Annotated in this window: 45 protein-coding genes and 1 pseudogene (2 of these 46 cut by a window edge); 19 read left to right on the plus strand and 27 right to left on the minus strand. The window is 34.0% G+C overall.

Features of this window, described 5'->3' with window-relative positions:
- From Q0951_RS13000 to Q0951_RS13015, 4 genes are all read left to right on the plus strand, one after another.
- Nucleotides 1–311: the 3' end of an aldo/keto reductase gene (locus Q0951_RS13000; RefSeq protein WP_299337513.1), read on the plus strand. 727 nt of this gene lie to the left of the window's left edge; only the last 311 of its 1,038 coding nucleotides appear in the window; its start codon lies beyond the left edge, outside the window; it ends in the stop codon at nt 309–311.
- Nucleotides 312–397: 86 nt separating this feature from the next.
- Nucleotides 398–619 carry a hypothetical protein gene (locus Q0951_RS13005; protein WP_299337516.1) on the plus strand — a complete coding sequence of 74 codons (222 nt, stop codon included), beginning with the start codon at nt 398–400 and terminating at the stop codon, nt 617–619.
- A 276-nt stretch (nt 620–895) separates the two neighbouring features.
- The gene (locus Q0951_RS13010; RefSeq protein WP_299337519.1) at nt 896–2,464 is read left to right on the plus strand and encodes a hypothetical protein; all 1,569 of its coding nucleotides are present in this window, start codon (nt 896–898) and stop codon (nt 2,462–2,464) included.
- Nucleotides 2,465–2,562: 98 nt separating this feature from the next.
- Nucleotides 2,563–2,934 carry a hypothetical protein gene (locus Q0951_RS13015; protein ID WP_299337522.1) on the plus strand — a complete coding sequence of 124 codons (372 nt, stop codon included), beginning with the start codon at nt 2,563–2,565 and terminating at the stop codon, nt 2,932–2,934.
- Nucleotides 2,935–2,997: 63 nt separating this feature from the next.
- Here the strand turns inward: Q0951_RS13015 and Q0951_RS13020 are convergent, their stop codons facing one another.
- Nucleotides 2,998–4,542: a ribonuclease E/G gene (locus tag Q0951_RS13020; protein WP_299337523.1), complete on the minus strand. Its 1,545-nt coding sequence runs from the start codon at nt 4,540–4,542 to the stop codon at nt 2,998–3,000.
- 313 nt (nt 4,543–4,855) lie between these two features.
- Nucleotides 4,856–5,146, minus strand: coding sequence for an HU family DNA-binding protein (locus Q0951_RS13025; protein ID WP_028870804.1), 291 nt, complete (start codon nt 5,144–5,146; stop codon nt 4,856–4,858).
- 134 nt (nt 5,147–5,280) lie between these two features.
- On the opposite strand from Q0951_RS13025, the gene mutY reads away from it, so the two are divergent.
- From mutY to gldD, 4 genes are all read left to right on the plus strand, one after another.
- Nucleotides 5,281–6,327, plus strand: coding sequence for an A/G-specific adenine glycosylase (mutY, locus tag Q0951_RS13030; RefSeq protein WP_299337525.1), 1,047 nt, complete (start codon nt 5,281–5,283; stop codon nt 6,325–6,327).
- A 77-nt stretch (nt 6,328–6,404) separates the two neighbouring features.
- On the plus strand, nt 6,405–6,857 hold the full coding sequence (locus tag Q0951_RS13035; protein ID WP_299337527.1) for a single-stranded DNA-binding protein: 453 nt from the start codon (nt 6,405–6,407) through the stop codon (nt 6,855–6,857).
- A gap of 29 nt (nt 6,858–6,886) precedes the next feature.
- On the plus strand, nt 6,887–8,194 hold the full coding sequence (locus Q0951_RS13040; RefSeq protein ID WP_299337529.1) for a gliding motility-associated protein GldE: 1,308 nt from the start codon (nt 6,887–6,889) through the stop codon (nt 8,192–8,194).
- A gap of 12 nt (nt 8,195–8,206) precedes the next feature.
- A complete protein-coding gene (gene gldD, locus Q0951_RS13045) occupies nt 8,207–8,788 on the plus strand; it encodes a gliding motility lipoprotein GldD (RefSeq protein WP_299337530.1) in 582 nt (193 codons plus the stop codon).
- 68 nt (nt 8,789–8,856) lie between these two features.
- Here the strand turns inward: gldD and Q0951_RS13050 are convergent, their stop codons facing one another.
- The 7 genes from Q0951_RS13050 to Q0951_RS13080 all read right to left on the minus strand — a co-directional run bounded on the left by Q0951_RS13050 (nt 8,857) and on the right by Q0951_RS13080 (nt 18,995).
- Nucleotides 8,857–11,454 (minus strand): TonB-dependent receptor, encoded by a 2,598-nt coding sequence (locus tag Q0951_RS13050; protein WP_299337532.1) that lies wholly within the window; start codon nt 11,452–11,454, stop codon nt 8,857–8,859.
- A gap of 162 nt (nt 11,455–11,616) precedes the next feature.
- Complete coding sequence (gene pgi / locus Q0951_RS13055; protein ID WP_299337533.1) at nt 11,617–13,263, minus strand: glucose-6-phosphate isomerase; 1,647 nt, start codon at nt 13,261–13,263, stop codon at nt 11,617–11,619.
- Nucleotides 13,263–14,552 (minus strand): peptidoglycan DD-metalloendopeptidase family protein, encoded by a 1,290-nt coding sequence (locus tag Q0951_RS13060; RefSeq protein ID WP_299337534.1) that lies wholly within the window; start codon nt 14,550–14,552, stop codon nt 13,263–13,265. The genes pgi and Q0951_RS13060 overlap by 1 nt, the downstream gene beginning before the upstream one ends.
- Before the next feature lie 13 nt (nt 14,553–14,565).
- Nucleotides 14,566–15,498 carry a tryptophan 2,3-dioxygenase family protein gene (locus tag Q0951_RS13065; protein WP_299337536.1) on the minus strand — a complete coding sequence of 311 codons (933 nt, stop codon included), beginning with the start codon at nt 15,496–15,498 and terminating at the stop codon, nt 14,566–14,568.
- A 5-nt stretch (nt 15,499–15,503) separates the two neighbouring features.
- The gene (locus Q0951_RS13070) at nt 15,504–16,289 is read right to left on the minus strand and encodes a DUF3108 domain-containing protein (RefSeq protein ID WP_299337538.1); all 786 of its coding nucleotides are present in this window, start codon (nt 16,287–16,289) and stop codon (nt 15,504–15,506) included.
- Between the two features lie 182 nt (nt 16,290–16,471).
- Nucleotides 16,472–17,632, minus strand: coding sequence for a 4-hydroxyphenylpyruvate dioxygenase (gene hppD / locus Q0951_RS13075; protein ID WP_299337539.1), 1,161 nt, complete (start codon nt 17,630–17,632; stop codon nt 16,472–16,474).
- A 205-nt stretch (nt 17,633–17,837) separates the two neighbouring features.
- Nucleotides 17,838–18,995: a homogentisate 1,2-dioxygenase gene (locus Q0951_RS13080; protein WP_299337541.1), complete on the minus strand. Its 1,158-nt coding sequence runs from the start codon at nt 18,993–18,995 to the stop codon at nt 17,838–17,840.
- Nucleotides 18,996–19,554: 559 nt separating this feature from the next.
- Between Q0951_RS13080 and Q0951_RS13085 the strand changes: the two are divergent.
- The 3 genes and pseudogenes from Q0951_RS13085 to Q0951_RS13095 all read left to right on the plus strand — a co-directional run.
- Nucleotides 19,555–20,040, plus strand: a pseudogene (locus tag Q0951_RS13085) (bacteriocin fulvocin C-related protein); the annotation flags it as partial.
- A 34-nt stretch (nt 20,041–20,074) separates the two neighbouring features.
- Nucleotides 20,075–20,923, plus strand: a complete 849-nt coding sequence (locus tag Q0951_RS13090) for a hypothetical protein (protein ID WP_299337542.1) — start codon at nt 20,075–20,077, stop codon at nt 20,921–20,923.
- Nucleotides 20,880–21,269, plus strand: a complete 390-nt coding sequence (locus Q0951_RS13095; RefSeq protein ID WP_299337544.1) for a DUF1573 domain-containing protein — start codon at nt 20,880–20,882, stop codon at nt 21,267–21,269. Before Q0951_RS13090 ends, Q0951_RS13095 begins: the two co-directional genes overlap by 44 nt.
- 7 nt (nt 21,270–21,276) lie before the next feature.
- Here the strand turns inward: Q0951_RS13095 and Q0951_RS13100 are convergent, their stop codons facing one another.
- Nucleotides 21,277–23,442 (minus strand): patatin-like phospholipase family protein, encoded by a 2,166-nt coding sequence (locus Q0951_RS13100; RefSeq protein WP_299337546.1) that lies wholly within the window; start codon nt 23,440–23,442, stop codon nt 21,277–21,279.
- Between the two features lie 65 nt (nt 23,443–23,507).
- Nucleotides 23,508–25,301 (minus strand): excinuclease ABC subunit UvrC, encoded by a 1,794-nt coding sequence (uvrC, locus tag Q0951_RS13105; RefSeq protein WP_299337547.1) that lies wholly within the window; start codon nt 25,299–25,301, stop codon nt 23,508–23,510.
- Between the two features lie 121 nt (nt 25,302–25,422).
- On the opposite strand from uvrC, the gene rimK reads away from it, so the two are divergent.
- Genes rimK through Q0951_RS13120 form a run of 3 tightly spaced genes read left to right on the plus strand, consistent with a single transcriptional unit; the run spans nt 25,423 to nt 27,826 of the window.
- The gene (gene rimK / locus Q0951_RS13110) at nt 25,423–26,298 is read left to right on the plus strand and encodes a 30S ribosomal protein S6--L-glutamate ligase (RefSeq protein WP_299337549.1); all 876 of its coding nucleotides are present in this window, start codon (nt 25,423–25,425) and stop codon (nt 26,296–26,298) included.
- The gene (locus Q0951_RS13115; protein WP_299337551.1) at nt 26,299–27,270 is read left to right on the plus strand and encodes a succinylglutamate desuccinylase/aspartoacylase family protein; all 972 of its coding nucleotides are present in this window, start codon (nt 26,299–26,301) and stop codon (nt 27,268–27,270) included.
- Nucleotides 27,263–27,826 (plus strand): 5-formyltetrahydrofolate cyclo-ligase, encoded by a 564-nt coding sequence (locus Q0951_RS13120; protein WP_299337552.1) that lies wholly within the window; start codon nt 27,263–27,265, stop codon nt 27,824–27,826. Before Q0951_RS13115 ends, Q0951_RS13120 begins: the two co-directional genes overlap by 8 nt.
- Here Q0951_RS13120 and Q0951_RS13125 read toward each other — a convergent pair.
- From Q0951_RS13125 to panC, 16 genes are all read right to left on the minus strand, one after another.
- On the minus strand, nt 27,823–28,641 hold the full coding sequence (locus Q0951_RS13125) for a M23 family metallopeptidase (RefSeq protein WP_299337554.1): 819 nt from the start codon (nt 28,639–28,641) through the stop codon (nt 27,823–27,825). The genes Q0951_RS13120 and Q0951_RS13125 overlap by 4 nt on opposite strands.
- Before the next feature lie 83 nt (nt 28,642–28,724).
- Nucleotides 28,725–29,138: a hypothetical protein gene (locus Q0951_RS13130; protein WP_299337556.1), complete on the minus strand. Its 414-nt coding sequence runs from the start codon at nt 29,136–29,138 to the stop codon at nt 28,725–28,727.
- A 10-nt stretch (nt 29,139–29,148) separates the two neighbouring features.
- Nucleotides 29,149–30,909, minus strand: a complete 1,761-nt coding sequence (locus tag Q0951_RS13135; RefSeq protein WP_299337558.1) for a hypothetical protein — start codon at nt 30,907–30,909, stop codon at nt 29,149–29,151.
- Between the two features lie 72 nt (nt 30,910–30,981).
- Nucleotides 30,982–32,103 carry an AraC family transcriptional regulator gene (locus tag Q0951_RS13140; protein ID WP_299337560.1) on the minus strand — a complete coding sequence of 374 codons (1,122 nt, stop codon included), beginning with the start codon at nt 32,101–32,103 and terminating at the stop codon, nt 30,982–30,984.
- Between the two features lie 103 nt (nt 32,104–32,206).
- The gene (locus tag Q0951_RS13145) at nt 32,207–32,821 is read right to left on the minus strand and encodes a lipoprotein signal peptidase (protein ID WP_299337562.1); all 615 of its coding nucleotides are present in this window, start codon (nt 32,819–32,821) and stop codon (nt 32,207–32,209) included.
- A gap of 118 nt (nt 32,822–32,939) precedes the next feature.
- Nucleotides 32,940–33,323, minus strand: a complete 384-nt coding sequence (locus Q0951_RS13150; protein WP_299337564.1) for a TraR/DksA C4-type zinc finger protein — start codon at nt 33,321–33,323, stop codon at nt 32,940–32,942.
- Between the two features lie 4 nt (nt 33,324–33,327).
- A complete protein-coding gene (ileS, locus tag Q0951_RS13155) occupies nt 33,328–36,732 on the minus strand; it encodes an isoleucine--tRNA ligase (protein ID WP_299337594.1) in 3,405 nt (1,134 codons plus the stop codon).
- A gap of 376 nt (nt 36,733–37,108) precedes the next feature.
- Nucleotides 37,109–41,362 (minus strand): LamG-like jellyroll fold domain-containing protein, encoded by a 4,254-nt coding sequence (locus Q0951_RS13160; RefSeq protein ID WP_299337596.1) that lies wholly within the window; start codon nt 41,360–41,362, stop codon nt 37,109–37,111.
- 384 nt (nt 41,363–41,746) lie between these two features.
- Nucleotides 41,747–42,316, minus strand: a complete 570-nt coding sequence (locus Q0951_RS13165; protein ID WP_299337598.1) for a Crp/Fnr family transcriptional regulator — start codon at nt 42,314–42,316, stop codon at nt 41,747–41,749.
- A gap of 115 nt (nt 42,317–42,431) precedes the next feature.
- On the minus strand, nt 42,432–43,790 hold the full coding sequence (gene radA, locus Q0951_RS13170) for a DNA repair protein RadA (RefSeq protein ID WP_299337600.1): 1,359 nt from the start codon (nt 43,788–43,790) through the stop codon (nt 42,432–42,434).
- Nucleotides 43,791–43,851: 61 nt separating this feature from the next.
- On the minus strand, nt 43,852–44,004 hold the full coding sequence (locus Q0951_RS13175; RefSeq protein WP_299337603.1) for a hypothetical protein: 153 nt from the start codon (nt 44,002–44,004) through the stop codon (nt 43,852–43,854).
- Complete coding sequence (locus Q0951_RS13180) at nt 43,991–45,172, minus strand: alpha/beta hydrolase-fold protein (RefSeq protein ID WP_299337605.1); 1,182 nt, start codon at nt 45,170–45,172, stop codon at nt 43,991–43,993. The genes Q0951_RS13175 and Q0951_RS13180 overlap by 14 nt, the downstream gene beginning before the upstream one ends.
- A gap of 84 nt (nt 45,173–45,256) precedes the next feature.
- Nucleotides 45,257–46,402: an alpha/beta hydrolase-fold protein gene (locus tag Q0951_RS13185; RefSeq protein WP_299337608.1), complete on the minus strand. Its 1,146-nt coding sequence runs from the start codon at nt 46,400–46,402 to the stop codon at nt 45,257–45,259.
- A gap of 33 nt (nt 46,403–46,435) precedes the next feature.
- Nucleotides 46,436–47,389, minus strand: coding sequence for a lysylphosphatidylglycerol synthase transmembrane domain-containing protein (locus Q0951_RS13190; protein ID WP_299337611.1), 954 nt, complete (start codon nt 47,387–47,389; stop codon nt 46,436–46,438).
- Nucleotides 47,390–47,393: 4 nt separating this feature from the next.
- Nucleotides 47,394–47,744 carry an aspartate 1-decarboxylase gene (gene panD, locus Q0951_RS13195; RefSeq protein WP_299337614.1) on the minus strand — a complete coding sequence of 117 codons (351 nt, stop codon included), beginning with the start codon at nt 47,742–47,744 and terminating at the stop codon, nt 47,394–47,396.
- A gap of 13 nt (nt 47,745–47,757) precedes the next feature.
- Complete coding sequence (gene panC, locus Q0951_RS13200) at nt 47,758–48,609, minus strand: pantoate--beta-alanine ligase (RefSeq protein WP_299337616.1); 852 nt, start codon at nt 48,607–48,609, stop codon at nt 47,758–47,760.
- A 109-nt stretch (nt 48,610–48,718) separates the two neighbouring features.
- On the opposite strand from panC, the gene Q0951_RS13205 reads away from it, so the two are divergent.
- The 5 genes from Q0951_RS13205 to Q0951_RS13225 all read left to right on the plus strand — a co-directional run.
- The gene (locus Q0951_RS13205; RefSeq protein WP_299337619.1) at nt 48,719–49,528 is read left to right on the plus strand and encodes a glycogen/starch synthase; all 810 of its coding nucleotides are present in this window, start codon (nt 48,719–48,721) and stop codon (nt 49,526–49,528) included.
- A 13-nt stretch (nt 49,529–49,541) separates the two neighbouring features.
- On the plus strand, nt 49,542–51,197 hold the full coding sequence (locus tag Q0951_RS13210) for a DUF4270 domain-containing protein (protein ID WP_299337621.1): 1,656 nt from the start codon (nt 49,542–49,544) through the stop codon (nt 51,195–51,197).
- A gap of 6 nt (nt 51,198–51,203) precedes the next feature.
- Nucleotides 51,204–53,051 carry a glutamine--fructose-6-phosphate transaminase (isomerizing) gene (glmS, locus tag Q0951_RS13215; protein WP_299337624.1) on the plus strand — a complete coding sequence of 616 codons (1,848 nt, stop codon included), beginning with the start codon at nt 51,204–51,206 and terminating at the stop codon, nt 53,049–53,051.
- A gap of 199 nt (nt 53,052–53,250) precedes the next feature.
- Nucleotides 53,251–56,073, plus strand: a complete 2,823-nt coding sequence (locus tag Q0951_RS13220) for a TonB-dependent receptor (protein ID WP_299337627.1) — start codon at nt 53,251–53,253, stop codon at nt 56,071–56,073.
- Nucleotides 56,074–56,096: 23 nt separating this feature from the next.
- Nucleotides 56,097–57,671, plus strand: partial view of a G-D-S-L family lipolytic protein gene (locus Q0951_RS13225; protein WP_299337630.1) — the 5' portion only. Its footprint extends 48 nt past the window's final position; 1,575 of the gene's 1,623 nt are visible here — the first part of the coding sequence; it begins with the start codon at nt 56,097–56,099; the stop codon falls past the right edge of the window.

Genomic DNA, 57,671 nt, shown 5'->3' on the forward strand with positions numbered 1-57,671 from the left:
AATATATTAAAGGTACAGAAGGTGATAATGCGCGATTAAAGCTCTTCCCAAGATTTGCAAGATACAGTAGCGAACAATCCACAGAAGCTACAAAGCGCTATCTAAAAATTGCTGAAGACCATGGTATGACCTTAGCTCAAATGTCGTTAGCCTTTGTAACCGACAGGCCCTTTATGACTAGTAATATCATTGGAGCCACCTCTTTAAAGCAATTGGAAGAAAATATTGACAGTATAGATATTCAGTTAAGTGATGAAATCTTAAAAGCGATCAACGAAGTACATGCGGTGATTCCTAATCCTGCGCCTTAAAATGATTCCCTGAATATATTTAAATGAATTTAGTTTGGTATTATATAGATTATATTCTATATTAGAGCTGCACTAAATTAAGCATCATGGACACACCAATTATAATCTATCTACTATTACAAGAACCTGATTCATATCATATGGATGTTGAAATGTCGTCAGGAATGAAATTTATGGCTGCTTGGTCTATATTATATATAATACTAATAATAGCCTTTATTATCGGTATTATACTATTGTATTTCAGAGTTATGAAATACTTTAAATTAAAGAACCAACTCATGCAAAGAGAACTTAATAACAAATAGTGCTTAAAAACCATTCTCCTTATAATTATTCATAAAATGGTAAGAAATCTTGGATGTATATCTGAGATTTTTTTTGCTTTATATATTCGAACGTGATTGATTATTAGTTAAATTCTAATGCTTTTCTACTTATAGAATAACTTTAAAACTCACAAAATCAATCTGATAATTGTTTTTGTGTAGAATATTTTCTATATTTGATTATGTAGAATATTTTCTATATACACTAATTGATCAATTATATTCACTGAACACTAACTTAAATCATGTAACACAATGAGACATATTTTTAAAACGGCATTCCTTTTCTTTGGAATGTTTAGCATCTTATATTCTTGTCAGAATAATGACGAGATCATTCAAGAACAAAACAGATATAAAGTACCTAGTATTGATAAGGCACGACAGCATGTCAATGAACACATCGACCTCTCATCATTTGGATCTAATCCCCAATTTAGGACCTCAAGCAATGCATTACAAACCGATTGGGAGAATTCTAAAGCCAAAACCTATAAGGATCAACCAGAGGAAAATTTAGACATTCTCTATACACCTATCTATTTACCAACGTCTGGTCATGCCAAAGGTTTTATTGGTTCTGTAGAGATTAATGGAGACATGCACTCTAAAATTTTTGTACTTCTTTATACTGAAAGTGATAACAGAATGGCATTTTCGGGAGTGATGCTCATTTATGGATTAGATGGTCAAATTGAATACTCCTATAGATATGAAGACGGGCAACAAGTGGCCAGCGGACTACCAGGCTTGACAAATACGAATCTCAATAGAACTGATGGTAATGGTGACTGTGAATCTCCATTTGATAGTGTCGGTTGTCTCATAGAATGGATTGGTGGTGATTGGTTTGGTCTTTCTGGATATATACAAAATGATACTGTAGAAATTACAGCAGGCGATTCTAGTACTGGAGGTTATATCATAGACACAGACCTTGGGAATCCAAGTATTAATATTCCGCCTTTAGAAGGATCTCCATCGGGAAGTAGCACAGCTATAGGTAGTCCATGGTGGTTGGAAAATACAGTAACGCCTAACGGACTTTCGATAGCTTTAGCTTTAGAGATAGAAAACATGGCGCTTCCAGAAGCACAATGGCTACTTAATGAAGCTAATGCAGAACAGCTTCAGTCTATTGCCGATTTTCTAAATGATAATCGTACCATCAATAGAGATGATACACCAGAAGGCTTTGACGATACTAGCGTAGATCAAAACCAAATGACTGAAATTTCGCAGGAGGCTTTGGATTTGGCGTTGGATATGATTAACTTTATGATGGAGCATCCATCAGCTGTTTTTGAACCTGATAATAATCCCAATGATGATTATATGAGCTTTAGTAATTTTAATGAATTTGAAGTTTTTCATGACAATTTATTCAGTACAATAAATACTACAACCACCTTTGAAGAAGCAGGTACAATAAGAGTTGACAGACATGTTATGGACGGCCCAGATTTTTTTGATGCAGATCTAGTAAGTGTAGTTCGAGCATTTATACCTGACGACAACAATCAATATGAGTGTTTGAATATAATTAGCGGAAACAGTTATATACAAGGAAACGAGACCTTTTTAAGTTGGACACAAATATCAAATCCTGATCCAAATCACCCTGAAGGAATTGATGTTCAAATTTATGAAGATTACGATAGAATAATAATTAAAATAAAAGGAAAATTTAAGGCAGGCATACAACTTGATATATTGAATGGTTTATTTAGTTTTTCTGAATCTGCAGAAATAAGTCTGCATTACAATTATTCTTCAGGTGAGTTTTTAGAAAATTATAGTACTTGGTATCCATTAGATTATTAGAGTTTATGAAAATATTAAAAGCATTTCTTTTATTTATATTATTTATTTCATGCAGGAGCTATTCTCCTTATTCAAGTAATTCCAATAGGAAACAAAACTTGAAAACCATTAAAAGTTACTTAAAAATTAATATAGCAGAGATTGATTTTCTTCAAAAAAACGATTCAATTTCATTCGATATAGGAAAATCTATTAACAAAAAAGTCAAGCCAAAATTAATAAATAGGAGATTAGACTCTTTAATTTCAGACGCCTATTCGAAAGAGGTGTTCTTAGTTATTTCACGATTTGACAGAGAATTTCCAAATAAGGAGCCTATAGAATATGATAAAAATGTTAATAGGAATTCTTTAAAAGCTAAAAATATTGATGAAGCCATTAAGCTAATCAAAAACATGGACAGTATAATTGCAGCCAATGTAAGAATGAAAGCGAAAGACACCATCATTAAGAAGAAAAACAAACCTTAATTTCATAAACTGTTTTAAAACAAAACCCCCTTTCCACATTAAGTGAAAAGGGGGTTTTAGATATTATTTGATTTCCTTACCATTTTTGTCATAAAAATGGTATTCAAGATAAGTGTAAGCATCTCTAGGTAAAACTTTTACCCATTTTTTGTGTTCTAAAAACCATTTAGAACGTACCGATGGAAACCCTTTGGTTAGAAAGGCTGCTATAAATGGATGCGCGTTTAAGGTTATCTTTTTATAGTCTTTTTTGAAAAGCCTCTCAAGATCTTGAGTGATGTTTTGAATCACTTTAATTGGTGCTTCAATTTCTCCTCCTTCTCCTAAGTTTGGATTTTCTTCTTTTGTTTTAATGTTGCGTTCTGGGCGAACACGTTGTCTGGTAATTTGTATCAAACCAAACTTACTAGGTGGCAAAATCTTGTGCTTTGCCTTATCATCTTTCATTTCGTCACGAAGATGATTGTACAATTTTTTTCGATTCTCTGCTCGTCCCATATCAATAAAATCTACAACGATAATCCCTCCCATATCACGTAAACGTAACTGACGAGCAATTTCTGAAGCAGAAATTAAATTGACTTCCAGAGCAGTGTCTTCTTGATTTTTTTCTTTGTTAGATCTATTCCCACTATTAACATCAATAACATGCATCGCTTCGGTATGTTCTATTACCAAATAGGCTCCTTTTGCCATGGAGACTGTGCGACCAAATGAGGTTTTAATTTGACGTTCAATACCATATTTTTCGTAAACTGGTACGCCATTTTTATAAAACTTGACTATTGATTCTTTTTTGGGAGCGATTTCTTGGACATAATCTTTGATTTGTCCGTAAAGCACTTCGTCATCTACTGTAATACTTGTGAATGAATCGTCAAAAATATCTCTCAAAATAGAAGAAGCTTTGTTCATTTCACTCAACACTTTACTAGGATGATGTGCTTTGTTTAATTTTTTACACATTGCTGTCCATCTATTCAGCAAGTTTTGTAAATCTTTGTCGAGTTCGGCAACTTTTTTGCCTTCTGCAACTGTACGAATTATAACGCCAAATCCTTTAGGTGTGATACTCTTTACCAATCGCTTTAAGCGATCTTTTTCTTCTTTGGATTCAATTTTTTGAGAAATTGAAATCCGATCAGAAAATGGTACTAAGACAATATAACGACCAGCAATGGACAACTCACTACTAATGCGAGGCCCTTTGGTTGAAATGGGTTCTTTTACAATTTGTACTAATAGAGATTGATTTGATTTTAAAGCGTTAGCAATGCTTCCGTTTTTATCAATATCTTTCTCAAACTGAAAATTTTTCAGTAAAAAATCGGTATGTCTACCTGTGCTTACACGTTTAACGAATTTTAAAAGTGAAGGCAATTTTGGTCCTAAATCATGATAATGCAAAAACGCATCTTTCTCATAGCCTACATTAACAAATGCAGCATTTAGACCAGGAACAGCTTTTCGTATTTTGGCAATAAATATATCACCAACCGAGAAGTTGTTATCATCTTCATCTTTGTGTAATTCGATAAGTTTTCCATCTTTTAATAAGGCAAAATCAACAATATCAGAACTCGATCTTATAATCAATTCTTTTTCCATGTTGTTAATTTTAATCCATCCCGATTCATTTCGAGATAGATGGATAATACTTTTTTTGACACAGGATATTTAATCCAGTAAATTCATGTATTACGCAGGTAAAACGTAATAAACTCATGAATTTTATATCAAAGAACGTTGTTTTTAAAATTAAGAAAAGTAGTTAAAAAACTACTTTTCTTAATTTATTTCTTTTTGTGACGATTAGCGCGTCTACGTTTTTTACGCTTATGCGTCGCTACCTTGTGTCTTTTTCTTTTTTTACCACTTGGCATAAAATAAGTCTTTTTAAATTAATATTTGTTTTAATGTTTTAGTTTACTTCAACGTTAGTCTTAACACCTTCAACAAATACTTTAGCAGGTTTAAATGCAGGTATGTTGTGAGCAGGTATCTTAATTGTCGTGTTTTTTGAAATGTTACGTCCAGTTTTTTCTGCTCTAGTTTTTACAATAAAACTTCCGAAACCTCTAAGGTATACATTATCTCCTCCTTCTAAAGATGATTTAACTTCTTCCATGAATGTTTCTACTGTTGCTTGAACATCTCCTTTTTCAATTCCTAATTTATCAGAAATTTTAGCTACTATATCAGCTTTTGTCATTGTTATTAATTTTTAGGGTTATCTATTAATTATAAGGGATGCAAATATAGGTAATTTAATTTCAATATTTCAAGCGTAATTAATTAAAATTTAACCTAGTAAAGATTTATTTTTGCATAGATTAATTATTTTAAATGAAATTTACGGAAATTTTAACATATTGGTACTCAGACAATAAGCGATCTTTACCATGGCGAACAACCAAGAATCCATATTATATTTGGTTGTCTGAAATAATTATGCAACAAACCCAAATTAAGCAAGGTTTACCATATTATGAAGCTTTTGTAAATAAATTCCCCACTGTTTTTGATTTAGCAAATGCCGAAGAACAAGACGTTTTAAAGCTCTGGCAAGGCTTAGGTTACTATTCCAGAGCCCGAAATTTACACGCTTCAGCAAAATACATAGCTAGAGAACTTAATGGTATATTTCCTAACACATACAAAGAGATTATAAAACTTAAAGGTGTTGGTGATTATACAGCCAGTGCTATAGCCTCTATTTGTTTCGATGAACCAACAGCTGTAGTTGATGGTAACGTTTACAGAGTTCTGTCTCGTTATTTTGGAATTGATACTCCTATTAACTCTACTCAAGGCATAAAAGAATTCAAAGCACTTGCAACAACGCTAATCGATACTTCAAACCCTGGAGATTACAATCAAGCCGTTATGGAATTTGGTGCCACCCAATGCAAACCTAAAAACCCATACTGTATTGTTTGTCCGTTAAAAGATAGTTGTGTCGCAGTTCAAAAAGGGAAGATTGATGTATTACCTGTGAAATTGAAGAAAACTAAAGTCACTAAAAAGCACTTCAACTTTTTGGTGCTCATTTCCGCAGATAAAAAAACTATTTTTGAACAACGAACCTCAAAAGGCATTTGGCAAAATCTATATCAATTTCCTTTGATTGAAACCGAAAAAGAATTACTTGCTGATAGTTTTAAAGCACACCCAAAAGTCAGTTCCTTTTTTAAAAAGATGAAATTTGAATTCAGCCTTTACAATACCTCAGAATTAGTCCATAAGCTATCACACCAACATTTATACACTAAATTTTGGATTGTCCAAGTCAACGAATTACCAAAACTTGGGATTCCAATTTCAGAAATAAAAACCTACCCTACTCCTATTTTGATTGGAAATTTTATTGATGAGTTTGGAGCTTCATTTTAGATAACTGATAAATTTTTCATACTTTTAATACAGTGATTTCAAAATGTTTAATTTTGTAATTCAAAACAACAATAACTATGTCAGGAACATTAAATAAAGTAATGCTAATTGGGCATTTGGGAGATGAAGTAAAGATGCATTATTTTGATGGTGGAAATTGTGTTGGGCGATTCCCATTAGCAACCAATGAAACCTATACCAACAAACAAACCAATGAACGAGTCACCAATACCGAATGGCACAATATTGTGGTGCGTAACAAGGCTGCTGAGATTTGTGAGAAGTACTTATCTAAAGGTGATAAAGTGTATATTGAAGGTCGGTTAAAAACCAGAAAATGGCAAGACGATAAAGGAGCTGATCGCTATTCGACAGAAATACAGTGTACAGATTTTACATTTTTGTCAACTAAAAATGAGAATCAAGGTGGAAATACTGCAGCTGTAAGCCCTCAACCAACCTCTCAACATACAGCTAATAATTCGGTTTCTGAACCCACAACAGAAGACAATGATGATCTTCCGTTTTAATACATTAAACTAAATTTAAATTATTTACTGTGGATCCTGAACCCTCGAGTTTAATAATAACAATGCTCAATGTGAATGTGTCTTTCATTTCCGGGCTCATACTGCTGTTCGTTTTATTGCTTTGCTCTGCATTGATATCTGGAGCTGAAGTCGCATTTTTTTCGTTGACAAAATCTGATCTCAATACAGGTTTGGATGATAATCCAAAAAAGTTCAATATCATTTCAAAACTATTAGGACGACCTAAGAAACTCTTAGCAACTATACTTGTAGCTAATAATTTTATAAATATTGGAATTGTTATACTCTTTGCATATTTAGGAGAAACCCTTTTTAATTCTGTAGAGCTCTCTTGGGTAAGATTTTTGCTTGAAGTTGTAGTCATCACTTTTTTAATCTTACTTTTTGGTGAAATTGTTCCTAAAATATATGCCAGTAGAAATCGCATACAGTTTTCGACGTTTATGGCTATTCCTCTAAAAGTGCTTGATGTTATTTTTTCTCCAATTAGCTCACCAATGCGTCATTTAACTTTAACCATCCACAATAAGCTTGGCAGACAAAAATCAAATTTAAGTGTTGACCAATTATCTCAAGCTTTAGAATTAACTAGTGATAGCGACACAACCGATGAGGAGCATAAGATTTTACAGGGAATAGTATCCTTCGGAAATACAGACACCAAACAAGTTATGCGTCCTCGTATGGACATCTTTGCATTAAGCGAAGAATTAGAGTATGCTGAAATTATTCCTGAAGTTATTAAAAATGGTTATTCAAGAATACCTGTTTATAAAGATAGCATTGATAATGTCACAGGGATTTTATACATCAAAGACCTCTTACCACATATAGAACGGAAACAGTTTGATTGGACCGCCTTACTTCGGGAGCCGTTCTTTGTTCCTGAAAACAAAAAACTAGATGATTTGATGGTTGAGTTTCAAGATAAAAAAGTACATCTTGCTATCGTTGTTGATGAATATGGTGGCACATCTGGTGTAATATCTTTAGAGGATGTTATAGAAGAAATTGTAGGTGATATTAGTGACGAGTTTGACGATGATGATGTTATCTATACTAAAATAGATGATAACAATTATTCGTTTGAAGGAAAAACAACACTAAAAGATTTTTATAAGATTATTAAGATAGATGACGAAGCTGAATTTGAAGATCACAAAGGAGAGGCAGAAACCATAGCTGGATTTGTTTTAGAAATCTCAGGGATTTTTCCGAGACGTCAAAGCAAAATAAATTTCAAAAATTACGTTTTTACAATAGAAGCTATCGATAAAAAAAGAATCAAACAGATCAAGTTTACCATTTTAGATTAAACTAGCACTACTATGACTATCAGAAAACTATTATTAACTACCATCGCTGCTGCTTTAATCTCTTGCGGAAAAGATCCTTTACCAAAACCCAAGGCGATGCTCAGATTAGACTATCAGAAACCAGAATATACAACAGTAGATATCAGGTTGCCTTTCACTTTTGAAAAGAACACCGTTGCCGATAAGATCTCCAATATAAAGCTAGATGGTATAAACAATGCTATTGGTGTGAATATTAACTATTCTGAGATGAAAGGCACTATATATCTTACGTATAAAGAAGTCAATTCAAATAACTTGGATACCTTATTGAGGGATGCACAAAATCTGACCCAAAAGCACACGATTAAAGCAGATGAAATTGAGGCCATTGTCTATGAAAACCCAAAACAGGACGTGTTTGGAATGTTTTACGAAGTTGGAGGTAATGCAGCGTCACAATCACAATTTTATGTCACCGATAGTACTAATCACTTTCTAAGTGGCTCATTGTACTTCTACGCAAAACCAAATTATGATTCTATTTATCCAGCTGCAGTATATCTAAAAAATGATATCAAGCATTTAATGGAATCGATAGAATGGAAAGAATAATACAGATTACAAATAAAAAAAGCCTATCAGTAATGATAGGCTTTTTTTTGTATGCTATATACTTCATATTAGAAGTTGTAACGGATACTTGCGTTAAATGTTCTTCCAATACCTAAGAATGTACCAAAGTTATCTGTTTGGTTAATATAAGGTGTATTGAATAAGTTGTTAACGTTAGCTCTGAATGTCATTGGGTTATCTCCAAGATCAAATCTGTACGTTAAACCAGCATCAGCAAGAGCATAAGCAGGTAATCTCTCAGACTCATAAGTTGTTCCGTCTAACGCAGCTTGTACAACATCCTCTACATCAACAAACTCATAAAGGTCTGTAAAAATGTTGTAATCCATATCAACAGAAAGTCCCTCTGTAATATTGTATACAAAACCAGCACCAAATGATGTTTGAGGTGCATTACCAACTTTTACATCAGTAATATCAACTTCTCCACTAGCCTCAAGAAATTCCTGAGTGTCGTCATTTTGTAACGTAAATGGTGTTGATCCTTCATATTTCCAGTTTCCTAAAGATCCGTAACCTCTCAATGAAAGCTTACCTCCTATTGGACGGTATTCAAAATCAAACTCCACACCTTGGTGTATTTGAGTTACATCAGTAAAACGATAGATCCCAAACTCATCATTAGGTAATGCTGTTCCAAAAGTTAAGAAACGGTTACCCCATTCTGTTCTGTAGACATCTAAGTTAAAACGAAATGCAGAATTTTTAAATCTATATCCAGCTTCAAGACCAACAATCTCTTCATTATCAACATCTGGCTTTACTAAAGCATTTGAGTTTCTAATATCGGCAAAGATATTATCTAAGAATGGTTGTCTAGAGAAGGTACCTGCATTAGCAAATACTGAGTGATTTTCATCTAAGTTATAAGACGCACCACCTTTAATTTGGTATCCAGTTTTACTAATTTTTTCAGATTTACCCAATCCATCTACACCATCAACAGTTCGTCCAGTAAATCGACCTGTTCTTTGGAATGATTGTGTTGAAAGTGCTGCCTGAACAAATACAGAAAAATCATCAGTTGCATATTCAGCCTGACCAAAACCACCAATATAATTGATGTTTTCAGAGTAATCAAATTGTGTACGATCAGCTTCACCAGCAAAATCAAATAAAGCAGCCCATGGATCAGCTTCAAATGTATTTGTAAATGTGTAATCATCTGGACGATCTGTTCTAAAGTTATCTGTAAATCCATTTAGACCCATCAAATCATTGATTTGTCTCCAGTGATCACCTTTATATAAACGACCATCAAAACCAACATTAAATGACCAGTTTTCACCAGACTCAATATTTAAGTTAGATAGTAAACCATACCAGTTGTGGTTATTTACAGAAGCTCTTCTTACAAAACCATCACTAAAACCAGCAAAACCATTAGAATCAGCATTTGCGATATTGTTTTCAACGATTTGATCAAAATCTACTTCACCAATATCGTTTCTTACTCTATTACTACTGCTACCTAACATTCCAGTTCCTCCACCACGTCCCCAAGACGCGTAAAGTACTGTAGATAAATCTAACTTGTCATTGATATCGAAATCCCAGTTAAGGTTCATTACTGGCTTATGGTAGTAGTTACGTCTTTCAGTAAAACGCTCTCCATCTCTAAACCCTGTATTTGGATTGTATTTTTCTCCAAACATCTCATATTCTTCTAAATCGCTAGAGAAGTTTTGGTCATGCCATTGTGGTGCACCAGTTAATAAGAAGTTGAATGTATGTTGTTCATTTGGCTTGTAACCTACAGAGAATAAGTAGTTCTGACCTTGACCAGCAGTACCAATTGAATACTTTCTATGTGCTTGCCAGTGATCAACTAATACAGAAAATGCCCATCCTTTATCGTTTACTCCAGAGTTGTAAGCTAAGGTTGCTTTCATAAAGCTATCGTTACCACCCATAACTCTTGCAAAACCACCTTTTCTTTGCTCAGTAGTTTTCGATACAATGTTTACTGTACCACCTACTGACGAAATTGCTAGTTTAGAAGACCCTAATCCTCTTTGTACCTGTACTGCATTAGCAACATCTGCCATACCAGCCCAGTTAGACCAGAACATTCTACCATCTTCAACACTATTGATTGGCTGACCATTCAATAAGAATGCTGTATTGGTATCATCAAAACCTCTTAAGAAAATTCGGCTATCACCAAATCCACCAGCTTGGTTAGACACATAAACAGAAGGTGTGTTTTTCATAGATTCAGTAAATTCTGAGTTACCAGAAATTTTAAGCTGAATGTCTTTCCCTCTAATTGTAGATACTGCTACCGGAGTTTTTCTTGCCTCAGCAATATCAATAACTCCTGTTCCTACAACAATAACTTCTTCTAAAGAGTTATCTGCCTCTAATGTTATACTTCCTAAATCTGCAGATCCATTGAAAGTTAACGTGACGCTTGAATATCCAACGTACGATACAACAATTGAACCACTTGAAGCATTCGTTTGTAAAGTAAAGTTACCATCAATATCGGTACTTGTTCCATTTGAAGTTCCTTTTTCCAAAATGTTAGCACCAGGAAGCGGGAAACCATCTGCTACTACTTTACCTTTAAGTGTAGTTTGAGCCATCATTGCCGATGAAAGCAGTAATAGTCCAATAAATAAAAATTGAGTAATTTTTTTCATCTTAAATTAATTTAAAGAGTTTTAATTTTCGGCAAAAGTACGCTTGTCTTAACGATACTATATTACCTTAATGTTAAGAATTGTTAACACTTAAATTTAACCAAAAAAAAATCTAAAAGAAAGCTAAACTGAACTGAAAACGAAAGAAGTACTTAACAATAACTATGCTTTGCTTTGGTAGTATTTAATAAGATTTTGGGTAGAATCATCATGATTGTTAATAACATTTGGGTCTTTTAGCTCTTTTAGGATGGTATTTGCTAGTTGCTTTCCTAATTCTACACCAAATTGATCGTAGCTAAAAATATTCCAAATAATCCCTTGAACAAAAATTTTATGCTCATACATTGCTATTAACTTTCCTAAACTTTCGGGCGTTAATTTTTTAATCAAAATGGTCGTCGTAGGTTTATTCCCATCAAAAATCTTAAATGGTGCTAAGAACTTCATATGTGCTTCGGAAATAGAACTATCTTTTAGCTCTTCAACTACAGTATCATTTGACTTTCCATTCATTAAAGCCTCAGTTTGCGCAAAAAAGCTAGACATCAATTTATCCTGATGATCTTTATTACCATGCAAGGATTCAGTAAAACCAATAAAATCTGCTGGAATTAATTTTGTGCCTTGATGAATGAGTTGAAAAAATGCATGTTGCGAATTGGTTCCTGGTTCACCCCAAATGATTGTTCCGGTTTGATAATTGATCTTATCTCCATTTCTGTCTACGCTTTTCCCGTTACTCTCCATAATGCCTTGCTGAAGATAGGTGGCAAACTGATTCAAATATTGCGAATAAGGAATGATGGCTTCGGTTTCAGCATTAAAAAAATTATTATACCAAACACTCAAAAGTGCTGTAATAACTGGAATGTTTTTCTCAAAAGCCTCAGTTTTAAAATGCTCATCCATTTTATGAGCGCCATTTAAAAGACTCTCAAAATTATCGAATCCAACAGCCAGACTTATGGATAATCCAACAGCACTCCATAACGAGAATCGGCCACCAACCCAATTCCACATTGGGAAGATATTATTTTCATCGATACCGAAATCTTTAACCTTTTCAATATTTGTTGATACGGCTACGAAATGTTTTGATATCGCAGTCTCAGGTGCGTGCTTTAAAAACCACTCCCTAATGGTGTTGGCATTAGATAATGTCTCCTGAGTTGTAAAAGTTTTGGAAACAATTACAAACAATGTAGTCTCAGGATTAATATTCTTGACAACCTCATTAACGTGATCTCCATCTACATTACTTACAAAATGGGTTTTTAAATGATTGCTGTAGAAAGACAGTGCCTCAACAACCATAGCAGGTCCAAGATCTGAACCTCCAATACCAATATTTACAACATCAGTAAACGGCTGATCAGTATAACTTTTAAACGTACCGTTACAAACCTTATCTGAAAAATCTTTGATTTTTTCTTTAACCTGATATACTTCAGGTATTACATTTTCACCGTCAACTATGACCTCAGCATCTTTAGGGCTTCGTAACGCTGTATGCAACACTTCTCTTCCCTCAGTAGCATTTATAACTTCTCCTCCAAAATATTGGTGCATTGCATCTTTAAGGTCAACCTCATCAGCGAGCTCCAACAATAAATTTAGCGTCTCTTTTGATACTCGATGCTTTGAATAATCAAAATAAAAGTCTTCCCATTGAATGGTCATCTCACTTGCTCTGTTTTCGTGCTGAGTAAATAAGTCTTTTAAATGTGTATTTTCTATTGTTTTAAAATGCGCTTGTAGTTTACTCCACGCTTTTGTTGAAGTTGGATTAATCGTTTTTAATGCCATTACTGTATTTTGGAGGTTAATTCTTCGTTTTCAGTTGGTAACTCAATTTTATTATCTTCAAACTGAATATTGTCTAACTGAGATTTTAAAGGTTTTATAAATTCGGTATAGTTCGCTTTTAATGAATCTGGAATAGACTCTGCTGCAGGTAATTTTTCTTTAAATGGATCCACTTGTTTTCCATTTTTCCAGAAACGATAACACACATGTGGTCCACCAGTATTTCCAGTCATTCCAACCCAACCAATGACATCGCCTTGTTTCACAAAATCACCTTTTCTAACATTTTGAGCTTTCATGTGAAGGTACTGAGTACTGTAAGTTCCGTTATGCTTTATTTTAACGTATTTACCATTTCCTCCTCGTCTTGTAGACTCAGTTACTGTACCGTTGGCTGTTGCTAAAATTTCAGTTCCAATAGGTGCTGCAAAATCAGTTCCACGATGTGGTCTTAATTTATAGCCATAATATTTGATACGACGATTTAAGTTGTAGCGTGAAGATATTCTACTAAATTTAACTGGTGCTTTAAGGAAAGTACGTCGTAAACTCTTGGTGTTTTCATCAAAATAGTCGGATATATTTTTTGTACTGTCTACTTCAAAATTAAACGCATAAAACGGTTCACTTTTATGCTCAAAATAAGCAGCATCGATACTTTCAACTCCTGCATAAATAGTATCTTCAATAAAACGTTGTTTATAAATTATCTTAAATCGGTCTCCCTTTTGTAATCTAAAGAAATCTATTGTCCAAGCATAAATGTCGCTCATATCATTTATTAACTGATATGGTAATCCTTGAGCTTCCATGGTCTCAGATAAGCTATTCATAACAATACCTGAAGCTTCTCTTTGCACTATAGTAATTGGCTTTTTGCCTTTGTAAGCTTCGATAGAGTCGGTCATTTTTATGACCACATAATCTATACTGTTAGGCTGGTAAATAAAACATTGAGGTGTTTGAAGCGAATCCTTTGCACACAGTAAGGTATAAGGTTTACCTATTTTTAATTTTCTAATATCAAATGAGTCTTTAGCTTTTTCAGCAATATTGAAAATCTTTGGGTAGCCAATATGGTTGCGTTCTAAAATTTCGCCAAAGCTATCTCCTTTTCGTATGGTGTCTCGCTTTACGATGTAATCTTCCAGAACAAATCCAAATTCCTTATTTGGTTCTGGTTCTACATAAGTTTGTAATTCTTCAGTATTTGGTTTTTTATCATCTTCTTTACATGAAAAAAAACCAAGACAAATAAAAAGTGCTATTAATAATTGTTTTGGCTGCATTAGCATTTTTGTGTTATATGTTTTCTCCCCAATTTTTTATTTCTTCTTCGCTCCAAAGTTCTGGAAAAAATATTCTTTTTTGATATTTTGGATGCATGTATTTTTTCCAATCACTGCCTCCTGTGGCCTCTCCATCTCCTGTTCCGCTTTCTATATAATGTCTTGCAGCGTTATAATGCGCCATAACCCAAGTGATATTTACGGTGTAATCAAAATGACGCATAGCTTTTACAAGGTCTTCATCTTGTTGATGCTCTTCTGGCAGCTCCTTGAAACGCGACCATAAGTTTTTGGTATTGTAGGTTTGCATAAATCGGATAAAATCTCCTTTGTAGCGCTTTTCAAAATTGACCAAAAGTGTAGATTTCTTGCCTGTTTTATAGTCTTTACCTGCGGCTTGCCAGTAGAGATGTTCAAATGCATGTTCAAAAGGCGTATTACGATCAATGGTTTTTCTAAATCTGTAATCAATAAGATTTATCAACTCCGTAGAGGCAAACTCTATCATCCTGTATTGCGCACTTTGAAACCCACTAGCTGGAGTTAATGTATATCGAAACTTCATGTATTGTTCAATTTCCATACCCTCTCGCATGATATTGAATGAAGTAGTGAGCATATCAAAATAACGGCTTATTCGCATGATTTTGCTTTCAAAAAAAACAGCATTTAAATTTTCTTTTTCGGCCACTTGTTGAATTTCCCAAAGAATCATCTTAAAAAGAAGTTCATTGATCTGGTGATATGCAATAAAGACCATTTCATCAGGAAGCGTTGTTCTTTGTATTTGAAGATTTAAAAGTGCATCTGTTTGAATATAGTCCCAATAAGTAATAGGCTTGCTGTAAAGCAAGCCATATAGGTGATCATCTGTATCTTGATCTATTTCTGTATACTTTTCGTGAATCTGTTTGACGATATCGTCAAATTTATGTAAATCGTCCATTTTAGTTAATCATCAAATACAACAGCCAGAGGATGCTTTAAGCCTTTAAATGCTTCAAGGTCTGCTCTCAAAGAACCAATTGCAAGATCTGCTTTAATTTTTAAAGGGATTTTATTTTTATCAGCACTCACCCAAAGGGTTAAACTTTCCTCTTCTTTAAACACGCGTCCAGCCATTACATATGGTCTGAATTTTAATGCTTTTATTTTACTTCCAAGATCGGTTTCTATGGTCTCACGCCCTAAAAACTTGAGTTTAAAATTATAATTCTCTTCATCAAAGAACATATTTAAAGACACCACATCTCCTATTCTAATATTATCAGTATCATAATTATTACGTAAATAATAAAATGCAGAAACCATATCTTGAACATTTTGTTCAATAGCAACAGTCTTTTTGGTTTTATACTTTTTATTTTCTACTAAAGCTTTATTTTGGCTGTGATCAAAAGCAATTTCAATATCTTTGGTATGGCCACCTTCATCTATCTTTCTGATGAATTTATAAGGCATTCCCGTTTGTTTATCGAAGTAGCTTTCGTATCTATCTTTTACTTTAAAAACCCACTTGATAGCGCCTGTAGTCCATCCTTTTCCAACAACATGATATACAGGTTTTCCATTTAATTTGGTTTCATTAACTGTAAGCGTGGCATTTCCTGCCTTCATCCAGCCACTGTAACTCATTCTGAATTTAAACCATTCACCATCTTGAAACGCACTTTTCTCTTGGGTAAAAGAAATTTGCATACAAAATAAAACACCAATTATAAGTAGTAGCTTTTTCATTTTTTATCGTATTGTAAATGTAACTAACATCATCACATTTCATTATTTGTAATGAAGAATTACAATTACTATTCCAAAAATATAAATTTTATTGAAACCATTAGATACAAAGGTGTTATAGTTCTGTTAGATTTCAAAAAAACGTCATCTAAAAAGATGACGTTTAAATCATGTGACTGTAATTACAGTGTACCGCGTTTTGCTTGTTCTCGTTCTATAGATTCAAAAAGCGCTTTAAAATTACCAGCACCAAAACCTTTAGCTCCCATACGTTGTATGATCTCGAAAAACAGCGTAGGTCTGTCTTCAACTGGTTTTGTAAATATTTGAAGTAAATACCCTTCTTCATCTGCATCTACTAAGATAGACAACTCTTGAAGTTTATTAATATCTTCTTTCATCATATCACGATGTTCACCTAATCGCTCAGGAATCATGTCGTAATACGCCTGTGGTGGAGGTGGTAAAAACTCTACACCTCTTGCTTTAAGCTGAGCAACAGTTTTAATGATATCATCGGTTGCTACTGCAATATGTTGTACACCTGCACCTTCATAAAAATCAAGATACTCTTCAATTTGTGATTTTTTAGCCGCTTTAGCTGGCTCATTGATTGGGAATTTAATCCGACCGTTACCATTACTCATCACTTTACTCATCAGTGCTGAGTATTCGGTGTGAATTTGTTTATCATCGAATGACAGGAAATTTACAAATCCCATAACGTCTTCATACCATTTAACCCAGGTATTCATTTGTCCCCATCCTACGTTTCCAACCATGTGGTCGATGTATTTGAGTCCGACAGGTTCTGGATTATATTCAGATTCCCATTTTTGGAATCCTGGAAGAAATGTACCCTTGTAGTTTTTTCGTTCAACGAACATGTGTACTGTTTCTCCGTATGTGTAAATTCCTGCTCTTACAACTTCACCAAACTCATCAGTTTCAACAATGGGTTCCATGTATGATTTCGCGCCTCTCTTAGTTGTTTCCTCATAAGACTTTCTTGCATCATCAACCCATAATGCTACAACTTTGACACCGTCTCCATGTTTAACAATATGATCATTTATTGGAGATTTACTATTTAGCGGAGTTGTTAATACCAATCGTATTTTATCTTGTTTCAATACATAACTTACAGAATCTGTTGATCCTGTTTCTAAACCTTTATATGCATGAGACTGAAAGCCAAATGCAGTTTTGTAAAAGTGTGCAGATTGTTTTGCATTTCCTACATAGAATTCTACGTAATCTGTTCCTAATAGTGGTAAAAAATCCTGAGCATCTTCAAAGATCTTTTCTAATCCGTAATTGACGCTTTTTACTTCTTTTGCCATAATATTTATATTTATTTTGTTGATTCGTTACGATGTTTAATTCGTAGCGGATGTTTTATATGTTATTTTAGCCCTGATTAACTCACTGACTTTAATTTATTTCTGTTTCGTTGAATGCTTCGCATTTGCAGCGGCATCCTTTTTTGTTTTTCTCAAAAAAGATACAACGGAAAGCAGGTTATAGCTCGTCATCATTATAAAAAAATTACTCTAGCCAAGATTTAAAATAATCTTCATCAGCTATTTTTAAGGCTTCCTCTGTTATTTGCAATGGTTTAAATGTATCGACCATCACAGCAAGCTCATCTGTTTTTACTTGTCCGATACTACGTTCTGTTGCACCTGGATGCGGCCCATGAGGTATTCCAGCAGGATGCAAACTAATGTGTCCAGCATCAATATCGTTTCTACTCATAAAATCACCATCAACATAGTACAATACCTCATCACTATCGATGTTACTGTGGTTGTAAGGTGCTGGGATACTTTCTGGGTGATAATCGTATAAACGTGGCACAAAACTACAGATTACAAAGGCATCGGTCTCAAAGGTTTGATGCACTGGAGGTGGCTGATGAATTCTTCCTGTAATGGGTTCAAAATCATGAATTGAAAATGCATAAGGATAATTGTAGCCATCGTAACCTACCACATCAAAAGGGTGGGAAGCATAGACCATTTCAAATATATCATCTTGCTTTTTAACTTTTATTAGAAACTCACCTGTTTCGTTGTAGGTCTCTAATTCTTGTGGCTGACGAATATCCCGTTCACAAAATGGGGAATGTTCCAGTAGCTGACCAAACCAGTTTCTGTAACGTTTTGGTGTATAAATTGGTCGGCGGGATTCTACAATAAATAATCTATTGTCTTCAGTATCGAAATCTATTTTGTAAATAATTCCTCGAGGAACAAGCAAATAATCTCCATATTTGAAATCTAGATTTCCCAGATGGGTTCTCAATTTCCCAGTTCCTTTATGAACAAAAATAAGCTCATCTGCATCAGAGTTTTTATAGAAATAATTTGTTGTAGATTGTTTAGGCGCTGCTAAAATGATGGTACAGTCACTATTGGTCAATACGGCTTTTCTGCTCTCTAAATAATCCTGTTCAGGCTTGACTTGAAACCCTCTAAAGCGATAGGATTGTATGTGATTTGACTTTGCTATTTTAGGTGCAACGCTATATTGGTTTTTGATTGCTTTGACCTGAGTTGGTCGCTGCTCATGATAACTATTGGTTGACATGCCATCAAAACCTATGGTGCCAAATAATTGTTCGGCATATAAGCTTCCATCTTCTTTTCGAAATTGAACATGTCGTTTGGATGGAATTTTTCCTAATTTATGATAAAAAGGCATCTTTTTTAAGTTTAAAAAGTTGATTTTTATACGTCGTTTCGTATAAATTAAATGTGTTTTAAAGATACAAAAAATGCTAGCTTATTCAGGATTTCTCTTGATAAGAAAATGAAGGTAGTGTAATAACCCTTTGAAGTGAAGTTTTAACATGACTCAAATATCGTTAAAATTTTGAATAAAATACATGAAAGTTTTAGACATAATCTTTTACAATGTGCATTACGCTTTTTCTATCATTTCCAAACACATTGAGATTCAAGACATCTAATAGTTTGATTTTAATAGTTTTAATCATTAAAATATTAATATTTTTTGTTGATTTTATATTTTTTATTGTAATTTCGATGAAGCATTAATTCATAAAAACTATAACTTCATGAAAAATATTTTATTCTTATTTTGTTTGACCTTTTTATTTATTTCGTGCCAAGTTGATGAAGACTTAACAACGAACCAAGAAGATTCAATTAATTTTTTGAAAATTGAAAATGTAAATCGACTTTCTGGCGAAGCACGATTACTTGCGTACAAAATGCTAAACTCTTAAGAAAAAGCATATTTATGGAATCTAAGACATAAAGAAATTTTAAGCTCAGAAGAAAATGTTTTAAGCCCTGTACAGATTGATTTTATTAATGAAATGTATTCTAGCTTAAAGAAAGAATACTTTGTTCCAAATTCTGAAAGCACTTTTTCTGCATATTTCAATGAATATCTCCCAAAAATGAAAGAGGTTGGTTTAAAGCTATTTACAATGGAGCAAATGAACACATATTTTTCAAATTTTAACAGCCAAACAACTTATCCTCACGTCGTTGCAAATATCAAAGCTGATCAAGTTATTTTTGACGATTCTATATTAAATCGAGAAGGAGTACATTGTAAATGTAATGTTGATGATGATTGGTGTAACTCTGGTGAGTGTTTCAGATGGGTATGTGGAGAAGGAGATATTAAGGATATTGGCTGCGGATGGTGGCTTCAGGAGGATTGCAATGGGTTTTGTGCAACAACTGACGATGAAGATCCTTTTATTTCTGATTAATCACGGCTGAAATATTTTATATACCTTATATTAATTGAAATATTTAATACCATCTCTAATTGGTTTAGTTCTGGCCTTTTTCTCAGGTCTACTTGGATGGCATTATCAATTTATTGCAGTTGGGATTATTTACCTTATTTTAGGATTTTGTGTGTATAATACTAACTACACTTTAAATAAAAATATTAAAGCAGGTTTATTTTTAATCCTTCCGTTCTTTATTCTATATGGAATCCCTGCTTTTTGGAAACACTCAACTCATGTTTATCCAATTTTATTTATCTCCATTATTTCTGTAGGTACTGCTTTTATTATTAAAATAAAAAGTCATCGTTTTCTGAAATCATCAGCATGTTACGCTATTTTAGTCCTTCTATCGGGTTTTTTTGGAATGCCAAATTGGTTAAATTATATATCTGATAAATCTACAGATACTAATTTTATTTTTCCTGAAATTGATATCGTTGATATCAATGAAAAGGCTTTCCGTTTTGAAAAAGGAAAAACTTATGTGTTAGACCTTTGGTCTTTAGCCTGCGCCCCATGCATTGATAAGTTTCCAGATTTTGAAGAATTACATCTAAAATATATAAATCAACCTGATGTAGAATTTTATTCATTATGCCTACCAATTAAAGGAAGAAATTATAACCATGAGATTACCAAAAGATATAGTTTCAATAAATTATATACGTTAAATGTTAATAGTTGGGAAGAATTAGGAGTTAAAGAAATACCTAAATATATTGTTATAAATTCTAATTCGGAAGTCGTATATATCGGAAGACTCAATGATAAGTGGTATCACTTTTATAATAATATAAATCAAATAATACGTAATGAAAAAAATAAAACAAAGGAGCCTTTTGCTATTACTGATTAGTTCTACAGTTATATTTTCATGTGAAAACCAAAACAATTTTTCTAAAATCAAATTTATAAATGGTAATTATAATTTTGGAACTCTATCAATAAAAGACACTCTAACACATACTTTTTTTCTTAAAAACATTTCAAAAAATAAACTATTGATAAGAGATGCTATTAGCAGTTGTGGTTGTACTACTATTGAATTTTCTAAGGATGCAATAGTAAAGAATGATTCAGCTAAAATTACAGTTCAATTTATACCAGATAAATTAGGCTATTCTGAAAAGACTATTGTAGTTGAAGCTAACACTAATCCTCCATATAATATACTTACTTTAAAAGGAGACATAAAAGAATAAAAATATTCTAAAACCAAAATCCAATATTAAAGTACCAGATACTTTTGCGTTGTTCAGGAGAGTAACTAAATTTAGCTTGAATTGGCCCTAAAAAGGTTTCTATACCGTAACCAAAACCATACCCTCTATAATCTGGTAAGGTAAACCATTCGCCAGAATCAAAAATATCATTATCTACATTGGCCCAGTTTCCTTCTATGGTAATATGGTGTTTATCAAAAATCTCATAATTGGCACTTGCGTAGGCTTTTACATAACTATTTCCTGTTAAGGATATGAAATCATAACCTAAAAACGAGATAAAATTATTGATGAAGTTATTTCCATATCCGCCAAGTGCAAAATCTAAGGTATTTGTAGAATTATCTCCTATTTTGAAACCTCCACTGGTTTGGAGATTAAAACATATCTTTTCTGAAATTCGAAAGGCGTAGCCCATTTCAGCTTTAGCGATGGAGAACCTATCAAAACCTTTATTAAAGTTAGACGCAAAGAGATAGGTATGGAAATCGCCATTAAAATAGACACCGCTTGACGGATAGTATTTATCGTCATATGTATCTAATACCAACGTTCCGAAAGCACTAAAATAATCGGTGTTCTCAAATTCAAATTCGTCAGTTTCATCATTAATAGTAATGGTTTCAGATTTAATATTTAATCGTTTATGTTCTGCTCCAATACCCAGAGCGAAATCTTTTCTAAACAGTGTTTGTAAGTAAAATTGATTGGTTTGATCACGCAATTTAACCTCTAACTTATTAATACCAGTATCTTCTATTTGAGTTTCATCAAGTAAAAGCTCTGCATTTACATTTTTTTCAAACTGGTTGTATCTTGATCTAAATCCAACACTCCAATAAAAGCCTTTGTCAATTAGATAATCAAAATTGAATCGCACATTATCTCCTAAAATAACATCTAACGAAGCTATATCATTATTGAACAACAATCGTTTTTTTGTCAAATTTACTAAGGCTGCACTTTTGTAAAGATCATCATAGTGCAATCCTAATTTTAAGAACGTGGTGGTAGTACTCTCTTCAACTTCGGCTACAAAATCATAACCTTCTTTATCATCTGATTTTTCAAAATCATAATGAAATGAATCAAAATTATTAGTGGCTACCAGATTATTTACTCCTCTGTTAAAATCAGTATAACTGACCGTTTCATCTCCTTTAAGTTTGAGTTTTCCCAAAATATAAGACCTGGTGTACCTCTCGTTCCCAACAAGACTTATTCCATTAATACTGATACTATCGTTATGAATCAGATTGAGCTGAGTTCTGTAATTATTTGTATTTAATTTTGGTAAGGTACTCAACTCTAAGGTTTTTTCAAGCGCAGCTTTTTTACCATTTTCAATAATTTTTTTTCCCTCACTAAACGAAACCACACTAAAATCGGTAATATCTGGTTTGATGTAAATATCTGTCTTTTTAGACTTTAATTTCATGTCATTGATTGTTCTAAAATTATTGATTTGTAGTAGTACATCTGGAGCTGAAGTCATATCTTCTCTACTCGCCAAGTCATCTTGTACATCAACACCTATAATGATATCCATGCCTTTGGCTCTAAGTTCATCTATGGGATAATTATTAACAACACCTCCATCAATTAGCAATTGATTGTTAATGTTAACTGGCTGAAATAGTGATGGAAATGCACCACTAGCTGTAATACTCAATGGCAAACTTCCAGAATCCAATACTACTTGTTCTCCTGTTTCCACATTGGTTGCGATACAAAAAAACGGAATTGGCAACTGTTCAAAATCATCTATTTCATTAACATGCAATGTTAATCTAGACAATAAATTAAATACGTTTTGACCTCGAGATAATGCTGAAGGTAGTTTAAGTTTAAAATTATTAAATGGTAGAGCTATAGCATATTTTTCGGTATTGTCGCGCTCATAAAATGTTTTAGATGAGCGTGGTAAATTATCATTGATGACCTTATCAAAGTCCAGACTTCTGAATATAGAATCCAACTGCTTGCCAGAATACCCAGAAGCATATAATGACCCAACAATAGCTCCCATACTCGTACCAGCAACATAATCTATTTTAACACCCAAACTATCAATAACTTTAAGCACTCCAATATGAGCAAACCCTTTGGCACCTCCTCCACTTAAGACTAAGCCAATTTTGGGTTGCCTCATATCCTCTGTTTGTGCTTTCGTTGAAAACACACAAGTCAATATTAATATGATTAGGATATAATTTTTCACTTCTTACTGTAATAGTCTACTATTTTTTGAGCTCTCGATGCACCAACTACTTTTTCAAGATCTTCTTGTTTTGCTTCGGAAATGCGCTTGACTGATTTAAACTGTTTCATCAACGATAAAACCGTCTGCTCACCAATTCCCGGAATGGTTTCAAGTTCTGTTGTGAGTGCACTTTTACTTCGTCTATTTCTATGATGTTCAATACCAAAACGATGGGCTTCATTTCGCAATTGCTGAATGATCTTCAAAGTTTCACTTTTCTTGTCTAAATATAGCGGAATTGGATCATCTGGATAAAATAATTCTTCCAAACGCTTTGCAATTCCGATGATAGCAATTTTATTCCGAAGATCTAAGACATCCAGACTCTTCAATGCTGATGATAATTGTCCTTTTCCTCCATCAATAATAATCAATTGTGGCAACGGTTGATGTTCATCTAACAAGCGTTTATACCGACGATACACTACTTCCTCCATCGAGGCAAAATCATCTGGACCTTCAACCGTTTTAATATTAAAATGTCTGTAGTCTTTCTTGCTAGGTTTACCATCTTTAAATACAACACAAGCAGCAACTGGATTTGTTCCTTGAATATTTGAGTTATCAAAGCACTCTATGTGTCGTGGTTCTTCAGATAGCCGAAGATCCGATTTCATTTGCGCCATGATTCGGTTGGCATGTCGATCTGGATCAATGATTTTAACCTGCTTAAAGCGTTCCATTCGGTAATACTTTGCATTCCGAAGTGATAGATCTAAAATGTGTTTTTTGTCACCCAATTTAGGAATTGTAACCTTGATATCGTCACCCAAATCTACCTTAAAAGGCACGTAAATTTCTTTTGATGTTGAGTTAAATCGCTGTCTGATCTCAGTAATAGATAATTCAAGCAACTCTTTATCGGTTTCATCTAATTTCTTTTTAATTTCTAAAGTGTGAGACCTGATAATGCTTCCGTAGGATAATTGTAAAAAGTTGATATACGCATAGCTCTCATCGCTCATGATCGTAAACACATCTACATTACTGATCTTTGGGTTGACTATAGTTGATTTGGCCTGATAATTCTCTAACACCTCAATTTTTTCCTTGATACGTTGCGCTTCTTCAAACTGCATCTCCTGAGCCAGCTGCTTCATTTGTGTTTTAAACTGTGAGAGAGAGTCTTTAAAATTTCCTTTAATAATTTCTCTTATGGCAACAATATTTTTATTGTATTCGTCTTCAGTTTGTAAGTCTTCACAAGGGCCTTTACAATTGCCTAAATGATATTCTAGGCACACTTTATATTTACCAGCTTCAATTTTTTCTTTGGAAAGATTATAATTACAAGTTCTGAGATTATATAAGCCTTTAATCAGATCCAGTAAGGTATGAACAGTCTTCATACTGGTATATGGGCCAAAATATTCTGAACCATCTTTAAACACTCGACGTGTAGAAAACACTCTTGGGAAACGTTCTTTTTTAATACAGATCCATGGATAGGATTTATCATCCTTGAGCAACACATTATATCGTGGCTTATATTTTTTTATGAGATTATTCTCAAGTAATAGCGCATCGGTTTCTGTCTCAACAACAATATGTTTGATGTTGACAATCTTTTTTACCAGTACTCGGGTTTTACCATTATCGTGCGACTTAGTAAAGTAAGAACTTACCCGTTTTTTAATGTCTTTTGCTTTACCTACGTAAATTAAGTTATCATCGGCATCAAAATACTGGTATACACCAGGTTGGTGAGGCAATGTTTTTAATTGAATATCTAGCGTAGGTTTTTGCATCACTCAAAGGTAAATGAAAAGCTTATACTGTAAAAATTAAATCCTAACGTATTTTAGTATATTGCAACATAGTAAATTGGGTTTGGATGGTACTGCCAGGCAAACACTTTAAGCACTTTATATGAACATTGTCATTTTATCCAGAAACCCACAACTGTATTCTACGCAACGACTCGTAAAGGAAGGAGAATCAAGAGGTCATGAGATGGAGGTTATCGATCCTCTTAAATGTGACATTATAATTGAAAAGGAAAAACCTACGATTTATTACAAAGACCGATATCTGGATTATGTTGATGCTATTGTGCCAAGAATAGGAGCTTCAGTGACGTTCTATGGTTGTGCTGTTGTTAGACAATTTGAAATGATGGGTGTGTTTACTATTGTGACTTCAGATGCTATTTTAAGATCAAGAGACAAATTGAGGAGCTTACAACGCTTAAGTAAGGCTGGAATTGGAATGCCAAAAACAGTCTTTACCAATTATTCCAGAGATGTAGAAGAAGTTATTGAGCATGTAGGTGGTACTCCTGTAATCATAAAGCTTTTGGAAGGTACTCAAGGGCTTGGTGTCGTACTTGCTGAAACTAAAAATGCTGCCGAATCTGTTCTGGAAGCCTTTAATGGATTGCAAGCCAGAGTTATTGTACAAGAATTCATTAAAGAAGCCAAAGGTGCTGATATTAGAGCACTGGTTGTTGATGGTCAAGTGGTTGGCGCAATGAAACGGCAAGGCAAAGAAGGTGAGTTTAGATCTAATCTTCATCGTGGTGGAAGTGCAAACATTATCAAATTAAACACCGATGAGTTGAGAGTGGCTATGAATGCCTCGAGAGCTTTAAAATTACCTGTTTGCGGTGTAGATATGTTACAATCTGAACGAGGCCCTTTACTTTTAGAAGTTAATTCAACACCTGGACTGGAAGGTATTGAAACAGCAACAGGAAAAAATATTGCCAGAGCTATCATCACTTTTATTGAACGCAACAGAACATAAATGAGTAATAAAGATATTTTAGAAATCTTGGGAGAGCAAGTTCCTTTAGGTAAAAGTGCAACGGTAAGTTTTAACGTTGCCAAACTACATACTCAAAATAGGATAGACGTTCCTGTAATTATCGAGCGTTCAAAAAAACCTGGACCAACGGTTTTAATTACTGCTGGCATTCATGGTGATGAAGTTAATGGTGTTGAGATTGTAAGGCAAATTATTGCCAAAGGCATCAATAAACCTAGAAAGGGAACAATCATTTGTGTTCCTGTTATTAATGTGTTTGGGTTTATACATATGGATAGAGAATTTCCAGATGGTCGTGATCTCAATCGGGTATTTCCAGGAATTAAAGGCGGTTCGCTAGCCAGTAGAGTGGCTTTTAAATTAGTGACTGAAATTTTACCACATGCCGATTTAGTAATGGATTTCCATACTGGCGGAGCTGATCGTTTTAATGCAGCCCAAGTTAGAATTGTAAAAGGCGAAAAAAGTCTTAAAGAATTAGCAAAGGTATTTGGAGCTCCATTTGTATTGTATTCTAAAAATATCAGTAAATCATTCAGAAACACTTGCTATAAACTTGGCATACCTGTATTACTTTTTGAAGGTGGTAAATCATTCAACATTGACACTACCATCACTAATACAGGTGTTAATGGTGCCAAACGTGTACTCCACCATTTAGGAATGCTCAACAGTAAATTTAAAGTCTCACAACCTAAAAAGACCTGTGTTTTTGTTGCTGAAAGTAAATGGATACGTGCTAATTATTCGGGTATGTTCAAGCCAACTGTCACTATTAATTCTCATGTATCTAAAGGTGATGTTATTGGTCATATTACTGATCCCTATGGAAGTTTTAATCATTTTGTAAAATCACCAAATGACGGCTATATTTTTAACATCAATGAATCACCAATCATTTATCAAGGCGATGCTATTTTTCATATTTCAACAGCTTTAAAAGATGACTAAATCAGCCTTACGAAAAGCGTATAAAATAAAACGAAGTGAACTTTCCGAAGAACACTTAGAAACGCTGAGTTTGGATATAGCCAATCAGCTACTCACCTTATCTATTTGGGATTATGAGTTTTATCATCTGTTTCTATCTATTATAGAACATAAAGAAGTCAACACCGATTATATTTTAAATATTCTCTCTGGGAAAGATAAGCATATTGTGATTTCTAAAAGTGATTTTGCAACTCTTGAGATGTCTCATTTTTTACTTACAGATAGTACAACCATCAAAAAAAATGAATGGAACATTCCTGAGCCTGTTAATGGCATTTCAATTGCTCCTAATCAAATTGATGTAGTTTTTGTTCCATTATTAGCTTTTGACACTTCTGGTCATCGCGTGGGTTATGGCAAAGGGTTTTACGACAAATTTTTAGCGACATGTAAACCTGAAACGATTAAGATTGGATTGTCTTATTTTGAGCCTGTTGAAGACATTTCTGATACATTTGAAAATGACGTCAAACTTGATTATTGCGTGACTCCCGAGACTATTTATAACTTTTAGTCATAATGTCTGGCGTAGGTTTCACCTTCAATTAGAAATTTAGGTTGCTTCCCATCATCAACTTTAAATTTTGTTTTTAATGTTGTCCTGCTTTTAACATTTTGCACAAAAATGACCAGATGTAAATGAGGTGCTGTGGACCAACCTGTATTTCCACTTTCTCCAATAATTTGACCTTGTTTTATAGTATCACCAACTTTGACTTTTGCACCATTTTGTTTTAAGTGTACATACTCTGCAAATGTGCCATCATTATGATAAACAAGAATAACATTATTAAATTTTTGACAGTCGCTCTTTGGACAACCTCGATTATTTTTATCAATCACTTTTACGACAATACCATCTCTAACTGCCGCGATATCAGTCCCTACTGGCATCGAAAAATCTAAAGCATTTTCATTTTGATGTGATAAGGTTCCATTATATCCCTGAGATAACTTATACGATGTATCTTTCTCAAAGGGAAGAATATATACAAAATCTCTCTTGTAATCTTTAGCCTGATGAATGCCATAATTGTTCCAATTTGATGAACTCACATTAGCTTTTCCTTTCTGTTTAATTCTAGTTAGAGTAGTTATTTTATGCGCCTTTGTATTTGCAGGAATGACAAATACTTTATTATTGCCTTTAGACGATTTAAGATTTTCTAACTTTAAATTTATTTCTATAGAAACTGGACAGATTTCGTTGTTATCAGCATACATAATAATACTGCCATCTGGTAAGTTTTCATAATAGGTTTTAGCATTGATTTGTGCATTAACAATTGATGTAAAAATAATAGTGATGACAATTAAAATATTTCTCATAAGATTGTGCTTAAAAGTTTTTTTAACCCTCAATAGAAACTATCGAGGGTTGATTTAATTAAAGATAAATGAAATAATACTATTTAATGATCAAAATCATTTAAAATTATGTGATCTACAATCCCATCTTCTGTACTATCAAGAAAAATGATCTTATCATGAACTATAGTCTTTCCTAATTTTATAATTGGCGTTTTTCCTTTTGAAGCATTAAAATCTTCATTAATTGTCAAGAAATCATACTTAGTCATCATCTCATCAAACGAGGTTCCTACTCCAAATCCATCTATCGTTATATAGTTAGCATTTGATATAATAATTGTTTTAACTAGATTTTGATCATCAAATGTGATGTCAAAATCAGACGTATCGTAGTCTTGATCATATGCTTTACCTAATTGAATTCCCGCAACACCTTGGTTAGTGATGATATGGTCTTGGTTATTACAAGACGATAGTAAAATAATTACACCAATTAATAAAACTATTTTTTTCATTTTTATATTTTTAATTGCAAGTTCCCGAATTCGAAACTGATGTTCCTCCTGTTGTGTTAGTAGTAACTCCAGATGGTAAATTAGTCATTCCTCGAATATCTTGTCCTAAATTCCCTGGATTACTTCCATTTCCTCCTCTAGGCCAAGTTCCATCGGTATTAGGAACATTAGTGTTTGTTTCGTTTATTATATCGATTCCAAAATCAGTACAATTGTAAGTATTCAAATTATATGTTGGCTCAGATCCAGTAATTGAGTTGTAAATATTTGTTAACTGAGTTGGAGTAACGTTAGTATTACTGATACTTACATCAAATTCATGATCACTATCATCTCTTAAAATACTAGCACATGAAATTACATTTTCGCTCGGATCATTGCTTGGATTAATTGTATCAGGAATTGGATAATAACCAAGTACTCTGGTTATAGTTCCTTGCTTTATAGCAATAAAAGTATGACCAACATCTACTGGGTCAAATGGATTTAATGTAATTCTATATGGATCAGGGGAATTGGGCTTAGGCTGATCAACGTATAAAGTAATTTCAGCAGGCTGAGTTAAATCAAAACAACTCATGTAATCAACTATATCGCTTATTTCATCTCCTGAATCATCATCTTCAGGAAATAAATTTGCATTTTCCCATATTTGACCTTCAATTGCATCAATTATTTCTGAACTTGGATTATTAACAATTGAATCGAAAATTACTGCATTCTCTGGTGAAGTGGGAGGTATTCCAGGTACTTGGGAATGACTAGAAATATAAAGGTATTGTAAATAATCTATGGACCAATCTATAAAGTCATATCTGAAAGTGTCTGAGTTCCCTCTTAAAAACGAATTGAAAGCAGACTCAAGATCTGGATAATTATTAATGAAATTAATATCTTGATCATCTAATAAATTAGACATTTGCTCTCTAACCAAACTTCTCGCTGGCACATTGATTTGAGTCAAAGGACCCTCAGCTAATAAATCTCCACTATTTTCAACATCATTCGGATCGTATGGACTATACTCGGAACCTCCCCAATCAATTCCACCTCCACCGCCACCAGAGCTTGAACCATCGCCATCAGAACTACCAGAACCAGTACCTCCATCTCCACTACAAGCGCCTACCTCTGAAACGGTTATTGAGACTACATCTGGATGATTACAGCTTGGGTCAGCATGTACCGCACAACATGTACACGGAAATTCGTATGTATAGGTCGTTGTAAACTCTATACAAATACGAGCTGCAATACCTAACATATTCTGATCTAGATCATCTATTTCTTCAAATGTGGGCTGATTAGTATAATTTGATGGGTAGACTCCATTTTCTAATTGCTCTAACTCATTTTGAGTCAAGCTATAAGTTACAAGTAAAGCCACATAACTATCCATATTGTTATGCTTTGCTAGTAATAAGTTTTGCACTAATGTTGGATTATCATAATTAGCTGTTAGCGCAAACGTATAGCTATGACTTACTGGGCCCTCAATATATTTTACGCTGGATGTATCTACTACAAAATCGTTAAAAAAAGCTTCAGACGAACGTCCTAACAGTCCACTATTATTGGCTTTAACTCCTTCAGTAGGCTTAAAAAAATCTTTAAGATTAATACTGTGTCTGGTTCTTGACAATGAGGTGGTCTCAAGTATGACACTTCGAGTTTGTGCTTGTTCATTTAAAACTTCATCGTCTTTTTGACAACTGAAATTTAAGATTGTTAGTCCTATCAATACAATAAAAATTAAGATTTTGTTTTTCATTTGTTTGTGATTTAAAGTGAAAGACAATTTTAAACTTAATTGCAAGATATAACGTACGAATTTCATAGATAGCTAATAATTTCGGACACTTTTCTTATACTGAGAAGGCGTTAATTTGACAAACTTTTTAAACGACGAATAAAAACTAGATTTAGAATTAAACCCTGCTTCCAGACCAATAGCTGTAATCGTGTAGTTATCAAAACTAGAATTCTTCAACATTTCTTTTGCTTCTATTATCCTTAAAGAGTTGATATAATCGTTAAAATTTAAATCATTATGCTTATTCAATAATTGTGATAGATATCCATTGCTAATATTAAATTGATTTGCCACCATTCCGAGATTTAAATCAGGATTTAAATATTTTTTTTCATCCTCTATCCAATTCTTAATGGAAACAAAAAGTTTGTCATTGGATTTTTTAATATGCTTCTCAGCTAATGATTCTTTTGGTAAAATTATTGACCTAATTTTTAATCGCTCCTTATGTATTTTAGAATTAAAAATCCCAACGTATGAAATCCAATATACAAGAAAAGAAATACTAATCCATAATGGATAATATATACTTAATCCTCCTTTATTGTAACTTGATTGCATGTAAATAATTTCGGCTATCCAGAACAAACACATGATGCCTCCAATATAGAGAATGTGCTTCAACCATTTAGTTTCAACTCTCACCAGGCGCTTATTGTAAAACTTATTTGTCTTTTCGTAATTGAAAATTTTCATCAAAATCATGACTATCAACGTTAGATTAAATAGTAATGAGAATGATTCAAGTGCTATATTAACATTAATGAATCCATCTGGAGTAAAAATTAAATCGTAATAATAGAAAAGATTAAAAACTAGTGCTAACGCAAATGGTATTAAGAAAAAATAAATTAATCTCAGACTTACTTTTTCTTGTAAATAACTAATGACATATAAATAAAAACTTGGAACTATTAGCATGTCACAAGGAATTCTAAGCTTATCAAAAATGCTCAAAATTCCTTTAAATCCAACATCCATTATCCAATATTGTAAATTACTCAATGATAATACTAAGACAGTAATCGCTATGAAAGAATTAGTAAGGGATCTGTACTTTCTATTGAACAAAACAACAGAACTAAATATCAACCCTTGAATTATTCCTGAAAAAATAATAATATTATAAATATTGAAATTTAATTCTCCCATGAATCTTATTTACAAGCAATTTAAAGCTTCATTTAGAAAAAATAAAAAGATATCATTACGGCTTTTCCGTAAATTTAAATAAGAAATAACTTACAAGGAAGTACTAAACATGAAATGCACGCTTATTAAAGAAAATTAAAATCCCAATTCCTGTACTTATTGCCATATCTGCAATATTAAATACAGGATCAAAAAAAGTAAAATAGGTGCCGCCATAATATGGAATCCAGCTCGGTAAAACACCACTCCACATAGGGAAATGCAGCATATCTACCACTTTACCATGAAACAATGAGTCATAACCTTGTTCTGGTAGAAATGTAGCTACCTGACCTGCACTGGAATCGAAAATCACTCCATAAAATACTGAATCAATAATATTTCCCAGAGCACCTGCCAAAATAAGTGAAACTGCAAAAATTAAGGTTCTGGAACGTTTGTGAATAATAGATTTGTGCAACCAATAGCCAATACCAACAACTGCCAAAATCCTGAAAATAGTGAGCGACACTTTAGCGGTTCTATCAGAAATAAAGGACACAAAATCACTGATTTTTGTTCCCCAAGCCATGCCCTCATTTTCAACAAATGCAATCTGAAACCAACTGAACACTTCTAACTTCTCATTGAGCGTAAAGTGTGTCTTTATATAAATTTTACTTATTTGGTCGATAAGTAGGATGAGTATAATTAAAATAGTGGCTTTTTTAAAAGACATGTATTTGAGTTTGACAGGAACAAAAATAGGGCTAATATTCTAAATTTGATTGTAATGAACAACGACTGTAATATAAAAAAACGCCTCAATTGAGGCGTTTATCTATCTGAAGCAGATTTTACTTCTGCATGTTTTTTGCTTCAATACTTAAGGTCGCGTGAGGCACCAATTCTAAACGCTTTTTGTTTATTAGTTTTCCAGTTACGCGACACACACCATAGGTTTTATTTTCAATACGAATCAAGGCGTTCTTTAGGTCACGAATAAACTTTTCCTGTCGAATAGCTAACTGAGAGTTAGACTCTTTACTCATCACAGCACTACCTTCATCAAATGCTTTAAATGTAGGTGATGTATCGTCAGTACCGTTATTATGATCGTTCATATAGGCACTTTTAATCAATTCCAGATCATGTTGTGCTTTATCTATTTTTTCTTGAATAAGTGCTTTGAACTCATTTAAGTCTTTATCAGAATATCTTACAGTATTATTTTCTCCCATCTTTTTATATTTTTTTAATAAACAATTTGGTATTTACATCATCAAAAGCAATTTCTATACCATTATTTAAGTCATCTAAAATCTCTAATTCATCTGTTAATGTCTCAGTCTTTATATACTCTAAATTTGTGTTTATGGCGTTTATAATTTGTTTATCTGTTTTAAATTGAACTGCAATTCTATCGGTTAATTCGAAACCAGAATCTTTACGTAAGTTTTGAATTCTGTTTACCAACTCTCTTGCAATACCTTCTTTTCTTAAATCGTCTGTTAATGTTACATCTAAGGCAACTGTTAAGGCTCCAGAACTTGCTACGAGCCATCCCTCAATATCTTTTGAAGTAATCTCAACATCAGATTGTTCTAAAGTAATGTTTTTTCCATTAACTTCAACGTCTAAAACACCGTTTTGCTCGATTTTTTTGATGTCTTCTGCAGTAAAACTGTTAACTGCCTGAGCCACAGCTTTCATGTCTTGTCCAAATCGTGGTCCTAAAACTTTAAAATTTGGTTTAATTTGCTTGACCAATATATCAGAAGCATCTTCTAAAACTTCAACATTCTTAACATTGACTTCCGATTTGATTAAATCTGAAACCGCTAAGATCTCATCCTTTTGTTCTTGACTATCAATAGGAATCATGATCTTTTGTAATGGCTGACGTACTTTAATCTTCTCTTTAGCTCTTAACGACAATACCAATGAAGAAATTGTTTGCGCACTTTCCATTTTACGCTCTAAGCTCTTATCTATGAAGGCGGCATCGTATTTTGGGAAATCTGCTAAATGAACACTCTCAAATACTTCTTTATTAGTAACTTTATTTAGATCCATATACAAACGATCCATAAAGAATGGAGCAATTGGCGATCCTAACTTAGCTATTGTAACCATACATGTGTAAAGTGTTTGATAAGCCGATATTTTATCTGTTTGGTAATCGCCTTTCCAGAAACGCCTTCTACTTAAGCGCACATACCAGTTACTCAAATAATCTTGGGTAAAATCTGAGATTGCTCTGGCAGCCTTAGTTGGCTCGTATTCTGCATAGTAATCATCTACTTTCTGAATTAATGTATGCAATTCAGATAAGATCCAACGATCAATTTCGGGTCTATCAGCTAAGGCAATATCTGCCTCAGCATAAGTAAACTTATCTAAATTGGTATACAACGTAAAGAATGAATACGTGTTATATAAAGTACCGAAGAACTTTCGCTTCACCTCTTCAATTCCATCCAGATCAAATTTTAAATTATCCCAAGGATTAGCATTCATAATCATGTACCAACGCGTGGCATCTGCTCCATATGTTCCTAAGGTCTCAAAAGGATCAACAGCATTTCCTAAACGCTTCGACATCTTTTGTCCGTTCTTATCCAAAACCAGTCCATTAGACACTACATTCTTGTAGGCAACCGAGTCAAATACCATTGTACCAATAGCATGCAAAGTATAGAACCAACCACGTGTTTGATCTACACCTTCAGCAATAAAATCGGCTGGATATGATTTTCCTTCGTCAATTAAATCCTGATTCTCAAATGGATAATGCCATTGTGCATAAGGCATAGAACCAGAATCAAACCAAACATCAATTAGATCGCTTTCACGTGTCATAGGTTGTCCGCTTTCAGAAACTAAAACAATCTCATCAACAATATTTTTATGCAAGTCTATTTTTGCATAGTTCTCTTCGGAAAAGTTGCCAACTTCAAAATCTTCAAAGATATCCTTCGATAATACTCCTGCTTGAACAGCTTTAGACATTTCGGATTTAAGTTCTTCAACAGAACCTATACAGCGTTCTTCTTTACCATCTTCAGTTCGCCAAATTGGCAATGGTATTCCCCAATAACGAGATCGTGATAAATTCCAGTCGTTTGCATTAGCTAACCAGTTACCAAAACGTCCAGTACCTGTTGATTTTGGTTTCCAGTTAATAGTTTCATTTAGCTGAAACATTCTATCTTTTACGTTAGTTACTTTGATAAACCAGGAGTCTAACGGATAATATAAAATTGGTTTATCTGTTCGCCAGCAGTTTGGATAACTGTGTTTATATTTTTCAACCTTAAAGGCTTTGTTCTCTTCTTTTAATTTAATGGCGATCTCAACGTCTACTGAACGTTCAGGAGCCTCACCATCATTATAGTATTCATTTTTAACATACTTTCCAGCAAACTCACCAACTTCAGGTCTGAAACGCCCTTGTAGATCAACCAATGGTACTAAATTTCCATTGTCATCTTTTACCAATAGTGGCGGAATTTCTGGTGTGGCTTGTTTGGCTACTAAAGCATCGTCTGCACCAAATGTTGGCGCTGTATGTACAATTCCTGTACCATCTTCGGTAGTCACAAAATCTCCAGAGATCACTCTAAAAGCGTCTTGCGGATTGTCATTTGGTAACACATAAGGTAATAATTGCTCATAAGTAATTCCTACCAGATCTTTTCCTTTGAATTCTTTTACTACGCAATACGGAATTTTCTTATCACCAGATGTATATGCTAATAACTCAGACTTCTCTTCCACTCGATTGAACTTTCCAGAGAATTGATAATTGACGAGTTTCTTAGCTAAGATCACATTCATAGGTTTGAATGTGTATTGATTGTAGGTCTCTACCAATACATAATCAATTTTAGGACCAACGGTCAAAGCTGTGTTACTTGGTAAGGTCCAAGGCGTTGTTGTCCAGGCTAAGAAAAAGATATCACCTTCATCTTTAAGAAAGTCAGGTAGAGATTCTTCATTAGCTTTAAACTGAGCAACCACAGTAGTATCGGTTACATCCTGATAGGTTCCTGGTTGATTTAATTCGTGAGAACTTAAACCTGTTCCTGCCTTTGGAGAATACGGTTGGATGGTATAGCCCTTGTAGAGTAATTTCTTATCATAAATCTCTTTGAGCAACCACCACACGCTTTCCATATACTTAGGATCATAGGTAATGTATGGATCATCCATATTAACCCAATAACCCATTTTTTGTGTAAGGTCATTCCAAACATCGGTATATCTCATTACCGCTTTACGACAAGCAGCATTATAATCTTCAACAGAGATGGTTTTACCTATATCTTCTTTTGTAATTCCTAATTCTTTTTCAACACCGAGCTCAATTGGTAAGCCATGAGTATCCCAACCAGCCTTTCGCTTAACCTGGAAACCTTTCATGGTTTTATACCTCGGAAAAATATCTTTAATGGCACGTGCTAAAACGTGATGTACACCAGGTAATCCATTTGCTGAAGGAGGCCCTTCAAAAAAGACAAATGGCTCATTACCTTCTCTTGTGGAGATGCTCTTTTCAAAGATGTCGTTCTCTTGCCAATAGTTAAGAATGTCTTCTGCAACTTTTGGTAAGTCAAGTCCTTTATATTCAGGAAATTTAGCGCTCATGATATCATTATTCTTATCGAGTCGCGAAATTAAGGAATTTTGGGAAAATTATAAGTGTGTTGCCACTAAAAAACAGAATGTAAGACCAACATAAGCAGTCAGTTTATTTTCGAGAACTGACTATAGGTTGAAATTATGATAAAAACCTACTAAAAAACGATCAACTTAAGCAAGATAAGAAGTGTAATTATTGATAGAATTCTTTTAGTGTTCTTCAAGGCAAGAGATTATTAATGTTCAATAATTAAGACACTAAAATCCAGAAAAAGTCACAAAAACATAGAAATTATTAGAACTATTGAATTACATAAAAAAAGCAAGGTCTTAACATCTAAGACCCTTGCTTTTTTTTAGCGGTTTACTATAACACTATTGTTTAGTTGATTACAATCTTCTTGGTCTCCACATGAGTTCCCATCTTGAGGTATACAACATAAGTTCCTCTACTCAAGTTAGAAATCTCCAATCCATTGTCTAAAGTTGTTGCGCTCACATCTGTGTACTCTCTAACGGTTTGTCCAAGAATATTAATCACTTGTAATTGATCTACATCTCTAGTGAGGTGTTTTGCAAATAACTTATTGGCGTTATTTGTGAAGTATATCAAATAGTATTGATAGTCTTCCTGCTCTGCTGATAAGGTAGCTTCTTCTGACTCAAATACGATCTCAAAACGATTAGCATATTCTCCTGATTCGGTAGAAAACTCATACGCCTGATCTGTCCTTAGATCAAAGTAGTATCCTGTGAGATTATCTCGTAAATACACCTGCTGATCCTCTTCTATATCTATTAATTCAGTTAGTCGTATTCTGTAGTTATAAGCTCCTGATGCTCTTAAGGTCAATGGCACAACTTTATCCTCTGTTATTGGTCCGTAAGCTTGCATGCTCATTGGATCTCCCTCTAAGACCAGATGAAGATCATCCTCTGTAGGTGTTGCATGTTTTGCATCATATCCATAGTCATAATCATCAGATGTGTAGTTGCTAAATCCTAATAACAATTCCTTACGTGTTGCTGGACCATCTACTGAGCTAAACTCTAAGCGTAGCTTTTGCATTAGTTGTTCCTCTGTTTCTGCCTCTTGTGTATCTGTATCCTGTTCTGCTTGTCCTGTTCTAAAAAATACAGAACCATTATTATAACTCCCATTATGGTCGGATTCTTTCTTGAATACCCTCTGACTATTATTAAACTCTACGGTTCCATCTGCTACAATCTCAGTCATGAATCCTTGTCCTACTGGTAAATATCGTGTTGGTGTTTTTGTACCATCCTGATTGCCATTAGTATCGCCTTCTATCCCTACAAACTGATAGGCTCGAACTGATCCTAACTTATTCACCTGGGCATAACCACCATCATACTCATCTAAATTATGTGAAGTACCACTCCACTGTTGCCATAGTTGTATGGTCCCATCAATAACACCTGCATTATCATCTATAAACTTGTGAATATCTAAAGCTGATGCATATGGATTTCCAAATAAGTAATCTGTCTTGGATACTGCTGGTACTGATCCACTACCTCCTGTATCAGTAACATCGATTAATATGGTACCATTGTTTGGCTTGCCTTCAAAAATAAATTGTTGACTCGATCCTGAGTTTCCGGTTCCCTTTTGGGTGTATCCTACTCCTGGCTCTATATCGCTGTTAGATGATAAACTAGCCCAATCCCAATACTCTACACCATTCTTGTAAGTGTATAACCAGCGCGTACTAACCTTTCCTAATTCATCATGTGCACTGGTAAACGTTACAGATGAACCATCTCCCTCTTTTAGCATGCTAAGGCGGTAAGCGGTATTGTTGGTATTATTAGTGTTAGTATTGTTATCTGTCAATGTGCTCGAGCCTAGTTGCCCTACTGGTGATGACCAATAGTTATACCAATATACACTAGTATTCCCTTCTTGTCTTCGAAGTATTCTTCCTGTTGAGGAGGTCACTAAATCACTATGCTGAGTTTGTAATAATTGAGAATCGTCTGCCAGATCAATAGCGCCTTTCAATTCTAAATACCAACTGTTATTGATATAATTATCGCCATTAACTGACAATGTGTGACCTGATTCTACAATCATCCCTAATTGGGTATGAGAGTTAGAGGTACTAACATTACTATTAATTCGTACAATACTCCAATCCTTATTAGAATTGACATCTTCTATATCCCATACATCGCCATGTAACCATGTGCTCTCTGTGGTCCAGCTACCATTATTAACTGACTCATAAGGCATTGGAGCCGTTTGCGCCTGAACAGTAGTAATATTTCTTAGTTTCAATGTGCGACTATTCCCTGAGTTATCCTCTGTAGTACTGTTCTTTATTGCTGTCATTGGATAATAAGCAATTAGGTTGCTCCATGGAATCCTAACATCTGTAGTGATATCTCTTATGTCTTTTGCTATTACTGAGCCACAAACGTAACTGGCATTCTCATGGATCTCTTGATATACCATACGCTGAATCTGATCCTGAGTTAAGGCAATATCAAATACTCTAACCTCGTCTATAGAACCATCAAAGTATAGTTGATTAGCTATGTTAGCTGAGTATCTTCCAATCTCGAAGGCGTCATTGGATGATGTTGAGTTCTTTATCAGACTCCCATCATTACCTGTATCTCTGGTACGATCTAATACCCCATCAACATATATGGACATCAGTCCTGTAGTATTGGAATAGGTTCCTGTAATATGATGCCACTCATTAGTGCTGATAGAATTCCCAACAGCTGATTTGGTCGCATTTCCATCTGTTGTAATTGTAAATGTAGGCTTGTTTCCATCTTGTAACCATAATCGACAACCTGAATCTTCTCCTGCAATAACTCGAACACCATTTTGGGTATCGGCTTTTACCCATGCCATTATCGTAACTTTTCCTTCTCCCTCTATAAATCGATCGGTTGACAGATAATCATCTACGCCATCAAAATCTACGAAAGCCTCTACTGGTGGATTAACATCAAATAAATCTCGGTAATCCAAATCCCCTCCTGAATACAAATCACCATCGGTGTCTGGGAGAATTAATAAACTTGAGGGAACCTCTATACCTTCATTGACATCAAGCAAGACATCATTAACTCCGTTAGTTTCAAAACTATTATCTAAACCATCAGCATCGGAATCATTTCCTGAAATGTTATTGGCCATTCCATTTTCCTGTATATCTGGAATAGTATCATTATCTGAGTCGGAATCTATATAATCATAAACTCTGTCACCATCAGAATCTTCAGGTCTTAGACCATTTCCGTAGTTATCATCAATACCGTTTTTATCTATATCGACTATTGTAAGTCCTGATCCACTTGGAGCATTGTATGCAATTGTAGATTGAGCTTCAACGTTATCTGGAATTCCATCATCATCTGAATCAATATCAAGAGCATCAAAATTTCCTGAATTATCCGTATTGGTTGGAACGGTTCCAGTTCCAGCCGAACTAGGAACTCCAAATGTTGTAGTATCTTTTCCTATAACTCCGTCTGCAATTCCATCGCCATTATCATCGGTTCCACCAGACTCTAATACATCTGTTAAACCATCATTATCACTATCCAAATCCAAATGATTAGGTATCCCGTCTGAGTCAAAATCAAGATTTGCACAAATACCAGAACTATTCAAGGTACAGAAATCGGCATCTTGAAAATTTGGAACACCATCAACATCATGATCGGCTGAAGGATCTATTCCACCAGACTCAACAGTATCTAAGATTCCATCATTATCATCATCTAAATCATCGATATTACTTAATGAATCTTCGTCAGAATCAGGAAATGTTAAAATGAAAAGCTTTCCATCACCATTATCATTGGTAGCAGCAGTTAATTGCACTTTAGTAATTGTAGAACCAAAAGGCGCAATATTATCTAAATAGAATAAGGCAATTCCTATAGTACCTCCTGTATCAACTACACGATCACTCAACCAATAATCTCTTCCACCAGGCACTGGTGGATCTACTGCTCCTGGTGTTCCTAAGTTGGCACCTGTTCCTGTTCCTCCAAAGCCATATTCTGTAGCATTACCCTGATTCACAAAAGTTTCACCTAAGGATTGCTCGACGCTTCCACCAAAGGGAATTCCGAAGAACTCCAGATGGTAACAGTTATTAGCATTACGCTCAGTAATTGCAATTAAACCACTTGAGTTTGATTTTATACCATCGCCATAATATAAAGTTTGTCGTTGAGCATTGGTTGTTTCTTCAGCAGTATAATCATCACAAATATTGTCTCCATTTCCATTAGAATCAAAATAATGATTGAGGTTTAAAGATTGATAAGCTGCAAGAGCAGAAGTATTCCAAGTAGCATTAGCACTTGAATTCTCAACAAAATTTCCATTCAGTCTGATCTTATTCTTGTCATGACCACCTGGTCCTAATTGTGTTAGTTCATAAGCAGAAGGTACTCCAAAGTTATAGTAAAGTGTTCCATTAACTGTAATGCTTTCTATTGTAGCAGGATTATCTCTATGCGTTTGATTATCACTCCAATTGAATGTAACTCCAGATTGAATACTTGGAGCGTTAGTTTGAGAAAAACCTAAGTAACTCAGGGAAATGAAAAGTAGGTTAAACAAAAATAATTTTAGTTTCATAGTATAAATAGTTTGGGACTATAAATAATTATGTACTCTAAAATTCTTAGTTTAATGGATATACTCTGAGGGAAGTTTCTAAAAATAAACCCTAATAAGGTTTAGTTTATTAAGCAATATTAGGACTTTAAGAGAAAATTATGAGCCAAAGGCTGTCAAATATTCGATTAAAGAACTGTAAAAATCGCTAATGTGCGTTTTGCGAAAAATGAAATACTTAAAACTTCGGTAAATGACAAGGGTAAATACAATAAAAAAAGCAAGGTCTATATGACACTTGCTCTTTTTCAGTTTGCTATTAATTAGGGATTATTTAATTTACTGACCGATTTTACAAACGTAGTTAGTAAAAGTTTAAAAAGAATTAACATATGTTAATTTTCGTTATAATGCTTTTCGTATTCTACTTAATTGTACAGGCGTTATATTTAAATACGATGCAATTTGATATTGAGGGATGAGATTATCAATATCTGGTATTTGTGTTTTGAGAATATTATATCGCTCTGTAGCATTTAAAGACATGGTTTGTAATTGTTTCTTTTCATAAATCATAAAAACATACTCATGAACTCTATTATACAGGTTACTGATGTCAATATTTGTTTTTGTGAGTTTCAAAAACTCATAAAAGTCGATTTCAAAAATATCACAGTCTGTCAAGGTTTCATAAGACATTAGAGATGGTTCCTTTTTCAAGATTGAAGTAAAGGGTGTTACAAAACTGATTGGAGAATATATATTTTTTGTAAGTTCTTTACCAGATTCAAGCACTAAAGTAGCCCTCATCAAGCCTGAGACTAAAAAGTGTACTTTAGTACTCATTCCTCCTTGTTTTACTGTCTTTTCGCCACGTTTTAAAAACTTTCTTGTGGCGATACTTTGAAGAATAGCGAATGTCTCATCTGAAACATTAAATTTTGACTTGAAAAAATCAAAATTAGGATTTTTCATAGTTTATTTGGTTGGTTGATTGATTTACATCAATGTCTTCATTTAATTTATCAAACACAAATAATGACTATGAACTCATTATTAAATTAGATAATCTGTAATTTGTAAATCAAATTTAAACTACAATCCCAATTAGGTCTTCAATTTTGGAGATCAATTGAATTTTAATAGTAGTGTTCTTTAAAGCTATCTTATTATACTTTGAGACAAAAATAGTTGAGAACCCTAGTTTTTCTGCTTCAAGGATACGCTGTTCTACACGTTGCACTGGACGAATTTCTCCTGACAATCCGACTTCGGCAGCAAAGCAAAAATCCTTTTGTACAGCAGCGTCCTCATTAGACGACAAAATAGCAGCAACAACAGCTAAATCTATGGCTGGGTCATCTACAGTGATTCCTCCTGTAATATTTAGAAACACATCTTTTGCTCCTAATCTAAATCCTGCCCGCTTTTCTAAAACTGCAAGTAACATATTCAGTCGTTTTGCATTAAAACCTGTTGCGCTTCGCTGTGGTGTTCCATAAACCGCTGTACTGACTAGTGCCTGTACTTCGATCATTAATGGACGTATCCCTTCTAATGTAGCAGCAATAGCATGACCTGATAATTCCTCGTCTTTTTGTGAAATTAAAATTTCAGAAGGATTAGACACCTCACGTAACCCAGAGCCTTGCATTTCATAGATTCCTAACTCATTGGTTGATCCAAATCGATTTTTATTGGCTCTAAGTATTCTAAACACGTGATTGCGATCACCTTCAAATTGCAATACTGTATCTACCATGTGCTCTAAAATCTTAGGACCAGCAATATGTCCGTCTTTAGTAATATGACCAATTAAAACTACTGGTGTGGCTGTTTCTTTTGCAAACTTGATAAGCTCTGTAGTACATTCTTTAATTTGAGAAATACTACCAGAAGAGGACTCAATATAATCACTGTGGAGTGTTTGAATTGAGTCTATAATAACCACATCAGGTACAAGCTCTTCAATTTGTTTGAAGATATGTTGAGTTTTAGTTTCGGTAAGGATGTAACAGTTACTAGACGTTGGATTGATACGTTCGGCACGCATCTTAATTTGTTTTTGACTTTCTTCACCAGACACGTATAAGGTCTTATAAGGTAGTTGCAATGATATTTGAAGTAATAATGTACTTTTTCCAATACCTGGCTCTCCTCCCAGAAGTGTCAATGATCCTGGAACTAAACCCCCTCCAAGCACCCGATTAAACTCATCATCTAATGTGTTCAATCTTGCCTCTTTAGAGGTGTCAATCTCGTTTATCTTAAGTGGTTTTGAAACACGTTTTCTAGCATTTTCAGGAGTTTTCCAATCGCTCTTTTCTGGCTTTTGAATGACTTCTTCTGTGATTGTATTCCATTCTTTACATGATGTACATTGTCCTTGCCATTTAGAATATTGACTACCACAATTTTGGCAAAAGAAGGTTGTCTTTAATTTAGCCATATTTATAATCCGGAATACCGGATGTCCTTGAATTAAAAATTTCAGCTAAATTAAGATATTTTTAATTGATATCCTTAAACCAGGTTAATACAGATATGATTTTTAAAGCAGCTAGTTTTGACGGAATAATTGTTACGACAACTCGTTTTAATTTACGATACAACCATTCAAAAAAATAATCTGTTGAATAGATACTAATTTTAGTTTTCTTCATCTTCCTCATCTTCAGTTTCTGTATCTTCTTCAACTACTTTTAAGCCCTCAACATGAGACATAATAAACTCTCGATCAATATGTGCCATATCTTGAAGAGTCAATGCAGATTCGTAGAGCTTAACAGCTTTTTTTGTTTTTCCTAATTTTTCAGCGTACAAAGCCATATGGTAAGTTCCAAAGGATGAATCAGGGTTTAACTTATTAGCCAACTTTCCTATCTTATATACTGATTCTAAATCCTCACGCTCTTCTGCAACAGTGATAAGCTGCTGAAGCTCTTCTTCGGAAATAGGCTTGAAAATTCCAAATAGCTCGTCTATACGTTTGTAACGGTCAACAATGTAATCATCTAACGTGCCTTCATAAGGAAAGACTTTTTCTTTAAGTTCCTTTTCATCTAAAGGTTTATAAAGCTCAAAAATTCTATCCATAGCTTTAGACAAAGCACCTGTTACTAATTGATAATGAGAATCTCCTTTTAATTCGTCAAAATAATATGTTAAATGTGGATTTTCAATGGCTTTTAAATTATCATTAGTACCGCGAACAGTATTTCTAATGGACTTTATATCCTTATCAGATGTTGCCATATAATAGAAAATATCATTGTCTAACCATTCTAATCGTTTGGCCACATTTTGGCTCATCGTGCCTTTGAAATCTGGACTAATATTTATGTAAGCCTGAAATACAGGTTCTTCATGAAACAGGAATGCGTTAATAAAATTCCCCATTAGGTTGTGACCTACAGCGACTTTAAATTTACTGGTATTGTAATTAGCATCTATGTGCGGAATAAGTTCTTGAGCTACAAATTTGTAAAAACGATCACCAGACTCGAACGGTAAACCTGATACCTCATCAAAGTAGCTATCGTAAAAACGTTCTTCGCCTTGAATTACACCAACAATTATTGATTCGGGCATTTCATCAAAATGGGTTTGAAAACTTACTTGACCACTAACTGGTTCAAATAAATATTCACCATCAAAGACAATAATTACGGGATGTTTTAATTCTGATTCTGGATCGTAGTTCTCAGGAAGCTTTATTTTTAGCTCTCTGGTTGAATTGAGTTTTCGGGATTCAAATTTCTCATATGTTACTTGTGCAGATATTTGTGCACAACACAACAATGAGATGATAAAAATTAAGATATTTTTCATCTTCAGTAGGTTAAGTTTAGGGACAGTAAATATACCTAAAATAAGTTAAACTACTAATTTATTCGACGAAATGCACAAATTGACCTAATCTTGGTCTTGAATATCATAAATCAAGTCCAACAACATGTCTTTAGAAATAAATTCTGATTCTTCTAGTAGCAAACCAGATTGATAGCTTTGAAGTGCTTTTTTAGTATTACCAATAAAATCAAAGTATTGTCCGCCATAGTAAGCACTGATCATTGATTCTGGATATTCTTTTCTGGCTAATTTTGATAAATTCTTGAGTGATTCTTCATTATTTTTCTTCTTACTTGCAGCAAGAACTGCTCTGAGATCGTTTTCAACTACCTTTTTTTCAAATCCGTAGAAGAACTCAATGTCTTGATACTTCTTCATAAGATACTCATAAGGACTACCTTCAAAAGTGAGCATTTTTTCTTTGTATTCCTTTTTATTTATTGGCTTATAAAGCCCAAAGATCTCATTAATAGCTTTTGGTATTCCTAATCCTACCAAAGAATAATGGTCTGCATCAGTAAAATCATCAAATCTGTAATGTAGTTTAGAGTTTTCAATAGTACCCATAGCCGAATTAAATGCCAAAACGTCTTCTCTTAAGCTTTTTACATCATTATCTGCAGTGGCTAAATAGTAAAATGTATCTTCTTCAGTAGTCGATAGTCTTTCTTGAAGACGATTTACCATTTCTGGGGATAGATCAGGGCTAAAAGCAATATATCCTCTAAATAGTGGCTTGTCTTTAAACAACCAATAATTAAGGAAATTAGCACTTAAATCGTGACCTACTATAATCCTAAAGTTAGACGTTAAATAATTATCATTTACATATGGGATGAGTTCCATTCCTATAAACTCAAAAAACTGCGAACCCCCTTCATCTGAAGGAAAGTTAGTTTCTTGACTGTAAGACAAATCAGCATTTCTACTTTTTGACTGATTAACACCAACTACTATGGATTTTGGCATATCTCCCCAATACGAATGATAATCAGCATTCCCAATCATAGGTTCAAATAAATAATCACCATCTAACACCACAATTAAAGGATATAGAATATCACCTTCTGGGTCATAGTTCCTTGGAAGCTGAATTTTAATTTCTCTAGATTCTCCCAGTTTTGAAGATTCAATAGTTTCGTAAATAACTTGAGAAGTCGCTATTTTAGAAAAAAGAACACACAATATCAATAAGGTAATTTTATTCATGACAATCTAGTTTAATAAAGGCAAGGTAAAAAATTATTTAGTTCTATTATAAATCGGCAGATAAATTAAAGACAATCCACCCAATACAATAATCATAAATGTTTGAGAGGACCACATGATCCAACCAAAAGCTAAACTTGGTTCTTTGGCAATGGCAAATATTGAAAATGCAGCATAAACAGCTACAGGGTAAGACCCAATACCTCCATTTGTTGCAGCAATACTAAAACTAGCAGATATAAAACCAATAAGAACCGCAGCGACAGGAAGATTTGAAGTTTCTGGAATTGACAAAGTAGTAATATAAAACATTAATATATACATAGCCCAAATAAAAAGCGTATGAAAAATAAATGCCCATTTATGTTTCATCTTAAATATACTAAGAACTCCTTCAATTAATCCATTAACAAAGGTTCTTACTTTAACTGCAAACTTAGAGCTACTCCTCTTGATAAATAATAAAAAGAGACCACCTAACACCAAAAGACCTATACCAGCTATAATGATTTTGTAGGGATCGAATCGTTCAGAAAAAAACTGATAGATAAAATCAAATTCAAGAAAGAGGGTTACTACAATAATGCCTAACATCACAACCATATCAGCAATTCGTTCAGCAACAATAGTCCCAAAACCTTTTTCAAAAGGCACACCTTCATAATTGGTTAAAATAGTTGCTCGAGTGATTTCGCCTGCTCTTGGAATAGTATAATTAACCAGATAGGTTGCAAAAACAGCCATAATACTATTGGGTAATCTCAGCGTATAACCCATTGGCTCTATCATAAATTTCCAGCGATAGGCTCTTGATAAATGACTCATAAGCCCAAATAACAAACCAAATGTTATGTAGGTATAATCAGCGTTTTTAAAATAGAAAATAAGTTCTTCAATGGATATTTTCGACAATGAATACCATACTAAGGCAACTCCTAATAATAAGGGTAGTGTTATTTTTAGGAGTTTAGCTGTCTTTTTGTCCAAAAGTCTATTTTAATAAGTTAGTGGCTTCATCAGGAAATACTAATGAAGGTTTGAATACTTTAGCGGCTTCAATATCCATAAACGCATAAGTGATCAAAATCAGAGTATCTCCTACAGCTACTTTTCGAGCTGCAGCTCCATTTAAAGTAATCTCACCACTATTGCGTGGTCCTGGAATACAATATGTCTCTAAACGTTCGCCATTGTCGTTATTGACAATCTGAACTTTCTCACCTTGAATAATATTTGCAGCTTCCATTAGATCTTCATCAATAGTGATACTACCAATGTAATTAAGGTCGGCTCCTGTTACTTTTACTCTGTGAATCTTAGATTTTACTACTTGAATTTGCATGAGGCAAAGATAATTAATTTAGTGCGATATTATCTATAAGTCTAATATCATCTGCATATACAGCAATAAATGCTCTGTATGCCTTTTTGTTTGATTTTCGTTTTACAGTTTTAAGGGTTTTAGCATCTGCAATAATGAAATATTCTAATTCTAATAACTCATGTTTAGCAAATTCTTTCTCAACCCATTCTGTCACCATATTAGCACTTTTTGTGCCAAACTTCTCTTTGGCTGTCTTTAAGGTTTTGTAAATAAACGGTGCTGCTGCTCTATACTCAGGTTTCAATCTTGTATTTCGAGAACTCATGGCCAATCCATCTTTAGCTCTGTATATTTTACAACCATTGACCTTTACTGGAATCTGATACTTTTCAACTAATTTTTTAATAATCATTAACTGTTGAAAATCTTTTTCTCCAAAATAAGAATTATCTGGCCTAACAATTTCAAAAAGTCGTTTCACAATAGTTCCTACACCATCAAAATGACCATCTCTAAATTTGCCCTCCATTTCATGTTCTAAACCATCATATGAAAAGGAATTAGAGGAAACTTCTGCTCCATAAATATCTTCAACGGTAGGTGCGTAAACTATGATTCTTTCTTCGGAAATATCTTTGAGAAGTGCAACATCACTATCTAAAGTTCTCGGGTATTTTATAAGATCTTCCTGGTTGTCAAATTGCGTCGGATTTACAAAAATACTAACCACGACACTAGTATTGTGTTTTAAACCTTCTATTATTAATGAAGCGTGTCCTTGGTGTAAAGCTCCCATTGTTGGAACAAAACCAAGTGTTTTTTCTTCAGACTTTAATTGATCAACATGAGCGATCAAGTCTGTTTTATTTTTAAAAATCTTCATACACTAACAAAAGTTTAACAGCCTGCAAACTTAATATTTTACTAGCAATCTGCATAAATTTTTGTAATTTTGCATGTTTTTTATTTATAATTCCAAAAACGATAGATTTATGAAAGATAAGAGAATATTGTATGTGTCATCTGAGGTTGTACCATATTTACCAGAAACTGAGATTTCTTCAATGTCATTTGAAGCTCCAAAAATGGTAAACAAACAAGGAGGACAAATACGAATATTTATGCCACGTTACGGAAATATAAATGAAAGAAGACATCAACTACATGAAGTGATTCGATTATCTGGTATAAATTTAGTAATCAATGATCTGGATATGCCGTTAATAATTAAAGTGGCTTCAATTCCGAAGGAAAGAATTCAAGTGTATTTTATTGATAACGAAGAATACTTCAAAAGAAAAGCAACACTTACAGATGAAGACGGAAAATTATTCCCAGATAATGACGAACGTGCTATTTTCTTTGCTAAAGGTGTCATAGAAACTGTTAAAAAATTGAACTGGTCACCAGATATTATCCATGTCAATGGATGGCTAGCCTCATTATTACCACTGTACCTTAAGGAATTTTACAAGAATGAGCCTTTATTTACAGAAAGTAAAATTGTGACTTCCATATACAATCAAAGCTTTGATGGTACGTTAGATAAGAACATGATCAATAAAGTAAAGTTCGATAACGTAGATGAAGAGAAAATCAAGTCGCTTGAAAACCCAACCTATAACAATCTAATGAAGATAGCTATAGATCACTCTGACGCCTTAGTAAAAGGTTCTGAGGATTTACCAAAAGAGCTTGATGACTATCTCGATAGTTCTGAGAAGCCTGTTTTAGACTATTTCCCATTAGAAGATTTTGCTGACCATTACACAGAATTTTACAACACTAAAGTACTAGATTAGTCAAAAAACATTTATGAAAAATAAGAAAAATGCCCTAAGGAACTTGGCAGTTTTAACGCTTATAGTAAGCTGTTTTATTGCGTGTGACAAGGATTTTGCTAATATCGATTCTGATATTATTAATAATGAGAATGCAACGCATTTCAATACAACTTCAAGAGATTTTGATGTTATTGCTTACACTAAATCGCTAGGTCCAGTTCAAACTGATGGCTTACCAGTAAATTTTTTAGGAGTTTATAGAGATCCTATCTACGGAACAACAACCGCTAGTATTGTGACCGAAGTAGAATCGTCTATTATTAATCCAACATTTGGTACTAATGCCGTTTTAGACTCTGTAATATTGAATATCCCATACTTTAGCACACCCACATCTGTTGAAGATGACGGCGAAACTATTTATGAATTAGATTCAGTGTTTGGAAGTGCTCCTATCAAATTATCCATTTTTGAAAGCAATTACTTTTTAAGAGATTTTGATCCTTCGGGAGAGATTAGTGATACTCAAAACTATTATTCAAACATGAGTACTGGTCTTGATTTTATAAGCTCAGCTCAATTGGAAGCAACTCCGATACTAATAGAAGACGATGATCCAGACGAAGCAAATGTAAACATCATAAATAATTTTATTCCAAGTCCAGAACAGATTAGACTAGAAGATGAAGAAGGAGAATTAGTAAACAGAATTGTTCCAGCACTACGAGTGAAATTAGACACAACGTATTGGAGAACTAAAATTTTTGATAAAGAAGGTGAGCCTGAATTAAGTAACGCCAATAACTTCAACGATTATTTTAGAGGCATCTATTTTAAAACAGAAGCTATCAACAACAACGGTAACCTATCGCTTCTTAATCTAGTCGCTCCAAATGCAAATATAACTATCCATTACAGGAGAGATAATGATGTTGAGGGTGAAGATCCTGTTAACTCAACCCTTGTGATAAACTTCAGAGGCAATAGAGTTAATTTTATTTCCAACGACTTTAATATCCAATCTGGTAATGACATTACAGGTGATGAAAACCTATTCTTAAAAGGTGGACAAGGATCAATTGCTGAAATAAAGCTATTCAATGGAGAAGATCTTGATGATGACAACACCAATGATAATGCTTTTGAAACTTTCAAAAAAGAATTTGTTGAAACTGATGAGGATGGAAATTTTATAAGCAGTAAGAAACTTATAAATGAAGCCAATCTCGTGTTTTATGTCAATCAAGATTTGGTAAATGCTGATGAACCTGAAAGAATATATCTATACGATGTTGATAATAACTCTCCGTTAACTGACTACTTTTTAGATAATGCAAACACCTCTTTTCCTGAATTTTCGCTAATCAATCATTTAGGTAGATTACAACGATACGGAGATGAGCCAACTGCCCAAGGAGAAAAGTATAAGATCAAAATCACCGAACATATTAACAATTTATTATTAAGAGATTCGACAAATGTTAAACTCGGCCTTTCAATTTCTGGCAATGTAAATTTAGAGGGTAACGCTCAGCAATTTGATGTGCTCAACGGTTCAGATACTGAAGAAACTGTGCCACTAAGTTCTATTACCTCGCCAAGAGGAACGATACTGATCGGAAACAATACTTCTAATGAGGAAAAAAAGCTATATTTAGAAATATTTTTTACAGAACCAAACAACTAAATTATTATGTGTGGAATCGTCGGTTACATAGGTCATAGAGAAGCTTACCCAATAGTACTTAAAGGGCTTAAAAGACTTGAGTACAGAGGATATGACAGTGCAGGTATAGCGCTTTATGATGGTACAGATATAAAATTATCAAAAACCAAAGGTAAAGTTGCAGATCTGGAAGATAAACTTGAAAAGGAAATATCAACTACTGGATCTTTAGGCATTGGGCATACACGTTGGGCTACACATGGTGTTCCAAATGATATCAATTCTCACCCACATTATTCTAATTCTGGAGACTTAGTCATCATTCACAACGGTATTATAGAAAATTACGAATCTCTAAAAAAAGAGCTTATAAAGAGAGGCTACACCTTTAAGTCTGATACTGATACCGAAGTTCTTGTAAACCTTATCGAAGATGTTAAAAAGAATGAAAACATCAAACTTGGAAAAGCTGTTCAAATTGCACTAAACCAAGTAATTGGCGCATATGCCATTGCTGTTTTTGATAAAAATAAGCCTAACGAAATTGTGGTTGCCCGTTTAGGAAGCCCATTAGCTATTGGTATAGGAGATGATGAATTCTTTATAGCCAGTGACGCTTCGCCTTTTATTGAGTATACCAAAAATGCTATATATCTTGAAGATGAAGAGATGGCAATTATACGTCGTGATAAAGGTGTTAAAATTAGAAAAATTCATGATGATTCTTTAGTAGATCCTTATGTTCAAGCTCTAAAATTAAATTTAGAGCAAATTGAAAAAGGAGGCTACGAACATTTCATGTTGAAAGAAATATATGAGCAACCTAGTGCTATTTTAGACACCTTTAGAGGCAGATTGCTTACTGATAAAGCCATCATAAAAATGGCAGGTGTTGAGGACAATATGAAAAAATTCCTTAATGCTAATAGAATTATCATCGTAGCTTGCGGAACTTCATGGCATGCTGGATTAGTTGCCGAGTATATTTTTGAAGATCTGGCTCGAATTCCTGTTGAAGTTGAATATGCTTCCGAATTCAGATACCGAAACCCAATCATAACAGAAAATGATGTGTTAATTGCTATTTCTCAATCTGGAGAAACAGCAGATACACTTGCTGCAATTAAGCTTGCCAAATCTAAAGGCGCTTTTGTCTTTGGAGTCTGCAATGTCGTTGGATCATCTATAGCGAGAGAAACTCATGCTGGGGCTTACACGCATGCAGGTCCAGAAATTGGTGTAGCCTCTACAAAAGCATTTACTACACAAATAACTGTTTTAACTCTTATGGCTCTGCGATTAGCAAGAGCTAAAGGAACCATATCAAGTTCAGATTACAGACATCACCTAATTGAACTTGAGCTTATTCCTGAGAAAGTAAAAAAAGCTTTAGAATCTGACGATTATGTCAAAAGTATCGCAGCCATATATAAAGATGTACATAATTTCTTGTACTTAGGAAGAGGTTATAATTTCCCAGTAGCTTTAGAAGGTGCTTTAAAACTGAAAGAGATCTCTTACATCCATGCTGAGGGTTATCCAGCAGCAGAAATGAAACATGGTCCCATTGCCCTAATAGATGAAAATATGCCAATAGTTGTTATAGCAACTAAGAAAGGGCATTATGAAAAAGTGGTAAGTAATATTCAGGAGATTAAATCCAGAAAAGGAAAAATCATAGGTATTGTAACCGAAGGTGATAAACAAGTGAAAGAACTTGCTGATCATGTAATCGAAGTTCCAGAAACTATAGAATCATTAACGCCTCTATTGACAACTATTCCTTTACAGCTATTATCTTATCACATAGCACTCATGTTAGGAAAAAATGTTGATCAACCACGTAATTTAGCAAAAGCAGTAACTGTAGAATAAACTAAATACAAATTCTAGAATGTCAAAAAAGCTAAAAATAGATAATCATCATTTTTAGCTTTACTTTTTTGCAAAAATATCGTTTTTAGCTTCTTTTTTTATGAAATGACTATTATGCACGCATAATTTTATACTTTTTTTCATTTCAGTATCATTAAATTATTTATATTGCTTTACTAAATTTAACTAATTCCCTAAAATGAAGACAATTTTAAAGATTATGATGCTGTTTTGTTGTGCGTTTACTTTTGCACAAACAACAGTTAAAGGTAAAGTTACAGATAATAATGGTGTCCCTCTTCCTGGAGCCAATATCATTATTATAGGAACAACTTCGGGTGCCATTACAGATTTTGATGGAAACTATATGCTAATTGTTGATCGAGATCCTCCTTTTTCAATTCAAGTAAGTAGTGTTGGATTTGAAACAGTTACCAGAGAAGTCACAACAAACCCTCAAACCATAGACATCACAATGGTTGAAGGCACAACTCTGGATGAAGTTGTAATTTCAGCTTCCAGAACACCTGAACGTATTTTCGAATCACCAGTAACTGTAGAACGTTTTGGTTTAAAAGAAATCAAAAACACAGCTTCTGCAGACTTTTACGATGGTTTAGAAAATCTAAAAGGTGTGGATATCAATACCAACAGTTTAACCTTTAAATCTATAAACACTAGAGGTTTCGCAACATTTGCTAATACACGTTTTATGCAATTAGTAGATGGTATGGATAACTCTGCTCCTGTTTTAAACTTCCCATTAGGTAACTTACTAGGGATGACAGAGACAGATGTCCTTAGCGTAGAATTATTACCTGGTGCTTCTTCTGCTCTTTATGGTGCAAATGCCTTTAACGGTATTTTATTTATGAGAAGTAAAAACCCGTTTGATCACCAAGGCATTAGTGGTTACGTAAAAAGAGGTATTACTTCACAAGAAGCTGCAGGAGATAATACATACACAGATTTGGGTATTAGAATGGGTTACAAATTCAGCGATAAGTTTGCAGCTAAAGTGAATTTTGGATACTTAAAAGGAACCGATTGGTTTGCTACAGATACTTCAGGTAAAGATGATGATAACCTAATCAATCCAAACAGTACCAGAGCTAACGATATCAATTATAACGGTATTAATGTCTATGGTGATGAAGTTAGTACCAATATCAAAGATGTTGCTGTTATTTTAGAAGGTCTAGGTGTTTTACCATCTGGAGCTAATGCACTAGTACCATCGGTAGATGTGAGTAGAACAGGTTACGATGAACGCGATTTAACAGACTACGGAGCAGAGAGTATTAAAGCAGATTGGGGATTATACTTCCGCCCTTTTGAAGATGACTTTGAAATTCAGTATGTTGGTAAAATTGGTTCAGGATCAACAATATATCAAGGAGGAAATAGATATTCAATCAGAAATTTCTTCTTACAACAACATAAACTAGAAATTAAGAATGATAACTTCTTTGTAAGAGGTTATATGACTGAAGATAAAGCTGGAGATTCTTACGATATGTTCTTTACTGGTATCAATATTAACAGAGCATGGAAAGATGACAATACATGGTTTGGCGAATATACTGGTGGTTATGTTCTGGCTACATTAGCAGGAGCAACAAACGAAGCTGCACATGCTGCAGGTAGAGCTGCCGCTGAAACTGGACGTTTAATTCCAGGGACTCCTGAATTCCAACAAACTTTTGATAGAATTACAAGTGATCCAGATTTAAATACAGGATCTAAATTCCAAGACAATTCAAGAATCTATCATGCAGACGCAAACTATAACTTTACACATCTTTGGGATGTTGCTGAAGTACAAGTTGGTGGATCTTACAGACAATATTCATTAAATTCATCTGGAACAATCTTTACAGATGCTGATGGGCCTATTAACTATTCTGAAGTAGGTATCTATACTCAGGTGCAAAAATCATTAGAAATTTCTGAAACTGTTGATTTAAAATTGACAGGTTCTGTGCGATATGATAAATCAGAATTATTTGACGGATTCTTCTCACCAAGACTTTCAGCAGGATTCACCATTAACGATAATCATAATATTAGAGCGTCTTACCAAACAGGATTTAGAAACCCAACAACACAAGATCTTTACATTGGTTTAAATTTAGGTATTATCAACCTTGTTGGTGGAGCCGAAGACAATCCAGATCGTTTTGTTAGAAACTATGCTTTAAGTCCAACCGGAGCAGCATTATTAGGTCAAAATTCTATTGATTTCTCAGGACAAGGAGCTTACACGAATTCTTTCTTTTCAAGTTCTGTATCTAATTTTAGTCAATCTCAAAACCCAGCCGACTTAGAAGTTGCTAATTCAAATTTTGCAAAACCTGAACAGGTGAAATCTTTTGAAGTTGGATATCGAGGAAAGTTAAACAAGATTATTATTGACGCCTCAGCTTACTACAATGCCTATACAGACTTCTTATCAAATGAGCAAGTTATTGCACCTTTCTATGGAGATGTGCAATTACAACAAACAGCTCCAGATGGTGTAACACCTCTAGCTGTTGCAGCAATTGCAAATGGTGACTTCGATGTATACAGAACATATACAAATTCTGATGTTGATGTCAACTCCTATGGAGCAGCCATTGGTTTAACTGCTAAAGTATTTAACGGATTTGACCTTGGTCTTAATTACACCTATGCTAAGTTAGATTTTGACGAAGAGAATAATCCTGATTTCCAAACAAACTTCAACACACCAGAACATAAAGTAAAAGCCTCTTTTGGCAATACTGAGTTATTTAAAAACTTTGGTTTCAATGTCGCTTGGAGATGGAGCGATACTTATTTCTGGGAAGCTGGTTTTGGTGATGGACAAATTCCTGCATTCCATGTTGTGGATGCACAGCTCAACTATAGAATCCCTAGCTTAAAATCTGCGTTTAAAGTTGGTGCTTCTAACTTATTACAAGATGAGTACAGAACAGCAATCGGTACAGGTAATGTAGGATCAATATACTACGTGTCTTGGGTAATCAATAACTTATAAGAACTAAAAAACATACTATAACAATGAAACATATTAAATATATATTGCTCTCTGCAATCCTCATTGGATTCACTTCTTGTAGTGATGATGACAACACAATGGTTGATGAACCATTACCAGAGCTAACAGCTGGTTCAGCTAATCTATCAAATTATGTAGCTCTTGGAAATTCTTTAACAGCAGGATTTACAGATAATGCATTATTTATAGCTGGTCAGGAAAACTCATTTCCTAATACCTTAGCACAAAAATTTGCATTAGTTGGCGGAGGAACTTTCACGCAACCTTTAGCTAGTGATAATGTTGGAGGCCTGTTACTGGGTGGAAGCCCTGTTCTAGATCCAGTAACTGGTGAGAGATTATTTGCTCCAAGATTGGTTTTTAATGGCTCAGGACCTGCACCATTAGAAAGTTTAAATCCTGCAGCAATGTCTACAACTGATTTTGCTTTGAATAATCCAAGCGGTCCATTTAACAACTTAGGTGTTCCTGGAGCAGCAAGTTTTCATTTACTTGCTCCTGGTTATGGTAGCTTAGCAAATTTTCCAGCTGCTGCTAACCCTTATGCTATCAGAGTAGCTGGTAATACTGACACATCTATATTAGAATTAGCTATGGCGCAATCGCCATCTTTTTTCTCATTATGGATTGGTAATAATGATGTATTAGGTTATGCAACTTCCGGTGGTTCTACAGGTGCTTTAACAGATCAAGGTACTTTTGATTTTGCATATAGTACATTAATTTCAACCTTAACATCATCTGGAGCTCAGGGTGTTGTTGCTAACATCCCAGATGTTACATCTATACCATATTTTACAACAGTTCCACATAACCCTTTAGACCCAACAAACCCTAGTTTTGGTCCACAAATCCCAACACTAAATGGTATTTTCGGTCAACTAAATCAAGTATTTGCTTTTTTAGGTGTCCCAGAACGTAGTATTGTATTTTCTCAAACAGCTGCTAGCGCAGTAGTTGTTCAAGATGAAAGCTTACCAAACCTAGCAAATGACATTACAAATGTGTTTCTTGCTAGCCCAACCTTTCCTGCCTTCGTACAATCTTTCGGATTACCTGCTGAAGCAGCTCCACAAGTCGCAGGTCTTTTAGGTTTGGTTTATGGTCAAGCAAGACAAGCAACTTCTGACGATTTATTGGTTTTAACAAGCGCCTCTGTAATAGGTTCAGTAAATGAAGACTTTGCGGCATTTTTAGGATCACAAGGCTTACCTCCTGCTCTTGCAGGTCAATTTGCTGTTGAGGGTGTATCATTACCATTATCAGATCAATGGGTATTATTACCATCAGAACAAGCTGAAGTTGCTCAGGCTACTTCAGGCTTCAATGCTACTATTGCTGCTAGTGCAAATCAAGCTGGATTAGCTTTTGTAGATGCGAATGCTCTTCTCAATCAACTAGCTAGTGGAGGAATAACTGATGGAGATTTTACATTAACATCTAGTTTAGTTACAGGTGGTGCTTTTTCTTTAGATGGAGTACATCCTACAGCTAGAGGTTATGCACTAATTGCAAACCAGTTTATGAGAGCTATTGATGCAACCTATGGATCAAATTTTGAAGCGTCTGGTAATTTT

The organism is uncultured Psychroserpens sp. (assembly GCF_947501425.1).
Lineage (GTDB): Bacteria > Bacteroidota > Bacteroidia > Flavobacteriales > Flavobacteriaceae > Psychroserpens.

What these genes read in the sequence shown, in the direction of transcription:
- Q0951_RS13005 (WP_299337516.1), top strand. Translation starts at nt 398, where the DNA reads ATGGACACACCAATTATAATCTATCTACTATTACAAGAACCTGATTCA.
- Q0951_RS13010 (WP_299337519.1), top strand. Translation starts at nt 896, where the DNA reads ATGAGACATATTTTTAAAACGGCATTCCTTTTCTTTGGAATGTTTAGC.
- Q0951_RS13020 (WP_299337523.1), bottom strand. Translation starts at nt 4,542, where the DNA reads ATGGAAAAAGAATTGATTATAAGATCGAGTTCTGATATTGTTGATTTT.
- Q0951_RS13025 (WP_028870804.1), bottom strand. Translation starts at nt 5,146, where the DNA reads ATGACAAAAGCTGATATAGTAGCTAAAATTTCTGATAAATTAGGAATT.
- mutY (WP_299337525.1), top strand. Translation starts at nt 5,281, where the DNA reads ATGAAATTTACGGAAATTTTAACATATTGGTACTCAGACAATAAGCGA.
- Q0951_RS13035 (WP_299337527.1), top strand. Translation starts at nt 6,405, where the DNA reads ATGTCAGGAACATTAAATAAAGTAATGCTAATTGGGCATTTGGGAGAT.
- gldD (WP_299337530.1), top strand. Translation starts at nt 8,207, where the DNA reads ATGACTATCAGAAAACTATTATTAACTACCATCGCTGCTGCTTTAATC.
- Q0951_RS13050 (WP_299337532.1), bottom strand. Translation starts at nt 11,454, where the DNA reads ATGAAAAAAATTACTCAATTTTTATTTATTGGACTATTACTGCTTTCA.
- pgi (WP_299337533.1), bottom strand. Translation starts at nt 13,263, where the DNA reads ATGGCATTAAAAACGATTAATCCAACTTCAACAAAAGCGTGGAGTAAA.
- Q0951_RS13060 (WP_299337534.1), bottom strand. Translation starts at nt 14,552, where the DNA reads ATGCAGCCAAAACAATTATTAATAGCACTTTTTATTTGTCTTGGTTTT.
- Q0951_RS13065 (WP_299337536.1), bottom strand. Translation starts at nt 15,498, where the DNA reads ATGGACGATTTACATAAATTTGACGATATCGTCAAACAGATTCACGAA.
- Q0951_RS13070 (WP_299337538.1), bottom strand. Translation starts at nt 16,289, where the DNA reads ATGAAAAAGCTACTACTTATAATTGGTGTTTTATTTTGTATGCAAATT.
- hppD (WP_299337539.1), bottom strand. Translation starts at nt 17,632, where the DNA reads ATGGCAAAAGAAGTAAAAAGCGTCAATTACGGATTAGAAAAGATCTTT.
- Q0951_RS13080 (WP_299337541.1), bottom strand. Translation starts at nt 18,995, where the DNA reads ATGCCTTTTTATCATAAATTAGGAAAAATTCCATCCAAACGACATGTT.
- Q0951_RS13095 (WP_299337544.1), top strand. Translation starts at nt 20,880, where the DNA reads ATGAAAAAAATAAAACAAAGGAGCCTTTTGCTATTACTGATTAGTTCT.
- Q0951_RS13100 (WP_299337546.1), bottom strand. Translation starts at nt 23,442, where the DNA reads ATGAGGCAACCCAAAATTGGCTTAGTCTTAAGTGGAGGAGGTGCCAAA.
- uvrC (WP_299337547.1), bottom strand. Translation starts at nt 25,301, where the DNA reads ATGCAAAAACCTACGCTAGATATTCAATTAAAAACATTGCCTCACCAA.
- rimK (WP_299337549.1), top strand. Translation starts at nt 25,423, where the DNA reads ATGAACATTGTCATTTTATCCAGAAACCCACAACTGTATTCTACGCAA.
- Q0951_RS13115 (WP_299337551.1), top strand. Translation starts at nt 26,299, where the DNA reads ATGAGTAATAAAGATATTTTAGAAATCTTGGGAGAGCAAGTTCCTTTA.
- Q0951_RS13120 (WP_299337552.1), top strand. Translation starts at nt 27,263, where the DNA reads ATGACTAAATCAGCCTTACGAAAAGCGTATAAAATAAAACGAAGTGAA.
- Q0951_RS13125 (WP_299337554.1), bottom strand. Translation starts at nt 28,641, where the DNA reads ATGAGAAATATTTTAATTGTCATCACTATTATTTTTACATCAATTGTT.
- Q0951_RS13130 (WP_299337556.1), bottom strand. Translation starts at nt 29,138, where the DNA reads ATGAAAAAAATAGTTTTATTAATTGGTGTAATTATTTTACTATCGTCT.
- Q0951_RS13135 (WP_299337558.1), bottom strand. Translation starts at nt 30,909, where the DNA reads ATGAAAAACAAAATCTTAATTTTTATTGTATTGATAGGACTAACAATC.
- Q0951_RS13140 (WP_299337560.1), bottom strand. Translation starts at nt 32,103, where the DNA reads ATGGGAGAATTAAATTTCAATATTTATAATATTATTATTTTTTCAGGA.
- Q0951_RS13145 (WP_299337562.1), bottom strand. Translation starts at nt 32,821, where the DNA reads ATGTCTTTTAAAAAAGCCACTATTTTAATTATACTCATCCTACTTATC.
- Q0951_RS13150 (WP_299337564.1), bottom strand. Translation starts at nt 33,323, where the DNA reads ATGGGAGAAAATAATACTGTAAGATATTCTGATAAAGACTTAAATGAG.
- ileS (WP_299337594.1), bottom strand. Translation starts at nt 36,732, where the DNA reads ATGAGCGCTAAATTTCCTGAATATAAAGGACTTGACTTACCAAAAGTT.
- Q0951_RS13160 (WP_299337596.1), bottom strand. Translation starts at nt 41,362, where the DNA reads ATGAAACTAAAATTATTTTTGTTTAACCTACTTTTCATTTCCCTGAGT.
- Q0951_RS13165 (WP_299337598.1), bottom strand. Translation starts at nt 42,316, where the DNA reads ATGAAAAATCCTAATTTTGATTTTTTCAAGTCAAAATTTAATGTTTCA.
- radA (WP_299337600.1), bottom strand. Translation starts at nt 43,790, where the DNA reads ATGGCTAAATTAAAGACAACCTTCTTTTGCCAAAATTGTGGTAGTCAA.
- Q0951_RS13175 (WP_299337603.1), bottom strand. Translation starts at nt 44,004, where the DNA reads ATGAAGAAAACTAAAATTAGTATCTATTCAACAGATTATTTTTTTGAA.
- Q0951_RS13180 (WP_299337605.1), bottom strand. Translation starts at nt 45,172, where the DNA reads ATGAAAAATATCTTAATTTTTATCATCTCATTGTTGTGTTGTGCACAA.
- Q0951_RS13185 (WP_299337608.1), bottom strand. Translation starts at nt 46,402, where the DNA reads ATGAATAAAATTACCTTATTGATATTGTGTGTTCTTTTTTCTAAAATA.
- panD (WP_299337614.1), bottom strand. Translation starts at nt 47,744, where the DNA reads ATGCAAATTCAAGTAGTAAAATCTAAGATTCACAGAGTAAAAGTAACA.
- panC (WP_299337616.1), bottom strand. Translation starts at nt 48,609, where the DNA reads ATGAAGATTTTTAAAAATAAAACAGACTTGATCGCTCATGTTGATCAA.
- Q0951_RS13205 (WP_299337619.1), top strand. Translation starts at nt 48,719, where the DNA reads ATGAAAGATAAGAGAATATTGTATGTGTCATCTGAGGTTGTACCATAT.
- Q0951_RS13210 (WP_299337621.1), top strand. Translation starts at nt 49,542, where the DNA reads ATGAAAAATAAGAAAAATGCCCTAAGGAACTTGGCAGTTTTAACGCTT.
- glmS (WP_299337624.1), top strand. Translation starts at nt 51,204, where the DNA reads ATGTGTGGAATCGTCGGTTACATAGGTCATAGAGAAGCTTACCCAATA.
- Q0951_RS13220 (WP_299337627.1), top strand. Translation starts at nt 53,251, where the DNA reads ATGAAGACAATTTTAAAGATTATGATGCTGTTTTGTTGTGCGTTTACT.